The following is a 43699-nucleotide window of genomic DNA, read 5'->3' on the forward strand; positions in this document are numbered from 1 at the left end:
TTGGCCAGCTTTGGTCGCAACCGTGCCGTGATACGGAAACCGACCCACCCCCAACCCCTCCCTTCCAGGGAGGGGAGCAATAAACGAACAAAGGGCCGGCTTCCGAACGGGAAGCCGGCCCTCGCCCTCGATACGCTACGCGAGGGAACTGGGGAACTGGTGTGGTGGCCTAAGCGGGGCGCGACGTCGGCGAAGCCGTCGTCGGTCGGGTCAGGCGCTGCCTGCCCGCCGTCCGTGCTGGCGCTTGCTCGCTTTCGCTCGCATCGGCCCGGGCGTTGCCGGACTTAGCGCCGGCAATACCGCGGGTTATCCGACTTATCGATCGCGTTGCCGGCGAGACCACCGCCCGCGGCGCCTAGCACTGCGCCGAGCGTCCGGTCACCGCGACCTGCGATCGTGTGGCCGAGCAGGCCGCCGGCGAGTGCGCCGACGATGGTGCCACCGCTGTTGTCGCACCCGCGACGGTTGCGCGCGTTGTAGTTGTAGCGGCGATCGTTGCCGCGATACTGGCGATAGCCACGATCGTAGCCACCGTCGCGATAGCCGCCCTGATAGCCATCGTAGCCACGCTCGTAGCGCGAGCCATAACGCTGCGCATCGGCGGCGGCGGGAACGAGGGCGGTCGCACCCAATGCGAGGGCACTGGCGGCGAGGGTAAAAGTCTTGAACATCGTGCGTCTCCCGTTGGGGATTTCGGCGGCGGCGTCTGCCGTGCTTCCATCCTCGATGAAACGCTTATGGGTGATTCGCATTGAGCCGAGCCTGAATGCCTCCGTTATCCGCGGTTCATGCTTCCGTGCGCGCCCCGAGCCCCTATGAGGACGCGATGCGGCGCCTGCTCACCTTGTTGTTCGTGTGTGTAAGCGTCTGCGCCGTCGTGCCGACCTGGTCGGGCGAAGCGCGGCTCGACCTGCTCGGCGATCGCGCGCAGCTCACCGCGACTCGCGTGATGCTCGATCGGACCAACCCACGGCATGTCCGGGTCGGAGGGCTGACGTATCTTGGCGGCGTGGCGCTCGCCAGCCGCGACCGGGCGTTCGGCGGGTTCTCGTCGCTCGACGTCGCCGCCGCGGTCACCGGGAATCGCTTCACGCTGCTCAGCGACGGCGGCAATGTCGTGCAGTTCGACATGGGGCCGGACTGGCGCCCGCACCGTATCGCCTTCACCAACCTGCCCGCCGGGCCCGGCATCGGCTGGGAAAAGCGCGACCGCGACAGCGAATCGATGGCGATCGATCCGGCGACGGGCAGGATCTGGGTCGGGTTCGAGGATGGCAATACGATCTGGCGTTATGCGCCGGGGTTCGCGCGGTACGAGGCGCGGGTGGCGCCGGGCGCGATGCGCAAATGGCCGGCGAACGGGGGGCCGGAATCGATGGCTCGGCTGCCGGATGGCCGATTCGTCGTGATCAGCGAGGAGGCGCATGTGCGTCGATCGGACTGGACCGGGTCGGAGAAGGCGCGACTGCGGACGCGGCAGGCGTTGATCTTCGCGGGGGATCCAACCGGTGCCGCGCCGCCTTCGCGTTTCGCCTACGAGCCTTATGGTCGGTATGATCCCTCGGACGTGACCGCGTTGCCGAATGGCGATCTGCTGTCGCTCGATCGTGGGTTTCGCCTGCCGTTCACGTTCTCGGCGCGGATATCGCGGGTGGCCGCGCGGGACGTGGCTGCGGGGCGAATCGCGCGCGGGCGCCTGATCGCGACGATCGATGCGCCGCTGATCCACGACAATTTCGAGGGGATCGACACCACGGAGGAGAACGGCGCGACGATCGTGTGGATCGTGTCGGACGACAACCAGATGTTTCTCCAGCGGACGCTGCTGCTGAAGTTCCGGTTGGATCGGTAGCGGAGTTTCCCCGCCAATTCTCGTCATCCCAGCGAAAGCTGGGATCTCCCCGTGAGGCGGGCGTCATCTGTCACGTGAAATATCCCAGCTTTCGCTGGGGTGACGGGTGAGGTGGGAGGAGCGACCTGGAGAGGGGTCTATAGAAGTAACGGGCCTAGGCAGACTTGGCGCAACCACAAACGCCGACGGCCCGCCCCGCGGTGTGCAGGGCGGGCCGCGGTGATCGTCTTGCCCGCCGCTATGAAGCGGCGACCTTCAATCGTCGCTGTTAGGCGGCGACTGCCGAGGCTGCGATCTTCTTGACGACTTCGCGCTTCAGGCGGCGAACGCGGAGCGACAGCTTGTCGTCCGAGGTCTTCACCAGCCAGTTGTCGAGGCCACCATTGTGCTCGACGGTGCGCAGGCCGTGCGTCGAGACGCGCAGCTTGACGCCCTTCTCGAGCGAATCGGAGAGCAGCGTGACGTTCTGCAGGTTCGGCAGGAACGTGCGCTTGGTCTTGTTGTTGGCGTGGGAGACGTTGTTCCCGACCATCCGGCCCTTGCCGGTCAGTTCGCAAATGCGCGACATGTGATTACCTATTCAAGTGTCGGGAGGAACCCCGGAAAGGCGCGCGGATAGCTGGCACGCCGGCTTTCGTCAACCGATTCACGTCAAGGCGGTTGTGCAACCTGCCGCGATCGAGGACGTTGTTACGCTATCGAACTGTTCAATGCGAGCCGTTCAAAAAGGGGATGTCTCATGCGTACGCTCTTGTCACTCGTCGCGATCGTCGTGCTGGTCGTGGTCGGCCTGATGTATTTCGGGATCATCAACATCGACCAGACCCGCCAGGGCGTCGTCCAGGCGCCGAAGTTCCAGGCCGACGTCGCCAAGGTCACGCTCGGCACCGAGAACAAGACCGTGGCCGTGCCGACGATCAACGTCGAGAAGCCCGCCAACAGCCAGGCGCCGAACTGAGCTTTACGGCACGCGGGCGGCGGGGCAGGGCCTGAGGTCATGTTCCCCGTCCCCGAACCCATGCGCCGCGCGCTTGATGCGGCCCGTAATGCGGCGCTGGCCGGGGAAGTCCCGGTTGGCGCCGTCGTCGTTAAGGACGGGGTGGTTATCGCCGTGGGCGCCAATGCGCCGCGTGCGTTGTGCGATCCGACTGCGCATGCCGAAATCCAGGCGATTCGCGCGGCTGCTGTGGCGTTGGGGAGCGATCGGCTCGAGGGCTGCGATCTTTGGGTGACGTTGGAGCCTTGCGCGATGTGCGCCGGGGCGATCGCGCATGCCCGGATCGCGCGGCTCTATTATGGGGCGGCGGATGCGAAGGGCGGTGCGGTCGAGCATGGGCCGCGGTTCTTTGCTCAACCGACGTGCCATCACCGGCCTGAAGTTTATGCCGGGATTGCCGAGACCGAGGCGGCGGCGATCTTGCGGCAGTTTTTCGTGGACCGTCGGTAGGCGAGGTGACTTTGCGATCCTCCCCCGCAAGGGGGAGGTGGCGCCGAAGGCGACGGAGGGGGAGGACTCAGCAACAACGGTGATCGCTTACCTCCCCCTCCGTCTGGCAAGGGCCAGCCACCTCCCCCTGGCGGGGGAGGATCAGGTTCAGCCCTCCAGGCTCTTCGACGCCTGTTCGAACAGGTCCTTCGACAACCCTGGCGTCCGCACGATCCGCTCCAGTTCCGCGCGCATCAGCTCCGCCCGACCCGCATCGAACCGCCGCCACCGACCCAGCGGTGGCAGGAGTTTCGCCGCGGTCTGCGGGTTCAGGCGGTCGAGCGCAATCAACTGGTCCGCGAGGAAGCGATAGCCGCTGCCGTCCGCGGTGTTGAACGCACGCTGGTTCGCGCCGAACGCGCCGATCAGCGAGCGGGCGCGGTTGGGGTTGGTCAGGGTGAAGTCGGCATGCTCCGCCAGCCCGGCGACGACCGCACCGGTATCGTCGCGCGACGACTGCGCCTGCGCCTGGAACCACTTGTCCAGCACCAGCGGATTGTCGCAATATTGGCTGTAGAAGATATCGAGCGCAGTGGTCCGGATGTCGGATGTGCTGCTGACCAGCGTCGTCAGCGCGCCCATCCGGTCGGTCATGTTGTCCGCCGAATCGAACTGCGCAAACGCTAGGTCAGCCGCATCCGCTGCGCCGCTCGCCGCTATATAGCCGAGCGCGACCGACCGCAGGCGACGCAGGCCCTTGCCCTCGGGCGTGTAGGCATAGGGCTGGCCCTCGCCGCGTGCGTAAGCCTGCCGCCATTGCGCTTCGAGCCGCGTGCCGAGATCGCGACGCAGCGTCTCCCGCGCGCGGAAGATCGCCTCGGGGTCGACGACGGCCATCTGGTCGCCAATAAAGCTCTCCGACGGCAGCAACACCGCCTCCGCGACGAACGCCAGATCGAGCGCGGCGTCGGCGAGCGTGTTCGCCACCGCGGCGATCACGCCTTCGTGATCCGTGCGGCCTTCCACCGAGGCGACCAGCGTATCGAGCATCAATTGCTGCATCGCCTCGTAGCGCGCGAACGGATCGTCGTCGTGTGCGCTGAGGAAAGCGAGATCGGCGGCGGTGCGGTCGGTCTCGACCACCACGGGGGCCGAGAAACCGCGGTTGATCGACAGGACTGCGCGTTCGGCGAGGCCTTCGAACACGATCGTATCGAGCGTGTCTTCGAACAGGACGAGGCGCTCGTCGGTCAGCGCCGCGCCGGACTCCGCGCCGAAGAGCTTCACGCGCAACGGCAGCACCATCGGCGACTTCACCGGCTGGCCCGGCGTCGCGGGCACCTGCTGGGCGAGACGTAGCGTAGCACGGTCGCCGTCCTGCGACAGGCTGGCCGACACGCGCGGGGTGCCCGCCTGCGAGTACCAGAGGCGGAACTGGGTGAGGTCGACCTTGCCGCCTTCCTCCATCGAGGTGACGAAATCCTCGCAGGTCGCCGCCGTTCCGTCGTAGCGATCGAAATACAGGTCGGTGCCCGCGCGGAATCCCTCCGGTCCGAGGATCGCGGCCATCATCCGGATCAGCTCGGCGCCCTTGTTATAGATCGTCGCGGTGTAGAAGTTGGAGATTTCCTGGTAGGATTCCGGGCGTACCGGATGCGCGAGCGGGCCGGAATCCTCGGGGAACTGCGACGCGCGCAGGCCGCGGACGTCTTCGATGCGCCTGACCGCGCGCGAACCCTGGTCGGCGGAGAAGCCCTGGTCGCGGTAGACCGTGAAGCCTTCCTTCAACGAAAGCTGGAACCAGTCGCGGCAGGTGATCCGGTTGCCCGACCAATTGTGGAAATATTCGTGCGCGACGACTGCGGCGATCGCGTCGTAGTCGTAATCGGTCGCGGTATCCGGATCGGCCAGGATGTAGCGCGAGTTGAAGATGTTGAGGCCCTTGTTCTCCATCGCGCCGAAATTGAAATCGTCGACCGCGACGATGTTGAACACGTCGAGGTCGTATTCGCGGCCATAGGTCGTCTCGTCCCACGCCATCGCGAGTTCGAGCGCCTTCAACGCGTGGTCGGTCTTGGGCAGATCGGCCTCGCGTACCCAGATCCCAAGCGACACCTCGCGGCCCGACATCGTCGTGAAGCTGCTGCGGTTCACGGTGAGATCGCCCGCCACCAGCGCAAACAGGTACGACGGCTTGGGGAACGGGTCGTGCCAGGTCGCCCAATGGCGGCCGTCTTCGAGATCGCCCTGTTCGACCGGATCGCCGTTCGCGAGCAGCACGGGGAAGTGCTTCTGGTCCGCAGTCATCCGGACCGAATAGACGCTGAGCACGTCGGGGCGGTCGGGGAAGTAGGTGATGCGGCGGAAGCCCTCGGCCTCGCACTGGGTGCAGAGATTGCCGCCCGAGGCGTAGAGCCCCATCAATTGCGTGTTGCGATCGGGGGCGATCTCGACCTGAGTCTCCACGACATGCGCGGCGCCGGTGAGCGGGATGACGAGCTGTTCGCCATCGATCCGCCAGTCGTTGATCGCCACGCCGTCGACCGTGACCGAGAGCGGCTTTTGTCCTGCGCCGTCGAGCCGCAGCGGTGAGGCGTGATCGCCGTTGCGCGTGACAGACAAGATTGCAGTGACCCGCGTGGTCGCTGGATCGAGGTCGAAATCCAGTTTCGTCTCGGGGACCAGCCATTCGGGCGGGGTATAGTCCTCGCGGCGAATGACGAGCGGGTGGGCGAGACTGTTCTGGATGTCGAGCATATGCTGGCGAATATAGGGCGGCGGCCGCCTATCGCCAGCCAAAGCTTGCGCGGGTGACGGTGGATGCTACGCCGCTGCAACACGTTCCCTTTGCAAGGATTTTCGGATGTATCGTCCTATCGGCGCGCTCGCGGTGCTCGCGCTTTCTACCTCTGCCCTTGCACAGACTGCGCCCCAAGCTGCCCCCGCGCCTGCAACTCAGGCCGTACCGGCGACCGCTCCGAACGCTGCCGAACTGAACGCGAAACTTGCGGCATCGCTGCCCGCGGATCAGGCGGCGATGAAGGCGCATGTGCTGTTCCTCGCGTCGGATGCGATGAAGGGGCGCGAGGCGGGGAGCCCGGAGTTCGACATCGCCGCGCAATATGTCGCCGCGCAATTCTATGCCGCGGGGCTTCGTCCGGGTGGCGATGCGGGGGGGTATCTTCAGGCGGTGCCGCTGGTATCGTACAAGGCGGCGAGCAAGGGCGATTTCGTCTGGACCGGTCGCGGGGCCGCGCAGCCGCTGGTGTTCGGTGAGGATTACGTGCCCGCCGCGAACGGCGCGAAGGCGGAGACCAGCGTTTCGGCGCCCGTCGTGTTCGTCGGCTACGGGATCGACGCGCCGCAATATGGCCAGGACGACTACAAGGGCGTCGACGTGCGCGGCAAGATCGTCGCGTATTTCGGCGGCTCGCCCGCGCGGTTCGGCGGCGAGGAGCGCGCGTTCTTCGGCTCGGGCGGGACCAAGGCGGCGATCGCGCAGGCCAAGGGCGCGGTCGGCGTGATCACGCTGGAAAGCCCGCGCTCGGCCAAGGTACGGACGTTCGGCAAGCTGGCGGACACCTACGCGACGCCGCGGATGACGTGGGCGAACTCCGACGGCACCGGCAAGGTCGATGCGCCCGGCGCACCGTCGCTCGGGACGGTCAGCATGGTTGGCGCGGCCAAGCTGTTCGCCGGTGTGAAGACGCCGTGGAGCCGGATCGTGAGGCAGGCGGACCGCGACAACGCGAAGTTCAAGGCGGTGCCGCTGGTCGGTACGCTGACGGTAGCGACCAAAACGAACTTCGTGCCCGCTGCCAGCAGCAACGTCGTCGGCGTGATCCCGGGCAGCGATCCGGTGGTCGGCAAGGAGGTCGTCGTGCTCTCCGCCCATCTCGATCACATCGGCATCACGAAACCCGTGAAGGGCGACGCGCTCAACAACGGTGCACTCGACAACGCGATCGGTATCGCCAGCCTGATCGAGGAGGCCAGGCGCTTCACCGCCAGCGGGCAGGCTCCCAAGCGCACGATCATGTTCCTGGCCGTCACCGGCGAGGAGAAGGGGTTGGTCGGCAGCGATTACTTCACCAACCACCCGACCGTGCCGCTGACCTCGATCGTCGCGGACGTGAATCTCGACATGCCGATCCTGACCTACAAATTCGAGGACATGGTGGTGTTCGGCGCCGAGCGTTCGACGATCGGCCCGATCGTGCAGAAGGCGGTCGCGGCGATCGGCGTCGGCCTGTCGCCCGATCCGATGCCGGAGGAGGGGATCTTCGTCCGTTCGGATCACTTCCGCTTCGTGCAGAAGGGTATTCCTTCGGTGTTTTTGTGGCCGGGTCAGAAGGGGCCGGGGAAGGCGGCGGTCGCGTATTTCATGGCGAACAATTATCACAAGCCGTCGGACGACCTGACGCAGCCGATTCTGTGGGACCAGGGCGTGCGGTTCGTCGATGCGAACTACCGGATCGCGCGCGAGATCGCGGATGGTGCGCAGCGTCCGGTGTGGAATGCGGGCGATTATTTCGGGACGCTCTACAAGGGGCCGATGGCGCCCACCAGGACGGGGAACTGATCGTATGAGCCGGCTGCTGATCTTCGGTCTGGGGTACACCGCGTCGCGGATCGCGGAGCGGCTGGCAGCGGATGGCTGGCATGTCGTCGGTACGACACGCGATGGGCGCAATGATACGCTCCGGTTCGACGATGTAGACGCGGTGACGGCGGAGATCGCGGCGGCAACGCACATCCTGTCGTCGGTGCCGCCCGAGCATGAGGCGGACCCTGTGCTCGGGCGCTACGGTTCGCTGTTGCTGCGGACGCGCGCGTGGCTCGGCTATCTGTCGTCGACCGGGGTGTATGGCGATGCGCAAGGCGCGTGGGTGGATGAGACTGCGCCGATCGGTGGTGGTCGTCGGAGTGCGCGGGCGGCGGCGGATGCGGACTGGCTGGCCATTGGCGCGCGGACGTTCCGGTTGCCGGGGATCTATGGTCCGGGCCGCTCGCCGCTCGACCGGGTGCGGCAGGGCAAGGCGCACCGGATCGAGCAACCCGGCCAGGTGTTCAGCCGCGCGCATGTCGACGATATCGTCTCGGGCGTGATCGCCGGGTTCGATGCGCCGGCGGGGGCGTATAATCTCGCGGACGACGTGCCCGCGTCGCAGAACGACGTGGTGGCGTTCGCGGCGATGCTGCTCGGGATGCCCGCGCCGCCGTTCGTGACGCTCGAGGAGCTTTCGGCGATGGGGCGCGGATTCTATAACGAGAACCGGCGGGTGGCGAACGGGAAGGCGAAGCGGGTGCTCGGCTGGACGCCCGCCTGGCCCGACTACCGCGCCGGTCTGCGGGCGCTGAGTGCGATGACGAGGCCGATGCCCGACAGGATCGCGCCGGCGACGGCCAGCGTCGACCAGTGATAGCGCTCGAAGATCGTCGATAGCAGCATCGCGATCACCGGTACGATCACGCCCGAATAGGCCGCCTTGGCCGGACCGATCGCGCGGATGACGTTGAAATAGAGCGGGAAGGCGAGCGCCGACGCGAACACGCCGAGATAGAGGATGCCCGCGACATAGCCGAACCGCGGCTCGAATACGGGTGGCCCGGTTGTTGCCCACGCGAATGCCGCATCGAGGCTCGCGCCGATCAGCATCGCCATCGCGAGCGTCGGTGCCATCGGATAGCGTTTGGCGAACGCGCTGCCCTGGATGACGTTGGCGACCGACGCGGCCATAACGCCGCACAAAGTCAGCACGATGCCGATCGTCGCCGAGCGCGGGCCGTGCGGATCGACGCGCGCTTCGTTGACGAACAGCAACGCGACGCCCGCCATCGCCACGGCGCATCCGACCATCAGCTGCCGCCCGAGGCGCTGCTTGAGGAAGATTCGGCCGAAGATCGCGTTGGGGACGAGCAGGAGGGCGAACACCACCGCCACCAGCCCCGAGGTGACGTAATGCTCGGCGCGGTAGACGAAGTTGAAGTTGAACGTGAACAGCGCGACGCCGATCACCGCCGCGAACGCGTAGCCGCGGGCGTCGAATTTGAAGCTTTCGCGCTTGATCCCTGCGTAGATCGCCATTGCGATGCCGGCGACGAGGAAGCGGTAGCTGATCGACCAGCTCGGCGGCACCACTGCGATCTGGTCGCGGATGACGAGCCAGGTCGAGCCCCAGATCAGCGTGACGATGCCGAACGGGATCAGTACGGCCGCGCGGGTCGACTGTGGTGGGTCGGTCGGGCCGGGGGTCATAACTCCCGGATCGCATCGGCGAGCAGGCCGACTGCGTCCGCGGGGCTGTCCCATGCGGTGACGAGGCGGATCTCGCCGGCGGCCCAGTCGTAGAAGTCGAAGCCTTTCGCGCGGAGGGCTGCGGCTTCTTCGGGGGTGGCGCGGAGGAAGACTTCGTTCGCTTCGACCGGGTGGACGAGGCGGTCGCCGGCAGCGGCGGCGAGTCTGGCGGCGGCGTCGTTGGCGGCATTGGCGTTGGCGAGCCAGAGGTCGTCGTCGAGCATGGCGAGGATCTGCGCGGAGAGATACCGCCCCTTCGACAACAACAGCCCTGCGCGTTTGCGGCGGTATTGCGTGACGGCGGCGAGGTCGGGCTTGAAGAAGACCAGCGCCTCCGCGCTCATCGCGCCGTTCTTGACGAAGCCGAAGCTCAGCGCGTCGACGCCGGCGCGCCATGTCATGTCCGCGGGCGAGCAGCCGACGCGCGCCATCGCGTTGGCGAAGCGCGCGCCGTCCATGTGGAAGCCGAGCCCGCGCTCCTTTGCCAGCGCGCCGATCGCGGCGACCTCGTGGGGCAGGTAGACGCGGCCATATTCAGTAGCGTTGGTGATCGAGATTGCGTGCGGCTGGACGCGGTGGACGTCGTCGGCGATCGCGTCGATCACGGTGCGGATCGTGTCGGGGGTCAGCTTTGCGCCCTCGCCGTCGGCGAGGAACAGCTTGGCGCCGTGGGTGTAGAATTCGGGCGCGCCGCCCTCGTCGTTCTGGATGTGCGCGTCGCGGTGGCAGACGATGCCGCCGTGCGGGGGGCAGAGCGCGGCGAGCGCGAGGCAGTTGGCGGCGGTGCCGGTCGGGACCCAGAGCACTGCGACGTCGGTCTCGAAAAGTTCGGACAGGCGGCCGTCGAGCTGCTGGCTCCACGCGTCGCCGGCATAGGCGGTGTCGAGCGTGTCGGCGGCGGCGATCGCGGCCATGACCTGCGGGTGGATCGTGGCGGCGTTGTCGGAGAAGAAGCGCATGCGGCAGACATGCTGCGATGCGGTGATGGCGTCAACGGGTGGTGGGGCTTGCTGAGGTTACGTCTCCACGCTTCTACTCTTCCACCCCGGCGAAGGCCGGGGCCCAATTGGGGGCGGTAGATGGCGAAGGACTGCGCATCGTTACAGCGACCTTTCCACTTGGGCCCCGGCCTCCGCCGGGGTGGTGGTGTTTGCGAAATTACTGTCCCTCGTAAGGCCCCGGTTCTTCCTCCGGCGGTCGCCGATCGTCGCGTGGGGGCGGGCCCTCCTCCCGGTCGCGGCGGGAGGGGCCGACCGAGATGGTGCCGTCCTCGCCCATCTTCAGGTTGAAGCCGAGACCCTCGATCTCGCCGCCCAGCGGCAATACCGCATTGTCCTCATCCCCTGACGGCAACGCATCCGGATCGACCTCCTCGACCGGCGGTGGCGGCGCGGCAACCGGCGCGATCCCAAGCGCGGACTGCATGAAGTCGCGCCAGATCCGCGCCGGGATGCCGCCGCCCGACAGGCCGGGGTTGGAGGAATTGTCGTCGTTACCGACCCACACGCCGACCACCAGGTCGCGCGCGAAACCGACGAACAGCGCGTCCTTGTTGTCCGACGTCGTGCCGGTCTTGCCGAACGCGTCGACGGTCAGGTTCGCCTGCCGCCCGGTGCCGTTACGGATCGAGGCCGCCAGCAGGTCAAGCATCTCGTCGTGGATCTTGCTCGGCATCTCGGTCGCGCCGCCGGTCAGCGACTGGTACCAGCCCTTCTCGCGCACGTCGGCGAGCCCACGCGGCTGCACCGGATATTGCTCGCGCGCGATCGCGGCATAGGCGGCGGTCAGTTCGAGCAGCGACACGGTCGAGGTGCCGAGCCCGATCGTCGCCTCGTTCGGGATCGGCGTCGAGATGCCGAGATCGCGCGCCGCCTTGATCACCGCCGTCACGCCGACCTGTTGCGTGAGCCGTGCGGCGGCGACGTTGGACGAGCGCGCGAACGCCTGACGGAGCGTGATCGTCCCTTGATAGCGACCGTCGCTGTTCTTGGGCGACCAGTCGCCGATCGTCACCGGGCTGTCCTCGATGGTCGAATCGGGGGTCATCCCCTGGCGCATTGCGGCAAGGTAAACGAACAGCTTGAAGGTCGAGCCGGGCTGGCGCCGCGCCTGGGTCGCGCGGTTGAATGGGCTCTTGCGGTAATTCTTGCCGCCGACCATCGCAACGACGCGACCATCGGGACGCATCGCCACCAGCGCGACCTGCGCTTGCCGCAGGCCCGCGCGCGCGACGGTCCGCTCCGCGGCGCGTTGCAGCCGGGGATCAAGCGTCGTCTGGACGGTCGTCTCGGTCTTCACCTCGCCCGCCTGGTCGCGTGCTTCAGGGAGGATCCAGTCGGCGAAATAGGTGCCGTTGGGAAGTTGCGAAGGGCGGCTGCCGAGGACGCGCTGTGGCCGGACCGCATCGCCCTCGGCCTTGGTGAGGAAACCGGCATCGACCATCGCACCGACCACGACGGCTTCCCGCTTGCGCGCGCCTTCGAGGTTGGAGGTGGGGGCGAGGCGTGACGGCGCCTTCACCAAGCCCGCGAGCATCGCCGCCTGGCCGACGTTCAGCTTGTCGGGAGTGCGGCCGAAATAATGCTTGGCCGCGGCGCTGATCCCATAGGTGTTGTCGCCGAAATAGACGTTCGAGAGATAGCGCGAGAGGATCTCGTCCTTCGACAGCCACGCCTCCAGCCAGAAGGCGATCATCGCCTCGCGGATCTTTCGCGTCGCGGTGCGGTCCGAATCGAGGAAGGCGTTCTTCGCGAGCTGCTGCGTAATCGTCGAGCCGCCCTGGCGGACGCCGCCCGAGCCCATGTTCGCCCATGCCGCGCGCGCGATGCCGCGCGGGTCGACGCCCCAGTGCGAATAAAAGCGCCGGTCCTCGATTGCCAAGAAGGCTTGCGTCACGTGCGGCGGCAGCTTGGCGGCGTCGACCGGTTTGCCGATGATCGCCCCGCGCCGTGCGATCGGCGTGCCGTCGTCCGCGGTGAGCGTGATCGAGGGCGGGGTGGGCGGCTGCAAAGACTTCGACAAGGGCGCGGTGATCGCCAGCCAGATGATCGCGATCACCAGCAGGACGATGCCGATGCCGAAGCCGCGCAGAATCCAGCGACCGATCGGACGACGCGGGCGCGGCGTGCGGGGCGGGACATAGCTCGCTGCCGGCTCGCGATCATAGGGGTACGGATCTTCGCCGCCCCGCTCCGCCTCGTATTTCTGACGCAGGCGTTCGCGTTCGGTGATCAGCCGCTCGCGCTCATAGGCATAGGGCTCGCGGTCACCCTGCGAGTCGGCGCTGGAACGGGAGGTGTCGAAGGGATCGGGGCGCATCGGTCGTTCCAGCGGGTCGGCCAAGCGGCGGACATCGAGTGTGTTATCGTTATACAACAGCTCGGGCAAGCCTGAGCGTGCACGGCGTATGCGCATGCTTAACGTGTACGGGGGCTTAGCGACAGCGCTTGCGGTGGTGCGTTAGCCGGGGAGCGAGAACGGACCGAAGCGCTGTTGTCATCGTGCGGCGAAACGGGGAAGAGCATCCCATGACCTTCGAACAGGATAAAACCGTGGCTGCTCCCGACACTCTTCCCGCCGTTCTGCCGCTGGTCGTCGGTATCGGCGGCACGATCGGCGGCGTCTCGTCGACTGAACGCGCACTGCGGATCGCGCTCGATGCGGTCGAGAAGCAGGGCTATCGCACGCAGATGTTCGGCGGGGCCGACATGGCGCGGCTGCCACTCTATGATCCGAAAGCAACGACACGCACTGCGGACGAGCAGGCATTCGTCGAGGCGGTGCGCGGCGCGTCGGCGGTGATCATCGCCAGCCCAGGCTATCACGGGAGCATTTCCGGCGTGGTGAAGAATGCGCTCGATCTGCTGGAGGAAACCGCGCGCGACGAGCGGCCGTATCTGGCGGACATGCCGGTCGGGCTGATCGCCACGGCCTATGGCTGGCAGGCGACGGGAAGCACGATCGCCGCGCTGCGCTCGATCGTCCATGCGCTGCGCGGGTGGCCGACGCCGTTTGCCGCGGCGATCAATACGCAGGTGACCAAGTTCGACGACGAGGGTGGCGCGAGCGATCCTGCGGTGGTCGAGCAGTTGCGCCTGGTCGGGCGGCAGGTCGCGCGGTTCGCGCCTTTGTCGGAGCCGGCGAACTAGGGCTTCTCGACGTTGTATCCTCCCCCGCCAGGGGGAGGTAGCTGGCGCTTGCCAGACGGAGGGGGAAGTAAGCGATCACCCATGTTCCGTGTCCTCCCCCTCCGACGCCTTCGGCGCCACCTCCCCCTGGCGGGGGAGGATTTTTCGGTGCGCTAGTTTGGCCGGCGGGTGTCGGTGGACTGGGTCGTCGTGACCCCGCCACCCAGCGCGCGGTAGAGTTCCACCGAGTTGCTGTCGCGGGTCAGGCGGGCCGCCAGCAAGCTCTGCTGCGCGGTGTAGAGCGAGCGCTGCGAGTCGAGCGTGTTGAGGAACGTGTCGATGCCTGCACGGAAGCGCAGTTCCGACAGCTTGAACGCGCCTGCCGCGTTGTCGCGCAACGAGGTCTGCGCCTGTAACTGCGCGCCGATCGTGCCGCGGCGGGCGAGGGCATCGGCGACTTCGCGGAAGCCGGTCTGGATGCTCTTCTCATAGGTGGCGACTGCCGCGTCGCGCGTGGCCTGGGCGTAACGCAGATTGCCCTTGTTGCGGCCGAAATCGAACAGCGTCTGGCTGACCGATGGCGCGACCGACCAGTTCTGCGTGCCGCTGCCGAACAGGTTCGACAGGCCGAGACTGATCGTCCCGAACGCCGCGGTCAGCGAGATGTTCGGGAAGAACGCCGCGCGCGCCGCCCCGATATTGGCGTTGGCCGCGATCAGCTGATGCTCGGCCGAGGCGATGTCGGGACGGCGCAGCAATACCTCCGACGGCAGGTTGGCCGGCAGGTTCTCCAGCGTCGGGCTGGTTTCCTCCAGCCGCGCGGGAAGCAAATCTGCGGTCAGCGTGGTGCCGGCGAGCAGGTTCAGCGCATTCTGGTCCTGCGCGATCAGCGTCGTCGCTTCGGCGATATCCGAGCGCGCCTGATCGTAGCTGGTGCTCGCCTGCCGCACCTCGAGCTCCGACGCGATGCCGATCCGGAAGCGGTCCTGCGTCAGCTTGACGGTCTGGCCGAACGCCCGCTCCGTATCCCGCGCGATCTTGAGGCGATCCTGGTCAGCGGCCATCGTCAGCCACTGCGTCGCGATCTCGGCGATCAGCGAGACCTGGGCGGCGTTGCGGTTTTCCTCCGCGGCGAAATACTGTTCCTGCTGCGCCTGGGTCAGGTTGCGGACGCGGCCGAACAGGTCGATTTCCCAAGCCGAAACGCCGACATTGGCCGAATAGATATCGGCGCGGCCGCTGGACACCGCGCCGCCCGCACCGCCACCAGTGCCGCCGCCAGTGCCACCAGTACCGCCCGTTCCACCGCCGGTACCGCCACCGACCACGCCGAAAGGCGACTTCTGATAGGTCGCACCGCCGTTGGCGGCGAGTGTCGGGAACAGGTCTGCGCGCTGGACGCGGTATTGTGCGCGGGCCTGCGCGACGTTGGCGACCGAGACGCGCAGGTCGCGGTTGTTCTCCAGCGCGGTACGGATCACGCGACGCAGGCGATCGTCGGTAAAGAACGCCTCCCACGCGGTATCCGCCGGCATGATCGCGCCGGCCGCATCGGTCGCTGCATATGCAGGACCGGCGGGCGTTGCCGCCGGCACCGACAATTCGGGCCGGACGTATTTCGGGGCAAGGTTACATCCGGCGAGCGTGAGCCCGGCGGCGAACGTGAGCGCGGTCTTGCGCGTGAGCATAGGAGCTAACATCGGATCAGGCCTCCTGCGGCCGCTGGTCGTGGGGCGGACGACGGTTATCGTCATGGCCGCCGTCACGGTTATCGTCATCATTGCGGACCTGATCGCGGTCTTGCCCGGAGCCGGCCTTGTCCTGCTTGAAGACGCGCTTCACCAGCAGGAAGAACAGCGGCACGAAGAAGATCGCGAGGACGGTCGCGGACAGCATGCCGCCGACCACCGCCCAGCCGATCGCGTTCTGGCCGCCGGCGCCTGCACCGCTCGACAAGGCGAGCGGCAACACGCCGAAGATGAACGCGAACGACGTCATCAGGATCGGGCGAAGGCGGAGTTTGGCCGCCTCGACCGCGGCATCGGCCGCGTTCATCCCGTCGCCCATCTTCTCCTCGGCGAACTCCACGATCAGGATCGCGTTCTTCGCCGCCACGCCGATCGTCGTGATCAGCCCGACCTGGAGGTAGATGTCGTTGTTCAGCCCGAAGATCATCGCCGCACCGACCGCGCCGAGGACGCCGAGCGGCACCACCAGCAGGACGGCGATCGGGATCGACCAGCTCTCGTACAATGCCGCGAGGCAGAGGAACACGATCAGCAGCGACAGCGCATAGACCGTGGTCGACTGGCCGCCCGACAGGTTTTCCTCGTAGCTGAGCCCGGTCCACTCATAGCCGATGCCGGGGGGCAGCTTGGCCGCCATCTCCTCCATCGCCTTGATCGCGGTGCCGCTGCTGACGCCCGGCGCCGGCGAACCCATGATCTCGAACGAGGCTACGCCGTTGTACCGTTCGAGGCGTGACGGGCCGTAGTTCCAGCTCGTCGTCGAGAAGGACGAGAACGGCGCCATAGCGTTGCTGGTCGTGCCGCGGACGTAGAAGTTGCCGAGATCGGCGGGCGTCGTGCGGAACGGTGCGTCGGCCTGCACGAACACCTTCTTCACGCGACCGCGGTCGATGAAGTCGTTGATGTAGGCGCCACCGAACGCGGTGCTGACGGTGGTGTTGATGTCCTGCTGGCTGAGGCCGAGTGCCCCCGCCTGCGCCTGGTCGACGTTCAGTTTCAGCTGAGGCGCATCCTCCAGGCCGTTCGGACGGACCTGCATCAGGCGCTTGTCCTGGCTGGCCATGCCGAGCAGCATGTTGCGCGCTTCGAGCAGTTTCTCGTGACCGACGCCGGCATTGTCCTTCAGCATGAAGTCGAAGCCGTTGGCGTTGCCGAGTTCCTGCACGGCAGGCGGCACGAAGCCGATCACCATGCCGGCACGGATTCCGGCCAGCGCCTGGTTGGCACGCGCGGCGACCGCGGCGACGCTGTTCTCCGCGCCGCTACGGTCTTCCCAGGGCTTCAGCTGGATGAAGGCGATGCCGACATTCTGGCCCTGGCCGACGAAGCCGAAGCCGCTGATCGTGAAGATGCCCGCGGTGTTCGCCTTCTCGTCGATCATGAAGTGATCGCGGACCTTGTCCATCGTCCGGGCGGTCTCCTCCATCGGCGTGCCCGACGGCATCGAGACCTGTGCGAACATCACGCCCTGGTCTTCCTCGGGGAGGAAGCCCGAGGGCAGCCGGACGAAGATGAAGGCCATCGCGACGACGATCACGGCATAGACCAGCATCGTGCGGACCCAGCCCTTCTCGACGCGGCGCAAGCCGTTGCCGTACTTGCCGACGCCCTTGTCGAAGGTGCGGTTGAACCAGCCGAAGAAGCCCTTCTTCTCGCCATGCCCTTCCTTGGCGGGCTTCAGGATCGTCGCGCAGAGCGCGGGCGTCAGGATCAACGCGACCAGCACCGAAAGCGCCATCGACGAGACGATGGTGATCGAGAACTGCCGGAAGATCACGCCGGTCGAGCCGCTGAAGAACGCCATCGGCAGGAACACCGCCGACAGCACCAGGCCGATGCCGACCAGCGCGCCGCTGATCTCGTCCATCGACTTTTTGGCGGCTTCCTTCGGGGAAAGCCCTTCCTCCTGGATCAGGCGCTCGACGTTCTCGACGACGACGATCGCGTCATCGACGAGCAGGCCGATCGCCAGCACCATGCCGAACAGTGTCAGCGTGTTGATCGTGAACCCCGCGACCTGGAGCACGGCGAGCGAGCCGAGCAACACGACCGGGACCGCGATCGTCGGGATCAGCGTGGCGCGGAAGTTCTGTAGGAACAGGAACATCACGAGGAAGACGAGGACGATCGCCTCGATCAGCGTGTGGATGACCTGCTCGACCGACAGCCGCACGAACGTCGAGTTGTCGATCGGGAACGCGACCTTGACGTCGGGCGGGAACTGCTTGGCGATCCGGTTGACCTCGGCCTTGACCAGCTTGACGGTGTCGAGCGCGTTGGCACCCGGTGCCAGCTTCACGCCGAAGCCTGCCGCCTGCTTGCCGTTATAGCGTGCCTGGAAGCTGTAGTTCTCCGAGCCCATCTCGACGCGGGCGACGTCCGACAGGCGCACGGTCGCGCCGCTGGTCGCCGAGCGGACGATGATCGCGCGGAACTGCTCCGGCGTCTGGAGGCGCGACTGCGCGGTCACGGTCGCGTTGAGCGACTGGCCCTTCACCGCAGGCAGACTGCCGACCTGACCGGCTGAAACCTGTGCGTTCTGCGCCGTCAGCGCAGATGTGATGTCGGTGACGGTGACGCCGAGGTTGGACATCTTGAAGGGGTCGACCCAGATCCGCATCGAATATTGCGCGCCGAACACCTGCGTGTCGCCGACGCCCTTGATGCGGCTGAGTGGATCCTGAAGCTTCGAGGCGATCATGTCGCCGAGATCGACCTGATCGTGGTCGCCGTTTTCCGAATAGGCGGCGATGATGAGCAGGAAGTTGGCGGTCGCCTTGGTCACGCGCAGACCGGCCTGCTGCACTTCCTGCGGCAGGAGCGGCGTCGCCTGTTGCAGCTTGTTCTGCACCTGGACCTGCGCGATGTCGGGATCGGTCCCCTGCTCGAAGGTGAGCGTGATCGCGAGGTTGCCCGAGCCGTCCGAAGTCGAGGCGAAGTAGCGAAGGTTGTCGATGCCCTTCATCTGCTGCTCGATGATCTGCGTCGTCGTGTTCTCGAGCGTCTGCGCGTCGGCACCCGGATAGGACGTCGCGACCGTCACCTTGGGGGCGGCGATCTCAGGGAACTGCGCGATCGGCAGTGACCGGATCGCGAGGATGCCGGCCAGCATCAGGATGATGGCGATGACCCACGCGAAGATGGGTCGATCGATGAAATAGCGTGACATGGGCGGTTACTTCCCGGCCTGCGCGGAACTGTTGCTGGTCGCACCGGACGCGTCGCCGCCTCCGGGTGCCGCGCCGGCGGGCTTGGCGACCTGCTGCGGGGCGGCGGGCTTGACAGTCGAGCCGGGGCGCAGGTTGAGCAGTCCCTCGACGATCAGCTTGTCGCCGGGCTTCAGGCCGCTGGTGACGATCCACTTGTCGCCGATCACGCGATCGGTGGTGACGGTGCGCTGCTCGACCTTGTTCTGCGCGTTGACGACCAGCGCGGTCGCACCGCCGCGCGGATCGCGCGTGATGCCCGCGGTGGGCGCCATGATCGCCTGGCGACGCGTGCCCTCGACCAGTTTGGCGCGGACGTACATGCCCGGCAACAACAGGCCGTTGGGATTCGGGAAGCTTGCACGCAGCGTTACAGCGCCAGTGGTCTGGTCGACCGTGACTTCGGCGAACTGCAGGCGCCCCTCGATCGGATAGGTCGTGCCGTTCGGCAGGATCAGCTGGACGCGCGCGCTGCCGTCGCCGCGAGTCACGCCGCCGCTCGCCATCGCCTGCTTGAGGTCGAGCAGCTGCGCCGCAGACTGGACGACGTCGACATAGACGGTGTTGGTGCGCTGGATCGTCGCGAGCGGATCGGTCTGGCCGGTCTGGACGAGCGCGCCGACGGTCACGAGCGAACGCCCGATGCGGCCCGAGATCGGCGCCTTGATGCGCGTGAAGCCGAGATTGACGCGGGCCGACTGGACCGCCGCCTGCTGCGCTGCAACATTGGCGCGCGCCTGCTGGGCGGATGCCGTGGCGTTGTCCGCCTCCTGCTTGCTGACCGCGTTGAGCGCGACGAGCTGGCCGTAGCGCTGGGCCTGGAGGCGGGTCGCGTTGATCTGCGACTGGGCGGCGCCGAGCTGGCCCTGCGCACTGGCGAGAGCCGCGCGGTAAGGCGCGTCCTCGATCGCGTAGAGAACCTGGCCCTTGCTGACCATCGCGCCCTCGGTGAACAGGCGATCGCGGACGACGCCGCTGACCTGCGGACGCACTTCCGAGGTCTCCACCGCGGCGATACGGCCGGGAAGCTCGGAGGTAAGCACCACCGACTCTTCGCCGACGGTGACGACGCCGACCGTGGGCGTGGGCGGAGGCGGCGGCGCCTGCTCCTTGCCACAAGCCGACAGCAGGGCGAGCGCGAAGAGCGCCACCGATCCCTTAAGGTTCAATTGCTGCATGTTAAGCATCCCGACGTCCGTGCAGATTAGGTTCACCGGAATGAACGTTCATTCCGCTTGCTTGCCCGCTAGGATTGTGCGAGCGGCCGGTCAATCAAAAAACGCATCGGGAATTCTGTTTTGAGTGCAGTGCAACATGAGAAGTGCAGCCGGGAGCGTATTATCGCCGCGGCCCGGCATCTGTTTGCGACTCAAGGCTTTCACCAGACGCCGATGTCCGAACTGGCGCAGGCTGCCGAGGTATCGGTCGGTCAGATCTATCGTTTGTTCACCGGAAAGAATGCGGTGATCCAGGCGATCGTCATGGAGGATGCGACCGGCAAGATGGCCGAAATGCAGACCATGAACGACTCGGTGAAGTCGTGCGGGATGTCGATCGAGGAGGGTTTCGTCGAGCTGTCGCGGCGGGCCCTGTCAAAGGGCGACGAGGCGCTCACATTCGAGATCATGGCGGAGGCGCACCGTAACACGGATGTCGCCGATACCATCGCCGATCTGTGCAGCGGGTTCCGCAGCATGATCCGCGACCTGGCCTGTGTCGCCAACCCCGACCTGTCCGACAACGACTTGGAAGGCGCGGAGGAACTGATCCTTGCCTTCATGTTCGGGCTTGGCCACCGCACCTTGTCGCGGCCCCGTTTGTCTGAGGATGAGACGGCGCGGTTGACCGGGCGGATGATTTTGGCCGCGGTTCGCGCGCTCTAGGATAAGGCCGTTCGTGCTGAGTAGCGACCGAGTAGCTTCGCAGAAGCGTATCGAGGGCGCGTATCGAAGCATCGGTTCTGCGCGCTAACCTGTCCTTCGATACGCCATCTCGATACGCGGCTATGCCGCTACTCGATGGCTACTCAGGACGAACGGTAAAGGGCACGAAAGGCGGATCAGTCCGTCGTTGTAGCTTGCGCGTTTATCGTACTGCCGCGCGCAGGGTGGCGCGGACGCCGGTGTGGGCCGGGTCGTATTCGACTATCGTCTGGAGGCTTTGCGCCATCGCCTTGATCAGCTTCGTGCCGAGGCCGGTGCCGCGCGGCGTCGCGTCTTCGGGGATGCCGCAGCCATCGTCCTCGACCGCCAGCAGGAAGATGTCGTCGTCGATCCGGCGCAGCGCGACCCGGACTTCGCCGCCGCCGCTGGGATAGGCGTATTTGCATGCGTTGGTGACGAGTTCGGTGACGATCACGCCGAGCGACACCGCGCGGTCGGTCGGCAGGCGGATCGGCTCGGCGGCAAGGCTGAGCGCGCGCGGGAGGGCGTCGGTCGACCAAGTCTCGGCGAGTTCGTCGACCAGCGCGCCGAGATATTCCTGCATGTCGACGCTCTCGACGTCGTTGCTGGTGTAGAGCCGGCGGTGGACCTGCGCGATTGCCTGGATGCGGCGCTGCGTATCCTCCAGTGCCTCGCGTGCGGAAGGATCGGTCAGCGCGGTAGCCTGGAGGCGGACCATCGCCGAGACGAGTTGCAGCGAGTTGGCGACGCGGTGGTTCACCTCACCGAGCAACGCCTCGAGCCGCGCGTTGCTGGCGCGGAGATCGGCTTCGGCGGACGCCTTTTGCTGTTCCAGCACCGAGCGCGCGCGGACCTGTTCGAACGAGGCGGCGAGCAGGTCGAAAAAATCCTCGCCGACAGTCTTCACCACGTAGTCGGCGGCGCCGGCCTTCAGCGCGGCTACAGCGATGCGGCCTTCCTCGGAGCCGGTCACGTACACGATCGGCGGTTGATCGGGCAGGCGGCGGAGTGCTTCGAGCGTCTCCAGGCCGTCCATGCCGGGCATGTAGTGATCGACCGCGATCAGGTCGAAGCGCTCGGCAGCGGCCTTGACCACGCCCTCCGCACCGGTCTCGGCGACGGTCATCCGGTAGCCGCGGCGTTCGAGCGCACGTGCCGCCAGCCGCCGGATACCGGCGTCGTCGTCGATGTAGAGGACGCTTGGCCCGCTCACTCTGTTTCGGGAACCTGGATCACCGACAGGAACAGCCCGAGCTGGCGGATCGCCTGTGCGAAGCTCTCGTAGTTCACCGGCTTGGTGATGTAGACGTTGCAGCCGAGATCGTAGCAGCGCTCGATCTCGACCTTGTCATCGGTGGTCGTCAGCACGACGACCGGCGTCCGCTTGAGCGGGCTGCCCTCCGCCTTGATCCGCGCCAGAATGTCCGTCCCGCTCATGTCCGGAAGGTTGAGATCGAGCAGAATCATCGCCGGGCCGCTCTTGGCCGGGCCGTCGACCGCGTTGAACAGGAAATCCAGCGCGGTGGTGCCATCGGTGAAGTGCTTGATATCGTTTAGGATACCGGCGCGACGGATGTTCTTCTCGATAAGCCGGGCATGGCCCTCGTCGTCCTCGATCATGACGATCCCGACGGTCTGGTGCTGGTTCATGCCTTGATATCCTGAATCGACAATTCGGTGGGAAGATTGAGGCGGAAGGTGGCGCCGTCGCCGAGCGTCGACTGCACGTCGATCGTACCGCCGAGACGATAGGCGAGTGCGCGGACATGCGCGAGTCCGATGCCTTCGCCGGGCTGGTCCTGCGCGCCCGACCGGCGGAACAGGTCGAACACGCGCTGGTGATCGCGCGGATCGATGCCGCGGCCATTGTCGATCACCGACAGGATCACACGGTTGCGCTCCTTGTGCCCCGTCACGACGATCTCGCCGGGGCGGCCGGGTTTCAGATACTTGGTCGCGTTCTCGATCAGGTTCGACAGGATCTGTTCGAGCGCGAGCCGATCGGTGACGACCGCCGGGATCGGCCGCTCGACCCGCACGACCGCGCCGCGATCGTCGATCACGTGCTGGATCGATCCGATGATCATGTCGACCAGTTGCGCGGGATCGACAGGCTCGGGCGCGATCGTCCGGCGGCCTTCGCGCGACAGCTTCAGGATGGCGTTGATCAGCCGGTCCATCTTCTGCGTCGAGGTGCGGATGAAACCGATCGCCTCGGGCAGGTCCTCGCGCGCCGCCAGGCGGGCGTCCTCGGTCAGGATATGCGGCGCCTCGGCCTCGGCACGGTCGACCAGCTCGGCGAGCGGACCGGCGGCGGTGGCGAGCTCGGCGGTGAAGCCCATCACGTTGACGAGCGGCGAGCGGAGGTCATGACTGACGATATAGGCGAAGCGCTGGATTTCCTCGTTCGCGCGGCTGAGATCAGCGGTGCGCTCCGTGACCTGCTCCTCGAGCGTTTCGTTGAGATCGCGCAGGCTGTCGCGCGAGGTGGCGAGATCGGCGGTGTAGCGGCGGATCACCAGGATCGCGAGGATCGCGACGATCAGCAGCAGGATCGCGGCGAGCCCTGCGACCGAGAGGAACAGCGCACTGGTCTGTTGCTGGCGCCCGCTGCGGATCGCGAGCAGGCGGACCTCGTCGGCGGCCATCGCCTGGAGGCGGTAGCGGATACCGCGCATCAGCGGCACGCTGGCATCGACCGCGAACCGGCGCTGTGCCTCGGCGATCCGGCCGCTTGCGACTAGCGCCATCGACTGCGCCCTGAGCGCGCGCAACTGGACGAAGCGCGGCTCGATCAGGTCGAGCCGTGCGATCTGCGCCGGATTGTCTGCGGTGAGGCGACGAAGCGTGGCGATCGACGGTGCGAGATTGCCTGCGCTCCGGGCGTAAGCGGCGGAGAACAGCGGCATCCCGGTCAGGAGATAGCCGCGCCGCGCCGTCTCCGACTGCTCCATCTGGCTATGGAGCGTGGCGACCGCTTGGCGGACATCCTGGGTGTGGAGGATCTCGGCGGTATAGGTGCGGTTGCGGACCGTGATCCAGCCGATCGCGATCGCTGCAGCCGCCAGCGCGACGAAGCCGAGCGTCATGAAGGCGACCAGCCACCGCGCGACCCGACCTTCGGACGAGGGCAAATTCAAGCGTACGCGGACCATGGATCGCGCTGTAAGGGAGTGCCGATCGTTACACCAGCGATACTGGATTGCCGCAGAGCAATTGGGGGAGGATTGAAACGGCCGCTACAGCAGCAAATCCTGCGCGCTGGCCTTGCCGACGCGACCGCCGCCACTGCGCCGGTCCATCTCGTGGTTGGCGGTGAAGCGGATGTCGGGGTCGCGGTCGGTCATGAACGCCATCAGCGTCTCGTGGTCGAGCTCGGACCATTCCTTGCCGCGATCGGGGCCGTAGCGGACGCGGGGGATCAGCCCCGGATCGCGCGACCATTCGACGAGTTGCGCGAAGCTCGCCTCGTTGAGCATGTCGCGCAGGTGAAACGCGGTGACGTACGCGTCGGGAAACGCACGGTGCGCGGGCAGGCCGCGGTCATGCTCCATGCCGTGCGGCTTGCGCCAGTAGCGCAGCACCTGGTTCGAAAAGCTCGGCGAGTCGGGCCAGAGCCGGAGCGCGCACTTCCAGGTGCAGATCCATTCGGCGTCGCGAGTCAGTGCGGGGGTGCAGAATTTCTGCTCGAAATCCGCCCGGTGCGCGGCCAGCGCCAGCCGGCGCGGCCAGGGATCGAGCACTTGCCGCGCGCAGTCATGCCAATACGGTGCGTTGGCGACATGCTCGTCGAGGATATGGTGGATCGCCTGGGTGATCGGCGGGATCAGCCGGCCGGGATTGACGAGCAGGCTGCCGCCTTCGCCGTAGATCTCCCAGCGGCCGTCTTCGCCGAGCGCGACGTCTTGCCAGCCGATCTCGCAGACACCGTGCGCGGGCGGGGCCGAGCCGGTGGTCTCCAGGTCGACGACCCGGATCATCTGCGGTTGTGGTTTGGGCTTGGGGTAGGGGGGCGCCATGCCCGCCATGTGGGGACAAAAGCGCGCTTAATCCAGCGCGTATGCGTCCTCGTGGTCGATATCGAGTTCGCGGACGCCGCGGCGCTGGCGCGCGCGGTCGACCAGCTTGCGCAGGCCTTCGCGACGATCGCGCGCCATCGGGATATCGCGGAGGATGAACTCGCCGCCCGCCGTCGTGCGGTCGCTGGAGGTGAGGATGATCGTGCCGATGTCGGTCATCTGGTTGAGCAGCGAATAGCCGAGGCGGACGTCCTTGATCCGGTAGAGCTCGATCTCGTCGATCGTCTTGAACAGGATGCCACGGCGAACGATCAATCGCTGGTCGGTGATCTCGTAGCTGGCGCTGCGATTCTTGAGCCAGCGGACGCCGATGATGACGAAGCCGACGCCGGCGAGACAGGTCAGCAGCGTTCCCCAACCGGCAAAGCTGCCAAGCAGCCAGCGGCGCGTGCTGGAGCGAAATTCGTCGACTGGGCGCTCCACGGGGTGCTCCTTGGGATGGTGGTTGGAACGGTAGGCGAGGTGCTTGGCGTGTCAATCGGTTCGGTCGGTGGTGCCGATATCCTAACGAACCTACCCTCCTCCACCTCCCCGGCGGAGGCCGGGGGCCAGTTGGGGAACGTCGCTGACGGAAGCCAGCACGCCGTTATTGCCACCTTTCGAACTGGGCCCCGGCCTTCGCCGGGGTGGTGCGGTTGGTTAAGGTGCCGCGCGCGTGACGCCGCTCGCCGCGAGCTGTGCATCGACCTCGGCCAGCAGGACCGCGAGCGCCGCTTCGCTCTTCGCCTCGGCGCGCACCGTCAGCATCGCCTGCGTGTTCGACGCGCGGAGGAGCCACCAGCCGTCGGCGGTCGTGACCCGCGCGCCGTCGGTGAGGGTCATTTCCTCACCCTCGGACCGAAGCCGCGCGATCACCTCGTCCACCACCGCGAACTTTCGCGTGTCTTCGACCGGAAACCGCAGGTCCGGAGTCGCTACCAGCGCCGGCATCGCGTCACGCAGCTCGGTCAACGAACGCCCCGAAAGATGCACCGCGCGGATCAGCCGCACCGCCGCATATTGCGCGTCGTCGAAGCCGTAATATTCGCCCGCGAAGAACAGATGCCCGCTGAGTTCGCCGCCCAGCGGCGCGCCGGTGCGGGTCATCGCCTGTTTCATCAGGCTGTGACCGGTCGGGGCCATCACCGCTTCGCCGCCCAATTCCGTGATTCGGTCGAATAGCGCCTGCGAGGACTTCACGTCGGCGACGATCGGCGCGCCGGGGTGCTCGCGTAGCGCAGGTTCGACCAATATGGAGAGAATCTGATCCCCCCAGATCACCCGGCCCGAGCCGTCGATCGCCCCGATCCGGTCGCCGTCGCCATCGAAGGCCAGTCCGAAATCGAGGTTCTTGTCTGCGACCAGGCACTTCAGATCGGCGAGGTTCGATTCTTCGGTAGGATCTGGATGATGGTTGGAAAAATTGCCGTCGACTTCGGCGAAGATCACGTGATGCTCACCCGGCAGGAGTTGCACGAGCTTCTCGATCGCCGGGCCCGCGGCGCCGTTGCCGGTGTCCCAGCCGATCCGGTACGCGCCGCCCGCATAGCCCGCCATCAACCGCCCGACATAGGCGTCGAGCACGTCGACGGTCGTGACCTCGCCCGCGCCTTCGCTCCAGGCGCCCGACGCGGCGAGCGTGGCCAGGTCCTGGATGTCGTCGCCGAAAAATGGCGCGTGGGCGTGCACCATCTTGAAGCCGTTATACTCGGGGGGATTGTGGCTGCCGGTTACCTGGATGCCGCCATCCACTTCTAGCGTCGCCTCGGCGTAATAGAGCATCGGCGAGGTGCTGAGGCCTATCCGCACGACGTCGACGCCGCCGGCGACGAGGCCTGACACGAGCGCGGCTTCGAGTTCCGGCGAGGAGTTGCGGCCGTCATACCCAACGGCCACGCGCGTTCCGCCGGCCGCGCGGATGCGGGTGGCGAATCCGCGACCGATCGCGACGGCATCGGCGGGGCCGAGCGCGTTGCCGACGATCCCGCGGATGTCGTATTCTCGGAGCGAGGTCGGGTCGAACTGGTGGGTCATGGGCCTCTCGCTAGTCGTAGTGGTGCGGGAATAGCGCCCTACCACCGTCACCCCGGACTTGTTCCGGGGGCCACGGTGCCGCGAACTCACGACTATCGAGTGTGCGGAACAGTGGATGCCGGAACGAGCCCGGCATGACGGGGGCTAGCGCGCGCGCTTCAGCAACAGGTCGCGCGCCGCGTTCACGCGCCGCGTCAGGTCGGTCGAGCCGCCACGATCGGGGTGAACCGAGGCGATCAGGCGGCGGTGCGCGCTGCGGATCGCGTCGGCGTCTGCGCTGCGGTCGATACCCAAAATCGAGAGGGCCTCGGCTTCATCGGTTACGACACGCTGTTTCGGCTTCGGGCGGAGATAGTGCCACGCCAGCCAAATGAAGACGGCGGCGACGATCCACTTCACGCAGCCACGTCCGGTGCGCGCTCGGCAACGACCTCGGGCAGCTGCAGCGCCGCCATCATCTCGCGCAGTTCCTGGCGCGCGGCGACATGCGCCAGGCCCATGCTGCCGAACGCCTTCGAATCGATCATCGTCAGGCCGGCGGGGAACATCTCGCGGTAGATCACGCGCTCGCCGAGCCCCGGAATGATCCGGAAGCCGACGCGCTTGGCGAGTTGCGCGAGCGCGTCCGACACGCGGCGCATGTTGCGCGCCTCGATGTGCTGGAGGCGGTTGCGCAGCACGACCCAGTCGATCGTCGTGCCGTCGGCGCGCGCGCGCTGCTTCCGCGCATCCCAGATCAATTCGGAATAGAAGCTCGGGCGCGTCACCTGGTACGTCTCGGGATCGACCTGGCCGATCAGATCGAAGTCGACGAAGCTGTCGTTCATCGGCGTGACCAAGGTGTTGGCGAGTGCGGCGGCGGTGCGCGCGAACGGATCGTCGCGACCCGGCGTGTCGACGACCAGGAAGTCCGAGCCTTCGCACAGCGAATGCCACAAGTCCTCGAACTGATCCTCACTCTGGTCCGACAAGGTGGCATGGCGCGGCATCGGCAGGACCGAGCCGTTGCGCTTCATCGTCTCGGCGCGGTTGTCGAGATAGCGGCCGACGGTGCGCTGGCGGTGGTCCAGATCGAGACACGCGACGCGCGCACCCTTGGCTGCGAGCGCGATCGCGACGTGGACCGCGGTCGTCGACTTGCCGGTGCCGCCCTTCTCGTTGGCGAACACGATGACGTGCGTCGAAGCTTGGGGTGAGTCAGGGCCCATGGCCAACGCGCGTTTCCTTATTGATCGAGACTGTCACCCTTCATAGAAGCCGCGACCGCACTTATCGAGTAGGAGTTTCACGTGGACACCGTCCGGGACCTTAATGCGTTGCGCGAAAGCGTCGCCGCCTTCCGTGCGGCGGGGCAGCGCGTCGCGCTCGTCCCGACGATGGGCGCGCTCCACGCCGGCCATGTCGCACTGATCGAGGCGGCGAAGCGGCCGGGCACGAAGGTGGTCGCTTCAATCTTCGTGAACCCGACTCAGTTCGGGCCGAACGAGGATCTGTCGCGCTATCCGCGGCGCGAGATGGCCGATATCCGGATGCTCAACGAGGCGGGGTGCGACCTGCTCTGGCTGCCGTCGGTTGAGACGATGTATCCGGATGGCTTTGCGACCACAGTGCACGTCTCGGGCGTCAGCGACGGGTTCGACGGTGCCTCGCGGCCCGGCCATTTCGACGGCGTCGCGACGGTCGTGTCGAAGCTGTTCAACCAGGTCGAGCCCGTTGCGGCGTATTTCGGCGAGAAGGATTATCAGCAGTTGGCGGTGATCCGGCGGTTCGTGGCGGATCTCGATTTCGCGATCGATATCGTCGGGGTGCCGACTCAGCGCGATGACGATGGTCTCGCGATGTCGTCGCGCAACATCTACCTTGACGACGAGCAGCGTAAGCAGGCGGTGGCCCTGCCCCGCGCGCTGGGTGTCGCCGCGCGGGCGATCGCGAAGGGTGAGGACGTGGAGTCGGTGCTGGACGATGCGCGGACGACGTTGGTCGGGGCGGGGTTCACGATCGATTACGTTGCTTTGGCCGATGCCGAGACGCTGGCGGAGAACCCGGCGGTGGATCGCCCGCGGCGGTTGCTGGCGGCGGCGCGGATGGGCGCGACGCGGCTCATCGATAACATCGCGATAGAGTTGTAAAAAACGATCGTTAACCCATTAACCATTTCGTAGCGGGAATCGCCGCAGTCTGTCCTCACGAACATTGGGGGCAAACCATGCGTAGCAATCTCAAGAGTGCGAATTTCATGATCGAACGCCGTCTGGCGGATGCCGCACGCGGCGACGACCGGGCGTGTTATGAGTTGGGGATGGTGTATTCGACGGGGACGTCGGGCGTCGTCCTCGACCTGATCGAGGCGCATAAGTGGTTCAACCTGGCGGCGGTGTCGGGGAACATCGCGGCGCAGGAATGTCGGGCTGAGATCGCTGAGGACATGACCGCGCGGGAGATTTCGGTGGCACAGCGTGCTGCGCGGGATTGGATGCAGTTGACGCAACGGCGGGCTGCTTGAGCTAGCCTCTCGATCCTCCCCCGCCAGGGGGAGGTGGCACCGAAGGTGACGGAGGGGGAGGATACGGAGCAGAGGTTTCGCTTCCCTCCCCCTCCGTCTGGCAAGTGCCAGCCACCTCCCTCTGGCGGGGGAGGATCGAGCGTTTAGGCTTCGGCTTTCTTCTTTGGGGCGGCTTTCTTGGCGGGGGCCTTTTTGGCCGGAGCCTTCTTCGCTGGCGTCTTTGCCTCAGCCGCGTCCTTGGCCGGGGCCTTCTTCGCCGCCGGCTTCTTGGCGGGCGCCTTCTTCTTCTTCGTCGCCGGGGCCGCCGCAGCCCGCGCGTCAATCAGCGACGCCGCTTCCTCGAGCGTCAGCTGGTCCTTCTCGATCGACTTAGGCAACGTCGCGTTGGTCGTGCCGTCGGTGACGTAGGCGCCGTAACGGCCTTCCATCAGCTTGATCTCGGCCTCGGTGCGCGGATGGTTGCCGAGCACCTTGAGCGGTGCCTGAGCCCCCCGCGCGGTGCGTCCGCCGCCGGCTGCGGCTTCGGCGAGCTTTACGACTGCCGCGTTCATGCCCGTCTCGAACACGTCCGCTGTCGTCTGGAGCCGCGCGTATTTGCCCGCGTGCTTCAGGTACGGGCCGAACTTGCCAATCGTCGAGATGATCGGTTCGCCGGTCTCGGGGTGGTTGCCCACCGTCCGCGGGAGCGACAGCAGCTTGACCGCCCATTCCAGATTCAGCTCGCCGATATCCTTCGGGATCGACGCCATCTTGCGGTCTTCGCCTTCGCCGATTTGCAGATACGGGCCGAAGCGTCCCGACTTGCGCTCGATCGGCTGGCCCGTGTCGGGGTGCGTGCCGAGCGTCGACGGGCCGGCATCCGCTTCGGCGTCGCCGCCGGGTTGCGCGAAACGGCGCGTGTATTTGCACTCGGGATAGTTCGAGCAGGCGATGAAGGCACCGAACTTGCCGCCGCGCAGCGCCAGCTGGCCCTCGCCGCAGTTCGGGCAGAGACGCGGATCGCCGCCGTCCGCCTTGGCGGGGAAGAGGTAGGGCGCGAGGAAGGTGTCGAGCTCGGCGGTGATCGCCGACGGCTGCTGCTCCATCACCTCGTTGGTGCGCGGCTTGAAATCGCGCCAAAACGCGTCGAGCACCGACTGCCACTGCGCGCGGCCACCGGAGACGTCGTCGAGTTCCTCCTCCAGCTCGGCGGTGTAGTCGTAGCCGACGTACTTTTCGAAGAAGCGTTCGAGGAACGCCGTCACCAGCCGGCCGGATTCCTCGGCGAAGAAGCGGTTCTTCTCGATCCGGACGTACGCGCGGTCCTTCAGCGTCTTGATGATCGACGCGTAGGTGGACGGCCGGCCGATGCCGAGTTCCTCCATCCGCTTGACCAGCGAGGCTTCGGAGAAGCGGGGCGGCGGCTGGGTGAAGTGCTGCTCGGCGTCGACCTTCTTCTTGGCCGGCGCATCGCCTTCGCGCATCCGTGGCAGGCGACGCGCGTCCTCGTCGGCGGAGTCATCCGATCCCTCCTCGTACAGCGCGAGGTAGCCGGGGAAGAGCACGACCTGGCCGGTGGCGCGCAGGATGTTGCGGCCGGTGCCGTCGGCCATCTCGACCGTGGTGCGCTCCATGCGGGCGGACGCCATCTGGCTGGCGAGCGCGCGCTTGAAGATCAGGTCGTAGAGCCGCGCGTGATCGCCGCCGCCGGCCTTGTCCTTCGAGAAGTCGGTCGGGCGGATCGCCTCATGCGCTTCCTGCGCGTTCTTCGCCTTCGACTGGTACTGGCGCGGCTTGTCGGGGACATAGCTCGCGTCGAAGCGGTTCGCGACGGCGAGGCGCGCGGCCGAAATCGCGCTGCCGTCCATCTGCACGCCGTCGGTACGCATATAGGTGATCGCACCGTCTTCATAGAGGCCCTGCGCGATCCGCATCGTGTGATCGGCCGAGAAGCCGAGTTTCCGCGAGGCTTCCTGCTGCAAGGTCGAGGTCGTGAACGGCGGCGGCGGGTTGCGACCGGCGGGCTTGGTCTCGACCGACTGGACCGAGAAATTGCCGTCGAGCACCGCCTGCTTGGCGCGCAGGGCATCGCCTTCGTTGCCGATCGACAAGCGGTCGAGCTTGTTGCCCTCGAACTGCGTCAGGCGCGACGTGAACGCGGTGCCGTCATGCTCCATGTCGGCCGTCACCGACCAATATTCCTGCGGCTTAAAGACGTCGATCTCGCGCTCGCGCTGGACGATCAGGCGGAGCGACACCGATTGCACCCGGCCGGCCGACTTGGCGCCGGGCAGCTTGCGCCACAGCACGGGCGAGAGCGTGAAGCCGACCAGATAATCGAGCGCACGGCGGGCGCGGTAGGCGTCGATCAGATCGTCGTCGAGCTCGCGCGGGTTCTTCATCGCCTCGGTGACGGTGGCCTTGGTGATCGCGTTGAAGGTGACGCGCTCGACCTCCTTGGGCAGCGCCTTCCGTGCCCGCAGCACTTCACGAACGTGCCACGAGATCGCCTCGCCCTCGCGATCGGGATCGGTCGCGAGGATCAGGCGGTCGGCGAGCTTCGCCAGATCGGTGATCGCTTTCAGCTGCTTCGACTTGTCCGCGTAATTCTCCCACGTCATCGCGAACGCATCGTCGGGATCGACCGAGCCGTCCTTGGGCGGCAGGTCGCGGACATGGCCGTAGCTGGCCAGGACGCGGTAATCGCTGCCCAGATACTTCTCGATGGTTTTGGCCTTGGCAGGCGATTCGACGATGACAAGCTGCATGGGGAAACCGGGGTCCTTACGTGTACGCGTACGAGGGTGGCGGCGTCGGGGTAGTGCCGTCAACCCGGAGAGGGCTCAAGATCGACCGACGCGGGATGCGACCGTCGGTGCGGGTTTTCCAGAGGGGCATCGTGCGAAGGAGTAATCGGAGGGCGGGGTATTTCCCGGATTATGAATACGTTGCTCGCACACTATCGATGTCGGCATGATGACAGTAAAAGATCCCCGTTCATCGTCTTCGATCGAAATAGGCGCGGAGATCGTTACAATTGCGGTCGTCCATGAATCCAGTTCATCCGCCGATGCTTCGGATCATTCGCGTGTTTTCCGTCCCGCTCCGTGGTTTCCAAAGCGCGATGTGTCTTTCCGGCAGGGGCTTGCCGTGCGGGCGGATCGTCACGGTTTGCTGCCTGAACTCGGAAGTGACGGCGTCGCGTCTGGCAAGGATGATCTAGCGTGACCCGACATGACCTCGCCGTCGCGAAATGGAAGTGTTCGTTCCTCGCCAAGAAGATCGTCGTTCTCCGCCAGTCGGCCGCAGAGCCGCATATCCTCGGTTTGATAGCCCTGCATCAGAGCGAACTGGACCAGTTGCTTGCGGCTATCGCAACGTCGCATGATGCCAAGGATTGGGCGGCCGGCTGGGCAGGTGCTGATACGCAGACGGACGACCAGCAGCCTCGTGGCGGTCCGCTAGGATCGGGGCAGGACCCTGTCGGGTGATGCCAACCCGAGCCGGTTTTTGCCGGACTAGAGCATGCTCGCGCGGCCTCCGGCGTGGCGCTCCAGCCGGCCGCCGAGTTCGAGCTCAAGTAACACCGTGTGGACGACCGACGGGCTCAGATGCGACTGGCGGATGAGTTCGTCGATCGCGACAGGGACCGGACCGAGCAGGTCGGCGATCCGCTGGCGGTCGGTGTCGCTCGCGTCTTCGGGCGGCGAGGCGGCGTAGGCGTCGATCGGGGAGCGCACGGAGCGTGGATCGAACGGACGAATCTGTTCGAGGATGTCGGCCGCCGATTGTACCAGCGTGGCGCCCTCGCGGATCAGCAGGTTGCAGCCCTGCGCGCGGGGATCGAGCGGGCTGCCGGGGACGGCCATGACTTCGCGGCCGGATTCGTTGGCGAGGCGCGCGGTGATCAGCGAGCCGGATTTGGGGACGGCCTCGACCACCACCGTGCCGATCGCGAGGCCGGCGATGATGCGGTTGCGCGAGGGGAAGTTGCGCGCTTTCGGCTCGGTGCCGGGGGGCTGTTCGGCGAGTAGTACGCCTTCGGTGGCGACTCGCTCCTGCAACGCGGTGTTGTCGGGCGGGTAGGCGATGTCGATGCCGCTGGCGATCACGCCGATCGTGCCGCCGCTGGAACCGCCGCCCAACGCGCCGATATGGGCGGCCGTGTCGATCCCGCGGGCAAGGCCTGAGACGACCGTCGTGCCTTCCTCGGCGAGTTGCAGCGCGAGTTGGCGGGCGAAGCGGCAGGCGGCGGCGGAGGCGTTGCGTGCGCCGACCATTGCGATGCAGGGGCGGCTGGCGTGGGTGATGTCGCCGCGGAAGATGAGGGCTGGCGGGGCCGTCTCGATCTCGGCGAGCAGGCGGGGATACTCGGCGTCGTCGAGAAAGAGGTAGCGCGCGCCGAGTTTCGTGGTGGTGGCGATCTCGCGTTCGGCCATCGCGACGTCGGCGATACGGGGGCTGCGGCCGCCACCGCCACCGCGTTGGGCGAGCATGGGGAGCGCCTCGATCGCGGCGTCCGCGCTGCCGAAGCGGGCGATGAGCTGGCGATAGGTGACCGGTCCGATCCCGGTCGTGCGGATGAGCCGAAGACGTGAGACCGTCGGGTCAGTCACCCGGTGATCGTTTTGAGCGGCCGATGCGCGGCTCGGTGCCCGAGAACAGGCGCTCGACGTTCTCGCGGTGCTTCCAGAAGACGATCAGCGCTAGCGCGAGCAGCAGCAGGACGAGGTCGAACCGGCCGAACAAGGCGGCGGCAAACGGCGCGCTGAGTGCGGCGGCCATGCCTGCGACCGAGGATATGCGCAGGCCCGCGAGCAGGCCGAGCCAGACGACCGCATAGACCAGCCCGAGCGGCCAATGGAGCGCGACGACGATGCCCATGAGCGTGGCGACGCCCTTGCCGCCCTTGAACTTCAGCCAGACCGGGTAGCAATGGCCGATGAACGCACCGGCGGCCGCGAGCAGGGCGTTACCGGGGAACAGGTGTGCGACCAGCAGGACGGCGACCGCGCCCTTGGCCATGTCGAGCAGCAGGGTCGCGGCGGCGAGGCCTTTCCGACCGGTGCGCAGGACGTTGGTCGCGCCGATGTTGCCCGAGCCGATCGTGCGCAGATCGCCCGCACCGCCGAGCCGCGTGAGGATGACGCCGAACGGGATCGAGCCGAGCAGATAGCTGAGCACGAGCGATAGCGTGGGCGCGACCCAGAGAATTTCCGTCTGCAAGTATGTCCCCCGTTCTGGCGGTGCTTATAAACGACGCGGGGCGGACGGCAAATGGCGTGAGTTTGAGAGGAAGCGCGCGCTTGGAACCAAGGTCGACGCGCTCCCCTCCCTGGAAGGGAGGGGCTGGGGGTGGGTAGGCCCGCTCGTGCCGCGACCGTCTGAACATGCGGAAGCCGACCCACCCCTAACCCCTCCCTTCCAGGGAGGGGGATCTGTTGCTCTGGTTTACGGGGGGCAGTTCGTCCTAAAGGCCGGACATGGACACGCGCCCCATCCTGTTCTTCGATTCCGGCGTCGGCGGGCTGTCGATCGTCGGCCCGGCGCGCGCGGCGCTGCCCGATGCGCCGTTCGTCTACGCCGCCGATTCGGCCGGCTTCCCCTACGGGACAAAGAGCGAGGCGGAGATCGCGGCGCGGGTGCCGGTGCTGCTCGGGCGGCTGGCGGAGCGGTATCGGCCGCGGTTGATCGTGATCGCCTGCAACACCGCGTCGACGATCGCGCTCCCGGTAGTGCGCGCGGCGCTCGACCTGCCGGTGGTGGGGACGGTGCCGGCGATCAAGCCCGCCGCGCTGCTGTCGAAGACGCGGACGATCGGCGTGCTGGGGACCGAGGCGACCGTGCGGCAGGCGTATGTCGATGATCTCGCAGCGAAATTCGCGGGCGATTGCACGGTGCTGCGCTACGGCTCGGCGGCTTTGGTCGAGATGGCGGAGGCCAAGCTGCACGGCCGGCCGGTCGCGCCGGAACGCTATGCGGCGGTGCTCGACGGGTTGTTCTCGCAGCCGGGGGGCGAGCGGATCGACGTGATCGTCAATGCGTGCACGCATTTTCCGCTGGTCGAGGCGGAGTTGGCCGCGGCGGCGCCCGGTGTGCGGTTCGTCGACGGTGGTCCCGGGATCGCGCGGCGGATCGTGCACCTGATGCAGGGCGAATCATGGTCGGGAGCGGGGGGGGGGATCGCCGTCTTCACTCGGTTGGGCGACGACGAATGCGCGCTCGGACCCGCCTTGGCGGTGCGGGGATTTGCGCGGATCGAGCAGCTTTAAGCGTTAACCTGGGACAATCTGGCACCTTGCTTCGCGGGAGCATCGTGGCAATGTGCTGCCAGGACGAGGAAAGCGATCACCGTAAGAGCGGTATTACGCTGGAACTGAGTGAAAGTGAGGCGTAGTGCCCAAGGCCATGAGTATCGACGGCAAAACGGCAACGGACGGCGTCAGCGGTCCGCGAGTCGATTATTCGCGCGTGTTCACGCAGGCGATCGACCGGTTGCATGCCGAAGGGCGCTACCGCGTGTTCATCGACATCCTCCGCAACAAGGGCGCGTTTCCGAACGCGCGCTGTTTCGCGGGGCATAACGGGCCGAAGCCGATCACGGTGTGGTGCTCGAACGATTACCTCGCGATGGGCCAGCATCCCAAGGTTATCGCAGCGATGGAAGAAGCGCTGCACGACGTCGGTGCGGGCTCGGGCGGCACGCGCAACATCGGCGGCAACACGCATTACCATGTCGACCTGGAGGGCGAACTCGCCGATCTGCACGGCAAGGAAGCGGCGTTGCTGTTCACCAGCGGCTATGTCTCGAACGAGGCGACGCTGGCGACCTTGGCGAAGGTGCTGCCGGGCTGCATCATCTTTTCAGACGAGTTGAACCACGCGTCGATGATCGCGGGCATCCGTAACTCGGGATGCGAGAAGCGCGTGTTCCGCCACAACGACCTCGTGCATCTCGAAGAATTGCTGGCCGCGGAAGATCCTGCCGTGCCGAAGTTGATCGCGTTCGAGAGCGTGTATTCGATGGAGGGCGACATCGCGCCGATCTCGGCGGTGTGCGATCTCGCCGACCGATACAACGCGCTGACCTATTGCGACGAAGTCCATGCGGTCGGGATGTACGGCGCACGGGGCGGCGGGATTTCGGAGCGGGACGAGGTCGCGCACCGGATCACGATTCTCGAGGGTACGCTGGGCAAGGCGTTCGGCGTGATGGGGGGCTACATTGCCGCCGATCGCACGATCGTCGACGTGATCCGGTCGTATGCGCCTGGGTTCATCTTCACGACGTCGCTGTCGCCGGTGCTGGTTGCCGGCGTGCTCGCGAGCGTGCGGCATCTGAAAAGCTCGAGCGTCGAGCGCGAGGGGCAGCAGGCGTCTGCTGCAATGCTGAAGGCGATGCTCAAGGACGCCGGGCTGCCGGTGATGATCGGCGATACGCACATCGTGCCGCTGATGGTTGGCGATCCGGTCAAGGCGAAGAAGATCAGCGACGTGTTGCTTGCCGAATACGGCGTGTACGTGCAGCCGATCAACTATCCGACGGTGCCGCGCGGCACGGAGCGGCTGCGGTTCACGCCTGGGCCTGCGCATACCGAGGCGATGATGCGCGAACTGACCGATGCGCTGGTGGAGATTTGGAGCCGGTTGGATCTGCGCAAGGCTGCCTGAGGCCGAACTTGCCTGCGCTGGCGGGCTTTTAGTCGATGGTGATGGTGCCGTCTGTATCAGGAACGGCGACAGGTTCGCCGAACCCTACCGAGTGGAACCGCGTGTAATCGCCCTCGACGGGGCTGGCGTAGATGTGGACGACAGACCGGGCGCCGTCGACGACCCAGTAATGCGGGATCCCGCAGCGCCCATAGGCGAAGCGCTTCACCGTGGTATCGCGTGCGACCGACGTTTCCGCGACTTCGATGACGAGCAGGAATGCGTTGGCGACCGGTAGGCGGTTACCTTCGACCGGCTCACGCAACACGGCCACGTCGAAGCCGAGTACGGTATCGTTGCCGAGATCGACGGCGACCCCACCTATAATCCGCGCTTCCGGAAGCAGATCCGAAAGGCGGATGCCGATCTTGGCTTGGCGCGCGGCATGGCTTGCCAAAGGTAGGTCCATCCGTTCGAGTTCCCTATCGACCAGCTCGATCTTCATGTCGTCGAACGCGCCGGACTCACCCATGCGGACAAACTCGGCGATCGTGAAACGCGCCTTCGCCTGCCGGTCGGTGCGGGGACTCACGGCAAATGTCATCATGCCCGATTCATACCACGAACCAGGTGTCCCTACGACTCGCGAGCGGGATTAAAGCGCGGCGGCGAGCATCGTCAGGACGCCGAGGCCGAGCGACAAGGGCACGCGCAACGTCATCCAGCCGGGTGGAGCGATACCGGAACGAACGAGGGCGCGGTCGACAAGCAATGCACCGACCAGGCTGATGCCGAGCACGACCAGCGAAGGGCCGGGCCAGCGCAGGCCGACCATCCAGGGCCAGGCGGTCGCCAGCGCGATCAGGGAGGGGGCGACGCTGGCGAACCAGAGCCAGCGGGGCGGTGAGTCGGTGCGCGCGGCGAGGCCCCACCACAGGCCGCCGAGGAAGCTCAGGATCAGCGCGGCATAGGCGTATGCGATCGCCAGCGCGGAGTAGCGGCTTTGCGGATCGCCGCTCAGCAACAGCGCGACTGCAGCCAGCTGCGGGAGAAGGCCGCTCAGCCCCAGCAGGCGCGCGATCGGCGGGATGCCGCCGGTCGCGGGCTCACGATACGGCGGTCGCGCGGTCATCAGACGCGCGCGACGACACCGGTGGCGACGACCGGTCCGGTCGGCAAGCCGGTCGGCGAGCCGCCGCGGGGTTCGACCGAGATAGCAAGCGTGGCGCCCGGAGCGATGCGACCGCGGTTGACGCCCTTCGGCGCGAGCGAGGTCGGCTGGGCAGAGAGCAGGCCGAGCGAATGCGGTACGCCATCGCCGCCGATCACCCAAAGCTCCGCGACGTGCGCGCGCGGGACGCCGGGGCCTGCCGCAACCCGAAGCGCGCCGTTGGCGGGATCATAGACCGCGGCGATGGGCGACTTCGCATCGCCGAGCATCGCGACGAGCACGCTGGACGGCCGAGGAACCGGGGTCGGTTGCGACACCGGTACGGTCGGCTCGGGGCGGAGCATGACGAACAGGAGCAGGCACGCCGCGATCGCGCTGGTGAAGGCTGCAAGCGCCGGCCACGGGAAGCGGCTGATCTTGGCAGGCCCCGCCGTACCGATAGCCGTCGTGCCGTTCGTCGTCGTACCGGTCGCCACGCCGTCGAGGCTGGCTTCGATTCGCGCGGCGACGTGAGACGGCGCGGCGCGTTCGGGCCACAGGTCGAACAATACGGCCAGCCGCGACCGCCACCATTCGACCTGTGCAGCAAAACCGGGTTCGGCGAGTACGCGACGCAGAGCCACGCTCCGCTCCTCGCCTTCGAGTAGCCCGAGCGCGAGTTCGGCGGCCGCCACATCTTGGGGCACGCCAGTATCGATGGTCGGATCAGCCATCGAGACAATCCTTCAGGCGAGCGAGGCCGCGGCGGACCCAGCTCTTCATCGTGCCCAGCGGCACGGCGCGCTTGATCGCGAGTTCGGCATAGGTGATGCCGTCGAAGAACGCGGTGCGGATCGCGTCGCGCTGCTGCGGTTCGAGACCGTTCAGGCACTCGATCAGTTCGCGCGACGACTCACTCGCCAGCAACGTCGCTTCGGCACCCTCGCCGGGATCGGCGATGTCGGGCGCGTCGTCGAGCGGGCTGGTACGGCGGACGCCCTGCGCGCGCTGCCAGTCGATGGCGCGGTTGCGCGCGATCGTCGCCAACCAGGTTATCGGGCTCGCGCGACCGGGTTCCCAGGCACCGGCGCGTTTCCAGATCGTGAGATAGACCTCGTGCAGCACATCCTCCGCGGCTTGGGCGTTGCCGCAGATACGGTGGGTGATGCCGAAAAGCTTCGCGCTGGTCAGCGTATAGAGTTCGCGAAACGCGTCGCGATCTTCCTGACCGGTACGCAGCAGCACCTCGGAGAGATGCGCGCGGGCGGCGTCTGCGTCTGGATAGGCTCGGGTCACGACAGCGAACCTAGCGGCTAAGTCCGTCGCGGCAATAGCCTTCGCCGGGCTTTACCGTGAGGCAGTCGGTTTTGCCCGACAGATATTTCAGCTCGGTCGCATCGCCGTCGGTCGGGCGCAGGGTTTCGGGAATGTCGTTGCGGATGAACGTGATGGTTCTGCCGTTCGCGGTGCCGTCGAATGTGCCCTTGTGATCGAGGTCCCATTGCATCGTGAGGTCGTAGTGACCGGGCGCGCCGGCATGCGCGATATCGAGGACCATGCCCTCCACTCCGATCCAGCGGCCGGTATAGTCGCGCGGCGCCGATGTGGTCGTCTTGCGCTCGATCGAGCCTGCCGACGTCATGTTGCCGTCGCCGCTGGTGTCGGGGGCGGGGCCCGAGCAGGCGGCGAGCGCTACGGTTGCGAGCAGGGTAAGGGCTTTCATGGACGTCTCCTTCACGGTCGGCGTTCAGCGTGGATGCCGACCTTAGCGCGTCATCCTGACGAAAGTCAGGACCCAGAGCCACGGGTGATGCGCTATGTTACTCTGCGTCCTGACATTCGTCAGGATGACGAAGCCGCTGCGAACAGGTGTGGCAAATCCCGGCTCACGCCGGTATGGGGCTGGGCACCCGATCTCCCGTCACAGGAATACGCCAGGTGCGCATCGCCATCGCGTCCGATCACGCCGCCGTTTCGTTGAAAGCGGTGCTTGCCGCCTGGCTGCGCGAGGCGGGGCATGACGTGCTCGATCTCGGTCCCGAAGGCTCCGCCAGCGTCGACTACCCCGATTATGGTTACAAACTCGCGTCGGCGATCGCCGATGGCAGCGCGGAACGCGGCATCGCGCTGTGCGGCTCCGGGATCGGCATCTCGATCGCCGCTAACCGCAACCCCGCCTGCCGCTGCGCACTCGTTTCCGAACCGCTGTCGGCGAGCCTCGCCCGTGTGCATAACGACGCCAACGCCATCGCGATGGGCGCGCGCCTGATCGGCGAGGAAATGGCCAAGGCGTGCGTCGAAGCGTTTCTCACCGCCGATTTCGCCGGCGGCCGTCATCAACTCCGTGTCGACAAGTTAAAGGTCCCCGCATGAGCACCCAGCCCGAAACCCTCCAGCGCGAACTCCACGACGTCCAGCCGGACGGCTTCTTTACGCGCACTCTGGCCGATGCGGACGCTGCCGTGTTCGCCGGCGTCGAGGCCGAACTCGAACGCGAGCAGACGCAGATCGAGCTGATCGCGAGCGAGAACATCGTCTCGAAGGCAGTGCTCGAGGCGCAGGGCTCGGTGTTCACGAACAAATACGCCGAAGGCTATCCGGGCAAGCGCTATTACCAGGGCTGCGCGCCGTCCGACGTGGTCGAGACGCTCGCGATCGAGCGCGCCAAGCAGATCTTCGGCTGCGGGTTCGTCAACGTGCAGCCGCATTCGGGCGCGCAGGCGAACGGCGCGGTGATGCTGGCGCTGGTCAAGCCGGGCGATACGATCCTCGGCATGAGCCTCGATGCGGGTGGTCACCTGACGCATGGTGCGAAGCCGGCGATGTCGGGCAAGTGGTTCAACGCCATTCAATACGGCGTCGATGCGACCACGCACCTGATCGACTATGACCAGGTCGAGGCGCTGGCCGTCGAGCATCAGCCCAAACTGATCATCGCGGGCGGCTCGGCCTATCCGCGAACGATTGACTTCGCGCGCTTCCGGGCGATCGCGGACAAGGTCGGCGCGTATTTCATGGTCGACATGGCGCATTTCGCCGGCATCGTCGCCGCCGGCCTGCACCCGACGCCGTTCGGCCACGCGCATGTCGTGACGACCACCACGCACAAGACGCTGCGGGGCCCGCGTGGCGGCATGATCATGACCAACGACGAGGCGCTGGCGAAGAAGTTCAACTCGGCGGTGTTCCCAGGCCTCCAGGGCGGGCCGCTGATGCATGTGATCGCGGCGAAGGCGGTCGCGTTCGGCGAGGCGTTGCAGCCCGACTTCAAGAGCTACATCGCGGCGGTCGTCGAGAACGCGAAGGTACTCGCGGCGACGCTCAAGGAGCGCGGCTCGGACGTCGTCTCGGGCGGCACCGACACGCATCTGGCACTGATCGACCTCACGCCGCTCGGCATCACCGGGCGCGATGCGGACGAGGCGCTGGAGCGCGCGGGGATCACCTGCAACAAGAACGGCATCCCCAACGATCCGCTGCCGCCGGTCAAGACCAGCGGCATCCGCGTCGGCTCGCCCGCGGGTACGACGCGCGGCTTCGGCCCGGCCGAGTTCCGCGAGATCGGCAACATGGTCGCCGACGTGCTGGACGGCCTCGCGAAAAAGGGCGAGCATGGGGACCCTGACGTCGAAGCGGACGTTCGGACCCGGGTGCGGGCCCTGTGCGCGCGCTTCCCGATCTATCAAGGATAACGCCATGTCGAAGTTCGATGACCTCCAGAACGACGTGAAGAGCACGCCCGGCCTTGGCAAGAGCATGGCCAAGTGGAGCGCACTCGGCGCAGTCGTCGCGATCCCGGTGCCGGTGGTCGGCCCGATCTTCGGCGCACTCGCGGGCGCGGGCTACGCCTATTACAAGGGCAAGAAGAAGGTCTGAATGCGCTGCCCCTTTTGCGGACATGAAGACAGCCAGGTAAAGGACAGCCGCCCCACCGAAGACGGGGCGGCGATCCGGCGTCGGCGCCAATGCGAGGGGTGCGCGGCGCGTTTCACGACGTTCGAGCGCATCCAATTGCGCGAGCTGTTCGTGTTGAAGAGCGAGGGGCGGCGGGAGCCGTTTGACCGGGAAAAGCTACTCCGGTCCTTGTCGATCGCGACCAGGAAGCGGGCGATCGAGGCGGGGCGGATCGAGAAGCTGGTGAGCGGGATCCAGCGGCGGCTGGAGACGCTCGGGGAGAACGATGTCACGTCGAAGCGGATTGGCGAGATGGTGATGGACGGGCTCAAGGGGCTCGATTCGGTGGCGTATATCCGGTTTGCGAGTGTGTACCGGGATTTCAGCGAGGCGAAGGACTTCGAGGCTTTTGCCGGGAGTGTTGAGGAGGTTGGGCGGGCGGAGTGATCTGGGGTTGTCCTTCGATACACGCTCTCGACTTCGCTCGATCGCTACTCGAGACGAACGGATTGAAGTGAACAGCTGGGGGGCGGTAGATTGGGGTGAGGCCCGCCCCCCGATCGACGAGTCCGCAGCCACACCCCGCTACGTCATCGCGCCCGCCACCCCTACTCCCGTTCGTCCCGAGTAGACGTCGAGCTTGTCGAGACGGCGTATCGAGGGATAAGCCGCAATCATGACATTCTGGGCCTATGTGGTGCGCTGCGCCGACGACAGTTATTACACCGGACACACTGACGATCTGGAGAGAAGGATCGGCCAGCACAACCTCGGCGAGATTCCGGGCTACACGCAGACCCGGCGTCCGGTGACGCTCATGTGGAGCCAGGAATTCCCTTCGCGGCAAGAAGCGCTCGCGGCGGAGTTTCAGGTTAAGGACTGGTCGCGGAAGAAGAAGGAGGCGCTGTTCCGCGACGACTGGGCGGCGGTGTCGGCGGCGGCGCGGAAGCCGACGCATTCGGAACCTGCCCCTCGATACGAGGTCTCGACAAGCTCGACCTCTACTCGGGACGAACGGGAAGGGGGGGGCGAGCAGGCTGCTATGGATGGGGCAGGGATGGCCAGCGCCTCTACCCCACCCCCCGTCATTGTCCTCGTCCGCCCCCAACTCGGCGAGAACATCGGCAAGGCCGCGCGCGCCATGCTAAACTTCGGCCTCACCGAAATGCGCCTCGTCTCCCCCAGAGACGGCTGGCCCAACCCCTCCGCCGGCCCGGCCGCCAGCGGCGCCGACATCGTCCTGCAAAACGCGCAGGTCTACGACAGCGTCGCCGCCGCCACCGCCGACTGCGCGCAGGTGTACGCGACAACGGTCCGCAAGCGCGGCGTCACAAAGCCGGTCGTGACCCCCGAACAGGCCGCGACCGAGATCCACGCCGCGCCCGGCCGCTCCGCGATCCTGTTCGGGCCCGAGCGCTCGGGCCTCGAAACCGACGACGTCGCGGTCGCACGGACGATCATCACGGTGCCGATCAATCCGGAGTTCGGCTCGCTAAACCTCGCTCAGGCCGTGATCCTGGTCGCGTATGAATGGTCGAAGGGCTTGACTGCCGATCGCGAGCTGTCGCAGCCGTCGATCAACCCGATCATGCCGCCTGCGCCGCAGGAGGAGCTCGACGGGATGATCGGACAGCTCGATGCGATGCTGATGGGGGCTGGGTTCTTCCACCTGCCCGACAAGATGCAGTCGACGCGGCGGACGCTGCGGACGTTGCTGACGAAACCGGGCTGGTCGAGCCAGGAAGTCCGGACGATGCGCGGCGTGCTGTCGTCGCTCGCGGGGAAGAAGCCGCGGGCGTGATTTTCACCCCTCCCTGGAAGGGAGGGGCCGGGGTGGGTCGGCTGCTTGGCGGGCGGGGCGGCAGTTACG

Annotated in this window: 43 protein-coding genes; 18 read left to right on the forward strand and 25 right to left on the reverse strand. The window is 66.6% G+C overall.

Annotation, left to right across the window (positions count from 1 at the left end; all coding sequences use genetic code 11):
• Positions 1-284: 284 nt before the first annotated feature.
• Complete coding sequence (locus H8S47_RS14900) at positions 285-671, reverse strand: glycine zipper 2TM domain-containing protein (RefSeq protein ID WP_187504611.1); 387 nt, start codon at positions 669-671, stop codon at positions 285-287.
• A gap of 155 nt (positions 672-826) precedes the next feature.
• Here H8S47_RS14900 and H8S47_RS14905 point away from each other — a divergent pair, with 155 nt between their 5' ends.
• Positions 827-1852 (forward strand): esterase-like activity of phytase family protein, encoded by a 1026-nt coding sequence (locus tag H8S47_RS14905; protein ID WP_187504612.1) that lies wholly within the window; start codon positions 827-829, stop codon positions 1850-1852.
• 268 nt (positions 1853-2120) lie between these two features.
• Here the strand turns inward: H8S47_RS14905 and rpmB are convergent, their stop codons facing one another.
• Complete coding sequence (gene rpmB / locus H8S47_RS14910; protein WP_055874131.1) at positions 2121-2420, reverse strand: 50S ribosomal protein L28; 300 nt, start codon at positions 2418-2420, stop codon at positions 2121-2123.
• A gap of 171 nt (positions 2421-2591) precedes the next feature.
• Here rpmB and H8S47_RS14915 point away from each other — a divergent pair, with 171 nt between their 5' ends.
• Positions 2592-2810, forward strand: coding sequence for a hypothetical protein (locus H8S47_RS14915; protein WP_055874129.1), 219 nt, complete (start codon positions 2592-2594; stop codon positions 2808-2810).
• Between the two features lie 39 nt (positions 2811-2849).
• Positions 2850-3299 carry a nucleoside deaminase gene (locus H8S47_RS14920; RefSeq protein WP_235982938.1) on the forward strand — a complete coding sequence of 150 codons (450 nt, stop codon included), beginning with the start codon at positions 2850-2852 and terminating at the stop codon, positions 3297-3299.
• Between the two features lie 147 nt (positions 3300-3446).
• On the opposite strand, the gene pepN is transcribed toward H8S47_RS14920, so the two are convergent.
• Positions 3447-6035, reverse strand: a complete 2589-nt coding sequence (pepN, locus tag H8S47_RS14925) for an aminopeptidase N (RefSeq protein ID WP_187504646.1) — start codon at positions 6033-6035, stop codon at positions 3447-3449.
• Between the two features lie 106 nt (positions 6036-6141).
• Here pepN and H8S47_RS14930 point away from each other — a divergent pair, with 106 nt between their 5' ends.
• Positions 6142-7860, forward strand: coding sequence for a M28 family metallopeptidase (locus H8S47_RS14930; RefSeq protein ID WP_187504613.1), 1719 nt, complete (start codon positions 6142-6144; stop codon positions 7858-7860).
• Between the two features lie 4 nt (positions 7861-7864).
• A complete protein-coding gene (locus H8S47_RS14935) occupies positions 7865-8701 on the forward strand; it encodes a Rossmann-fold NAD(P)-binding domain-containing protein (RefSeq protein ID WP_187504614.1) in 837 nt (278 codons plus the stop codon).
• Here the strand turns inward: H8S47_RS14935 and H8S47_RS14940 are convergent.
• The 3 genes from H8S47_RS14940 to H8S47_RS14950 form a co-directional block, all read right to left on the reverse strand.
• Positions 8614-9537 (reverse strand): DMT family transporter, encoded by a 924-nt coding sequence (locus H8S47_RS14940; protein WP_187504615.1) that lies wholly within the window; start codon positions 9535-9537, stop codon positions 8614-8616. The two genes, H8S47_RS14935 and H8S47_RS14940, sit on opposite strands and share 88 nt — an antisense overlap.
• Complete coding sequence (locus H8S47_RS14945) at positions 9534-10535, reverse strand: threonine aldolase family protein (RefSeq protein WP_187504616.1); 1002 nt, start codon at positions 10533-10535, stop codon at positions 9534-9536. The genes H8S47_RS14940 and H8S47_RS14945 overlap by 4 nt, the downstream gene beginning before the upstream one ends.
• Before the next feature lie 199 nt (positions 10536-10734).
• Positions 10735-12894 (reverse strand): transglycosylase domain-containing protein, encoded by a 2160-nt coding sequence (locus H8S47_RS14950; protein WP_235982939.1) that lies wholly within the window; start codon positions 12892-12894, stop codon positions 10735-10737.
• 209 nt (positions 12895-13103) lie between these two features.
• On the opposite strand from H8S47_RS14950, the gene H8S47_RS14955 reads away from it, so the two are divergent.
• On the forward strand, positions 13104-13724 hold the full coding sequence (locus H8S47_RS14955) for an NADPH-dependent FMN reductase (RefSeq protein WP_187504617.1): 621 nt from the start codon (positions 13104-13106) through the stop codon (positions 13722-13724).
• A gap of 152 nt (positions 13725-13876) precedes the next feature.
• Here the strand turns inward: H8S47_RS14955 and H8S47_RS14960 are convergent, their stop codons facing one another.
• The 3 genes from H8S47_RS14960 to H8S47_RS14970 are packed head-to-tail and all read right to left on the reverse strand — an operon-like array spanning position 13877 to position 19835.
• On the reverse strand, positions 13877-15403 hold the full coding sequence (locus H8S47_RS14960; protein ID WP_235982941.1) for an efflux transporter outer membrane subunit: 1527 nt from the start codon (positions 15401-15403) through the stop codon (positions 13877-13879).
• Between the two features lie 4 nt (positions 15404-15407).
• A complete protein-coding gene (locus H8S47_RS14965; protein ID WP_187504618.1) occupies positions 15408-18620 on the reverse strand; it encodes an efflux RND transporter permease subunit in 3213 nt (1070 codons plus the stop codon).
• Positions 18621-18626: 6 nt separating this feature from the next.
• Complete coding sequence (locus H8S47_RS14970) at positions 18627-19835, reverse strand: efflux RND transporter periplasmic adaptor subunit (protein ID WP_187504619.1); 1209 nt, start codon at positions 19833-19835, stop codon at positions 18627-18629.
• Positions 19836-20048: 213 nt separating this feature from the next.
• Here H8S47_RS14970 and H8S47_RS14975 point away from each other — a divergent pair, with 213 nt between their 5' ends.
• Complete coding sequence (locus H8S47_RS14975; protein WP_235982943.1) at positions 20049-20540, forward strand: TetR/AcrR family transcriptional regulator; 492 nt, start codon at positions 20049-20051, stop codon at positions 20538-20540.
• Between the two features lie 202 nt (positions 20541-20742).
• Here H8S47_RS14975 and H8S47_RS14980 read toward each other — a convergent pair whose 3' ends face one another.
• From H8S47_RS14980 to H8S47_RS15015, 8 genes are all read right to left on the reverse strand, one after another.
• Entirely contained in the window at positions 20743-21774 is a 1032-nt protein-coding gene (locus tag H8S47_RS14980; protein WP_187504621.1) for a sensor histidine kinase, read from the reverse strand.
• Positions 21771-22211, reverse strand: coding sequence for a response regulator (locus H8S47_RS14985; RefSeq protein WP_187504622.1), 441 nt, complete (start codon positions 22209-22211; stop codon positions 21771-21773). Before H8S47_RS14985 ends, H8S47_RS14980 begins: the two co-directional genes overlap by 4 nt.
• A complete protein-coding gene (locus H8S47_RS14990) occupies positions 22208-23716 on the reverse strand; it encodes a sensor histidine kinase (RefSeq protein WP_187504623.1) in 1509 nt (502 codons plus the stop codon). Before H8S47_RS14990 ends, H8S47_RS14985 begins: the two co-directional genes overlap by 4 nt.
• 84 nt (positions 23717-23800) lie before the next feature.
• Entirely contained in the window at positions 23801-24580 is a 780-nt protein-coding gene (locus H8S47_RS14995; RefSeq protein WP_187504624.1) for an exonuclease domain-containing protein, read from the reverse strand.
• Between the two features lie 27 nt (positions 24581-24607).
• The gene (locus H8S47_RS15000) at positions 24608-25063 is read right to left on the reverse strand and encodes a PH domain-containing protein (protein WP_187504625.1); all 456 of its coding nucleotides are present in this window, start codon (positions 25061-25063) and stop codon (positions 24608-24610) included.
• Between the two features lie 216 nt (positions 25064-25279).
• Positions 25280-26653, reverse strand: coding sequence for a phosphoglucomutase/phosphomannomutase PgmG (gene pgmG / locus H8S47_RS15005; RefSeq protein WP_187504626.1), 1374 nt, complete (start codon positions 26651-26653; stop codon positions 25280-25282).
• Positions 26654-26797: 144 nt separating this feature from the next.
• The gene (locus H8S47_RS15010; protein WP_187504627.1) at positions 26798-27052 is read right to left on the reverse strand and encodes a DnaJ domain-containing protein; all 255 of its coding nucleotides are present in this window, start codon (positions 27050-27052) and stop codon (positions 26798-26800) included.
• Positions 27049-27861 (reverse strand): division plane positioning ATPase MipZ, encoded by an 813-nt coding sequence (locus tag H8S47_RS15015; protein WP_187504649.1) that lies wholly within the window; start codon positions 27859-27861, stop codon positions 27049-27051. The genes H8S47_RS15010 and H8S47_RS15015 overlap by 4 nt, the downstream gene beginning before the upstream one ends.
• 81 nt (positions 27862-27942) lie before the next feature.
• Between H8S47_RS15015 and panC the strand changes: the two genes are divergently transcribed.
• Complete coding sequence (gene panC / locus H8S47_RS15020; RefSeq protein ID WP_187504628.1) at positions 27943-28782, forward strand: pantoate--beta-alanine ligase; 840 nt, start codon at positions 27943-27945, stop codon at positions 28780-28782.
• Between the two features lie 77 nt (positions 28783-28859).
• On the forward strand, positions 28860-29156 hold the full coding sequence (locus H8S47_RS15025; RefSeq protein ID WP_187504629.1) for a sel1 repeat family protein: 297 nt from the start codon (positions 28860-28862) through the stop codon (positions 29154-29156).
• Positions 29157-29299: 143 nt separating this feature from the next.
• Here H8S47_RS15025 and topA read toward each other — a convergent pair whose 3' ends face one another.
• Positions 29300-31903 carry a type I DNA topoisomerase gene (gene topA / locus H8S47_RS15030; protein WP_187504630.1) on the reverse strand — a complete coding sequence of 868 codons (2604 nt, stop codon included), beginning with the start codon at positions 31901-31903 and terminating at the stop codon, positions 29300-29302.
• A gap of 205 nt (positions 31904-32108) precedes the next feature.
• Between topA and H8S47_RS15035 the strand changes: the two genes are divergently transcribed.
• Positions 32109-32363 carry a hypothetical protein gene (locus tag H8S47_RS15035; protein ID WP_187504631.1) on the forward strand — a complete coding sequence of 85 codons (255 nt, stop codon included), beginning with the start codon at positions 32109-32111 and terminating at the stop codon, positions 32361-32363.
• Positions 32360-32626 carry a hypothetical protein gene (locus H8S47_RS15040; protein WP_187504632.1) on the forward strand — a complete coding sequence of 89 codons (267 nt, stop codon included), beginning with the start codon at positions 32360-32362 and terminating at the stop codon, positions 32624-32626. Before H8S47_RS15035 ends, H8S47_RS15040 begins: the two co-directional genes overlap by 4 nt.
• A gap of 27 nt (positions 32627-32653) precedes the next feature.
• On the opposite strand, the gene dprA is transcribed toward H8S47_RS15040, so the two are convergent.
• On the reverse strand, positions 32654-33751 hold the full coding sequence (dprA, locus tag H8S47_RS15045) for a DNA-processing protein DprA (RefSeq protein WP_187504633.1): 1098 nt from the start codon (positions 33749-33751) through the stop codon (positions 32654-32656).
• Positions 33744-34361: a glycerol-3-phosphate 1-O-acyltransferase PlsY gene (gene plsY / locus H8S47_RS15050; RefSeq protein WP_187504634.1), complete on the reverse strand. Its 618-nt coding sequence runs from the start codon at positions 34359-34361 to the stop codon at positions 33744-33746. The genes dprA and plsY overlap by 8 nt, the downstream gene beginning before the upstream one ends.
• Positions 34362-34618: 257 nt before the next feature.
• Between plsY and murI the strand changes: the two genes are divergently transcribed.
• Together murI and hemA are read left to right on the forward strand one after the other, a co-directional pair.
• Positions 34619-35407, forward strand: a complete 789-nt coding sequence (gene murI, locus H8S47_RS15055; RefSeq protein WP_187504635.1) for a glutamate racemase — start codon at positions 34619-34621, stop codon at positions 35405-35407.
• Between the two features lie 136 nt (positions 35408-35543).
• Positions 35544-36806 (forward strand): 5-aminolevulinate synthase, encoded by a 1263-nt coding sequence (gene hemA / locus H8S47_RS15060; RefSeq protein WP_187504636.1) that lies wholly within the window; start codon positions 35544-35546, stop codon positions 36804-36806.
• Between the two features lie 28 nt (positions 36807-36834).
• On the opposite strand, the gene H8S47_RS15065 is transcribed toward hemA, so the two are convergent.
• From H8S47_RS15065 to H8S47_RS15085, 5 genes are read right to left on the reverse strand one after another with little or no spacing between them, the layout of a single operon-like run.
• On the reverse strand, positions 36835-37392 hold the full coding sequence (locus H8S47_RS15065) for a Uma2 family endonuclease (RefSeq protein WP_187504637.1): 558 nt from the start codon (positions 37390-37392) through the stop codon (positions 36835-36837).
• A gap of 48 nt (positions 37393-37440) precedes the next feature.
• Positions 37441-37917 (reverse strand): DUF3429 domain-containing protein, encoded by a 477-nt coding sequence (locus H8S47_RS15070; protein ID WP_187504638.1) that lies wholly within the window; start codon positions 37915-37917, stop codon positions 37441-37443.
• Entirely contained in the window at positions 37917-38669 is a 753-nt protein-coding gene (locus H8S47_RS15075) for an anti-sigma factor (protein WP_187504639.1), read from the reverse strand. The genes H8S47_RS15070 and H8S47_RS15075 overlap by 1 nt, the downstream gene beginning before the upstream one ends.
• Positions 38662-39231: a sigma-70 family RNA polymerase sigma factor gene (locus H8S47_RS15080; RefSeq protein WP_187504640.1), complete on the reverse strand. Its 570-nt coding sequence runs from the start codon at positions 39229-39231 to the stop codon at positions 38662-38664. The genes H8S47_RS15075 and H8S47_RS15080 overlap by 8 nt, the downstream gene beginning before the upstream one ends.
• Positions 39232-39241: 10 nt before the next feature.
• Complete coding sequence (locus tag H8S47_RS15085) at positions 39242-39658, reverse strand: hypothetical protein (protein WP_187504641.1); 417 nt, start codon at positions 39656-39658, stop codon at positions 39242-39244.
• Positions 39659-39873: 215 nt separating this feature from the next.
• On the opposite strand from H8S47_RS15085, the gene rpiB reads away from it, so the two are divergent.
• From rpiB to H8S47_RS15110, 5 genes are all read left to right on the forward strand, one after another.
• On the forward strand, positions 39874-40308 hold the full coding sequence (gene rpiB, locus H8S47_RS15090; protein WP_187504642.1) for a ribose 5-phosphate isomerase B: 435 nt from the start codon (positions 39874-39876) through the stop codon (positions 40306-40308).
• Positions 40305-41627 carry a serine hydroxymethyltransferase gene (gene glyA / locus H8S47_RS15095; protein WP_235982945.1) on the forward strand — a complete coding sequence of 441 codons (1323 nt, stop codon included), beginning with the start codon at positions 40305-40307 and terminating at the stop codon, positions 41625-41627. The genes rpiB and glyA overlap by 4 nt, the downstream gene beginning before the upstream one ends.
• A gap of 4 nt (positions 41628-41631) precedes the next feature.
• Positions 41632-41811: a hypothetical protein gene (locus H8S47_RS15100; protein ID WP_187504643.1), complete on the forward strand. Its 180-nt coding sequence runs from the start codon at positions 41632-41634 to the stop codon at positions 41809-41811.
• The gene (gene nrdR / locus H8S47_RS15105) at positions 41812-42276 is read left to right on the forward strand and encodes a transcriptional regulator NrdR (RefSeq protein ID WP_056487307.1); all 465 of its coding nucleotides are present in this window, start codon (positions 41812-41814) and stop codon (positions 42274-42276) included.
• A 229-nt stretch (positions 42277-42505) separates the two neighbouring features.
• Positions 42506-43630 carry a TrmH family RNA methyltransferase gene (locus H8S47_RS15110; protein ID WP_187504644.1) on the forward strand — a complete coding sequence of 375 codons (1125 nt, stop codon included), beginning with the start codon at positions 42506-42508 and terminating at the stop codon, positions 43628-43630.
• Positions 43631-43699: the final 69 nt, after the last annotated feature.

Source organism: Sphingomonas albertensis (genome assembly GCF_014358075.1).
Classification (GTDB): Bacteria; Pseudomonadota; Alphaproteobacteria; order Sphingomonadales; family Sphingomonadaceae; genus Sphingomonas; species Sphingomonas albertensis.

Excerpts from the sequence above, each read along its gene's own strand:
- H8S47_RS14900 (WP_187504611.1), bottom strand. The coding sequence starts at position 671 with ATGTTCAAGACTTTTACCCTCGCCGCCAGTGCCCTCGCATTGGGTGCG.
- murI (WP_187504635.1), top strand. The coding sequence starts at position 34,619 with ATGGACACGCGCCCCATCCTGTTCTTCGATTCCGGCGTCGGCGGGCTG.
- H8S47_RS15110 (WP_187504644.1), top strand. The coding sequence starts at position 42,506 with ATGACATTCTGGGCCTATGTGGTGCGCTGCGCCGACGACAGTTATTAC.
- H8S47_RS14955 (WP_187504617.1), top strand. The coding sequence starts at position 13,104 with ATGACCTTCGAACAGGATAAAACCGTGGCTGCTCCCGACACTCTTCCC.
- rpmB (WP_055874131.1), bottom strand. The coding sequence starts at position 2,420 with ATGTCGCGCATTTGCGAACTGACCGGCAAGGGCCGGATGGTCGGGAAC.
- H8S47_RS14990 (WP_187504623.1), bottom strand. The coding sequence starts at position 23,716 with ATGGTCCGCGTACGCTTGAATTTGCCCTCGTCCGAAGGTCGGGTCGCG.
- H8S47_RS15035 (WP_187504631.1), top strand. The coding sequence starts at position 32,109 with ATGATGACAGTAAAAGATCCCCGTTCATCGTCTTCGATCGAAATAGGC.
- hemA (WP_187504636.1), top strand. The coding sequence starts at position 35,544 with ATGAGTATCGACGGCAAAACGGCAACGGACGGCGTCAGCGGTCCGCGA.
- H8S47_RS15065 (WP_187504637.1), bottom strand. The coding sequence starts at position 37,392 with ATGATGACATTTGCCGTGAGTCCCCGCACCGACCGGCAGGCGAAGGCG.
- H8S47_RS14935 (WP_187504614.1), top strand. The coding sequence starts at position 7,865 with ATGAGCCGGCTGCTGATCTTCGGTCTGGGGTACACCGCGTCGCGGATC.
- H8S47_RS15015 (WP_187504649.1), bottom strand. The coding sequence starts at position 27,861 with ATGGGCCCTGACTCACCCCAAGCTTCGACGCACGTCATCGTGTTCGCC.
- pgmG (WP_187504626.1), bottom strand. The coding sequence starts at position 26,653 with ATGACCCACCAGTTCGACCCGACCTCGCTCCGAGAATACGACATCCGC.
- H8S47_RS14975 (WP_235982943.1), top strand. The coding sequence starts at position 20,049 with ATGTCCGAACTGGCGCAGGCTGCCGAGGTATCGGTCGGTCAGATCTAT.
- glyA (WP_235982945.1), top strand. The coding sequence starts at position 40,305 with ATGAGCACCCAGCCCGAAACCCTCCAGCGCGAACTCCACGACGTCCAG.
- H8S47_RS14965 (WP_187504618.1), bottom strand. The coding sequence starts at position 18,620 with ATGTCACGCTATTTCATCGATCGACCCATCTTCGCGTGGGTCATCGCC.
- topA (WP_187504630.1), bottom strand. The coding sequence starts at position 31,903 with ATGCAGCTTGTCATCGTCGAATCGCCTGCCAAGGCCAAAACCATCGAG.
- H8S47_RS14960 (WP_235982941.1), bottom strand. The coding sequence starts at position 15,403 with ATGTTAGCTCCTATGCTCACGCGCAAGACCGCGCTCACGTTCGCCGCC.
- H8S47_RS14915 (WP_055874129.1), top strand. The coding sequence starts at position 2,592 with ATGCGTACGCTCTTGTCACTCGTCGCGATCGTCGTGCTGGTCGTGGTC.
- H8S47_RS15100 (WP_187504643.1), top strand. The coding sequence starts at position 41,632 with ATGTCGAAGTTCGATGACCTCCAGAACGACGTGAAGAGCACGCCCGGC.
- H8S47_RS15025 (WP_187504629.1), top strand. The coding sequence starts at position 28,860 with ATGCGTAGCAATCTCAAGAGTGCGAATTTCATGATCGAACGCCGTCTG.
- H8S47_RS14950 (WP_235982939.1), bottom strand. The coding sequence starts at position 12,894 with ATGCGCCCCGATCCCTTCGACACCTCCCGTTCCAGCGCCGACTCGCAG.
- H8S47_RS15075 (WP_187504639.1), bottom strand. The coding sequence starts at position 38,669 with ATGGCTGATCCGACCATCGATACTGGCGTGCCCCAAGATGTGGCGGCC.
- H8S47_RS15070 (WP_187504638.1), bottom strand. The coding sequence starts at position 37,917 with ATGACCGCGCGACCGCCGTATCGTGAGCCCGCGACCGGCGGCATCCCG.
- H8S47_RS15085 (WP_187504641.1), bottom strand. The coding sequence starts at position 39,658 with ATGAAAGCCCTTACCCTGCTCGCAACCGTAGCGCTCGCCGCCTGCTCG.
- nrdR (WP_056487307.1), top strand. The coding sequence starts at position 41,812 with ATGCGCTGCCCCTTTTGCGGACATGAAGACAGCCAGGTAAAGGACAGC.
- H8S47_RS14930 (WP_187504613.1), top strand. The coding sequence starts at position 6,142 with ATGTATCGTCCTATCGGCGCGCTCGCGGTGCTCGCGCTTTCTACCTCT.
- H8S47_RS14905 (WP_187504612.1), top strand. The coding sequence starts at position 827 with ATGCGGCGCCTGCTCACCTTGTTGTTCGTGTGTGTAAGCGTCTGCGCC.
- pepN (WP_187504646.1), bottom strand. The coding sequence starts at position 6,035 with ATGCTCGACATCCAGAACAGTCTCGCCCACCCGCTCGTCATTCGCCGC.
- H8S47_RS14945 (WP_187504616.1), bottom strand. The coding sequence starts at position 10,535 with ATGCGCTTCTTCTCCGACAACGCCGCCACGATCCACCCGCAGGTCATG.
- H8S47_RS14995 (WP_187504624.1), bottom strand. The coding sequence starts at position 24,580 with ATGGCGCCCCCCTACCCCAAGCCCAAACCACAACCGCAGATGATCCGG.
- H8S47_RS14985 (WP_187504622.1), bottom strand. The coding sequence starts at position 22,211 with ATGAACCAGCACCAGACCGTCGGGATCGTCATGATCGAGGACGACGAG.
- H8S47_RS14970 (WP_187504619.1), bottom strand. The coding sequence starts at position 19,835 with ATGCAGCAATTGAACCTTAAGGGATCGGTGGCGCTCTTCGCGCTCGCC.
- H8S47_RS14940 (WP_187504615.1), bottom strand. The coding sequence starts at position 9,537 with ATGACCCCCGGCCCGACCGACCCACCACAGTCGACCCGCGCGGCCGTA.
- H8S47_RS14920 (WP_235982938.1), top strand. The coding sequence starts at position 2,850 with ATGTTCCCCGTCCCCGAACCCATGCGCCGCGCGCTTGATGCGGCCCGT.